The sequence below is a fragment of the Lysobacter sp. SCRH-1R genome (genome assembly GCF_057747855.1).
The window spans coordinates 114,752-170,018 of record NZ_CM173227.1 but is presented as its reverse complement, the minus strand read 5'-3'; the positions used below and the strand labels follow the sequence as shown (position 1 = coordinate 170,018).

Sequence of the window (55,267 nt, the reverse complement as noted above, 5' to 3'; positions counted from 1 at the left end):
GAGGAGCTGGAGCATTTCCAGTGGACGCTGGAGTTCGTGCGCCGCCCGCTGTTCCAGGACCCGATGCCGGTGCTGTTCGATCGCGACCGCAAGCGCTGCGTGGCGCTGCTGCCGGATGGATCGCTGGATGAGTCGGTGAAGCTGCGCGAGTAAGCACCGCGCCTGCTTCTGTAGCCCGGGTAAGCGAAGCGCACCCGGGGCTCTGCGCGGTGAACCCGGGTGCGCTTCGCTTACCCGGGCTACAAGAGCTACAAGGGCGATCCCGTCGTCCGACGAACGCCTGAACGACACGGGCACCTACGCCGGCTGCAGATTCGCATACGCCAGCACCAGCCACTTGCTGCCGGCATCGTCGAAGTTCACCTGCACGCGCGCGTGCGCGCCGCTGCCTTCGTAATCGGTGACGGTGCCCAGTCCGAACGACGGGTGCTTCACCTGCGAGCCCAACCGCACCGCCGGCTGTTCCAGCGGCGCATGCCCGCGACCGGCGCCCGGCACGCCGCGCTGCACGCCGCCGCTGTACGGGCGCGAGACCTGCACCTTCGGGCGCACTTCGTTGAGCAGCGGCGCCGGGATCTCGCGCAGGAAGCGCGACGGCACGCCGTACATGTCGGCGCCGTGGATGCGGCGCGATTCGGCATAGCTGAGCACGAGCTTCTGCCGCGCGCGCGTGATGCCGACGTACGCCAGGCGCCGCTCCTCTTCGAGGCGACCGGACTCTTCGGTGGAGCGACCGCTCGGGAACACGCCCTCTTCCATGCCGGCCAGGAACACCAGCGGGAATTCCAGTCCCTTGGCGCTGTGCAGCGTCATCAGCTGCACGCCCTCCTCGCCGGCCTGCGCCTGGCCTTCGCCGGCTTCCAGCGCGGCGTAGCTGAGGAACGCGACCAGTTCCGGCATCGCCGTCGCGTCCTCGTCGTCGGTGCGCGTGAAGCGCGAAGCGACCGAGACCAGTTCGTCGAGGTTGTCCACGCGCGAATCCAGCTGGCCGCGCGATTCGTTGAAGTAGTGCTCACGAAGACCCGAGCGGATCAACACGTGGTCGATCTTCTCCGGCAGCGTCATCGACGCCAGTTCGTTGTCGAGGTCGTCGATCATCGCGAGGAACCCCGCGACCGCATTGCGCGCACGTGCCGCCAGGCCGTTCTCGCCGACGATCCGACGCGAGGCCTCCCATAGCGACACACCGTCGGCACGTGCGCGACGCCGCACTTCGTCGAGCGTGCGCTCGCCGATGCCACGCGTCGGCGTGTTCACGGCGCGCTCGAACGCCGCGTCGTCCAGGCGCGAGGCGATCAGGCGCAGGTACGCCAGCGTGTCCTTGATTTCGGCGCGCTCGAAGAAGCGCAGGCCACCGTACACGCGGTACGGCACCTGTTCGGACAGCAGCGATTCTTCGAACGCGCGCGACTGCGCGTTGCTGCGGTAGAGGATGGCGACTTCGCCGTAGCTGCCGCCATCGCGTACCCACTGGCGCAGGCGTTCGACGACGAAGCGCGCTTCGTCCATCTCGTTGTACGCGGCGTACAGGTCGATCGGTTCGCCGGTGCCGCTGTCGGTCCACAGGTTCTTGCCCAGGCGATCCGGGTTGTGCGCGATGACCGCGTTCGCCGCTTCCAGGATGTTCGCACTGGAGCGGTAGTTCTGCTCCAGGCGGATCGTGTGCGTGCCGGAGAAGTCCTTCAGGAACCGCTGCATGTTCTCGACCTTCGCGCCGCGCCAGCCATAGATCGACTGGTCGTCGTCGCCGACGACGAACACGTGCCCGGTGTCGCCCGCGAGCACGCGCACGAAGGCGTACTGGATCGCGTTGGTGTCCTGGAACTCGTCGACGAGGATCTCGCGGAAGCGATGCCGGTAATGCGCCAGCAGCGCCGGGTTGTCGCGCAGCAGTTCGTGCGCGCGCAGCAGCAGTTCGGCGAAATCGACCAGGCCCGCGCGTTCGCAGCGCTCCTGGTAGGCCTCGTAGCATTTGTGCATGACGTCGGCCCACGGGTCGCCGGACGTCGGTTGCAGGTTGTGCGGGCGGCGGCCTTCGTCCTTCTGCGCGTTGATCCACCACACGATCTGCCGCGGCGGGAAGCGTGTTTCGTCGAATTCCAGCGCCTGCACGACGCGCTTGACCAGGCGCAGCTGGTCGTCCGAATCGAGCACCTGGAAGCCTTCGGGCAACTTCGCCTCCTGCCAGTGCAGGCGCAGCAGGCGATGCGCGAGGCCGTGGAAGGTGCCGATCCACATGCCGCGCGCGCCGTGGCGCAGCTGGTCGTCGACGCGGTGGCGCATCTCGCCGGCGGCCTTGTTGGTGAAGGTCACCGCGAGGATCCCGTGGGTCGGCACGCCGTGGACTTCGTTCATCCAGGCGATGCGATGCGTGAGCACGCGGGTCTTGCCGGAACCGGCGCCGGCGAGGACGAGGTAATGACCGGGCGGGGCGCTGACGGCCTCGCGCTGCGCTGGATTCAGCGCGTCGAGCAGGTGGGAGACATCCATGCGGGTATTGTAGCGGCGGCGGTCTCATCGCCCGCGTCGCGGGCCATCGCGGAGGGAGCTGAATGCGTCCGACGTCGAAAATGCTGCGGATCGCGGCCGGACTGGTGTTTGCCACCGCATCGGCCGGCAGCATCGCGCAGGATCCCGAGCCTGACGCCGAACGTACCCTGCGTGCCGGCGACAGCGCGCTGCAGGTCAGCATCATCGGCGTGGACGACGCGCGCCGCCGCGCGCAGTTGCAGGACTGGCTGGCCGAAGTCGCGCAGGCGCAGCTGACCGCGTTCGGGCGCTACCCGCTGCACAGCGCGCGCGTGCGCATCGAGCAGGTCGCGCGCGAAGCCGCCCGCGACGACGAAAGCCCGGTGCCGTGGGGCCAGACGCTGCGTCGCGGCGATACGGCGGTGCTGCTGTTCGTGCGCGACGACGCGACGCCGGCGGAACTTCGCGCCGACTGGACGGCGATCCACGAGCTCTCGCACCTGTTCCACCCATACATGGGGCGCGACGGCCGCTGGCTGTCGGAAGGCCTCGCGAGCTACTACCAGAACGTGCTGCGCGCCCGGGCGGGGCTGCTGACGCCGGAGCGCGCGTGGGAGCTGCTCGACGCCGGCTTCGGTCGTGGCCGCCGAGAATCCAGCGGTGCGCCGCTGGTCGAACTCAGCCGCACGCACGAAGGCACGATGCGCGTGTACTGGGCGGGCGCGGCGTTCTGGCTGCAGGCCGACGTCGCGCTGCGACGCGACCACGCAACCAGCCTGGATGCGGTCCTGTCGAAGTATGCGGACTGCTGCCTCAGCGGCACCGGCGAGACGGCGCCGACGCAGTTCATCGCCGAACTCGACCGGCTCTCCGGTACGAAGGTGTTCTCGTCGCACTACGCGCGCTTCGCGCAGTCTCGCGAGTTCCCGTCGCTGGATGCGACCTACGCGGACCTGGCGATCACGCGCCGCAATGGCGAATTGCGATTCGGGCAGGACGGCTCCGGTGCCGGGCTGCGTCGCGCGATCACCGCACGCGACACGCCAGGACGCGCATCGCACTGACGTTCGACTCGCCGCCGGCGTGGCGGCCGGCATCTGCCTTTGTAGCCCGGGTAAGCGAAGCGCACCCGGGTTGGGCGATGACAGCCCCCGGGTGCGCTTCGCTTACCCGGGCTACGAGAGCGAGGATGCCGGCTTCCCCGCAATGCCAACGATGCCCGGCCCTCAATGCCCCTTGTGCTTCACGCTGGCCTGGGCCATCAGCTTGTCCGTGTAGGCGATGCCGATGGCGGACAGGATGAACACGCAGTGGATGATCGTCTGCCACATCACGCCTTGCGCGGTGTAGGTGCTGTTCGCCGAGCCGAGGCTGCCGATGGCGATGAACGTCTTGAGCAGGTGGATCGAGGAGATGCCGATGATCGCCATCGCCAGCTTCACCTTCAGCACGCTCGCGTTGACGTGGCTCAGCCACTCGGGCTGGTCGGGATGGCCTTCCAGGCGCAGGCGCGAGACGAAGGTCTCGTAGCCGCCGACGATCACCATCACCAGCAGGTTGGAGATCATCACCACGTCGATCAGGCCCAGCACCATCAGCATGATCTGCTGCTCGGTCCACTCCGTGGCGTGCAGGATCAGGTGCCACAGTTCCTTCAGGAACAGCACCACGTACACGCCCTGCGCGACGATCAGCCCCAGGTACAGCGGCAGCTGCAGCCAGCGCGAGGAGAAGATCAGGCCGGGAAGCGGGTTCATCGGGGCGGGACGCGGATCGGACATGCGGCGGCGCTCGGGTCGGTTCGGGGCCGGCTAGGGTACCGGCGCGCCATGACAGCCGCCAATCCGGGGCTTCGAGTCGTTGGAAAACAGCATCGCGTTTCGCCGGACCGGGCACACCGCCCCTGCCCTTACACTGGGCGGCCCCCACCCCACCGGAGCCGCGCCCATGATCGACCTCCACTACTGGCCCACCCCCAACGGCCACAAGATCACGATCTTCCTGGAGGAAGCCGGGCTGGATTACACGATCCATCCGGTCGACATCGGCGCCGGCGACCAGTTCAAGGCGGAGTTCCTGAAGATCTCCCCCAACAACAAGATGCCGGCGATCGTCGACCGCGAACCCGGCGACGAGGGCATGCACATCAGCGTGTTCGAATCCGGCGCGATCCTCGCGTACCTGGCCAACAAGACCGGCCGCTTCGTGCCCCAGGACCTGCGCGGGCGCACCGAGGTCAGCCAGTGGCTGCACTGGCAGATCGGCGGCCTGGGCCCGATGACCGGCCAGTACGGCCACTTCCACGTCTACGCGCCGGAAGACATCGCCTACGCGAAGGACCGCTACCGGCGCGAGGTGCTGCGCCTGCTCGGCGTGCTCGACCGGCGGCTGGAAGGCCGCGAGTTCATCGCCGGCGGCATGTTCTCCATCGCCGACATGGCCGCACACCCGTGGGTCAATCCCTACACGAAGGCGCCGCTCGACCTGACCGAATTCGCCAACATCCGCCGATGGCACGAGGCCATCGCCGATCGTCCGGCTGTGAAGCGCGCCTACGCCCTGGCCGACCGCTACGGCGCCAAGCGCGAGATGACGCCGGAAATGCACAAGATCCTCTTCGGAACGCCGTCCAACACGAACGCATGAAGAACCTCACCGCCCGCGGCCTCGCCGCCTGCCTGATCGCCATGTCCGTCGCCAGCCTCCCGACCCTCGCCGCCCCCGCGCAACCTGCTTCCGCGCCGCTCAAGCTCACGCTCGAAGCGTTGGCCGGCGACGCGCCGCTGTCCGGTCCCAGCCTGATGAAGGCGAAGATCTCGCCGGACGGCAAGCGCGTGACCTTCCTGCGCGGCAAGGACAGCAACAAGAACCGCCTGGACCTGTGGGCGTACGACATCGCCAGCGGCCAGACGGCGAAGCTGGTGGACGCCGACGACATCCTGCCGGGCGAGGAAGTGCTCAGCGACGAGGAGAAGGCGCGCCGCGAACGCCAGCGCATCGCCGCGCTCAGCGGCATCGTCGATTACCAGTGGGCGCCGGACGGCCGCTCGCTGCTGTTCCCGCTGGGCGGCGAGCTGTACCTGTACGACCTGTCCAAGAGCGGCAGGTCGGCGGTGCGCAAGCTCACCAACGGCGAAGGGTTCGCCACCGACCCGAAGCTGTCGCCGCGCGGCGGCTTCGTCAGCTTCGTGCGCAACCGCAACCTGTGGGTGATCGATCTTGCGAGCGGCAAGTCGATCCAGCTCACGCGCGATGGCAGCGACGCCATCGGCAACGGCGTGGCGGAATTCGTCGCCGACGAGGAAATGAACCGCCACACCGGCTACTGGTGGGCGCCGGACGATTCGGCCATCGCCTTCGCGCGCATCGACGAAACGCCCGTGCCGGTGCAGAAGCGTTACGAGGTGTATCCGGACCGCACCGAAGTCGTCGAGCAGCGCTATCCCGCCGCAGGCGATCGCAACGTGCTGGTGAAGCTGGGCGTGATCCAGCCTGCCGCTAACGCCGCGCCGAAGTGGGTGGACCTGGGCAAGGAACAGGACATCTACCTCGCGCGCGTCGATTGGCGCGATCCGCAGCGCCTGACGTTCCAGCGTCAATCGCGCGACCAGCACGTGCTGGAACTGATCGAAGCCGACCTCGCCACCGGCCGCCAGCGCGTGCTGCAGAAGGAAACCAGCAGAACGTGGGTGCCGCTGCACGACGACCTGCGTTTCCTCAAGGACGGCCGCATCCTGTGGAACAGCGAACGCAGCGGGTTCGAACATCTCTACGTATTGAGCGAAGACGGCTCGAAGTCGACCGCGCTCACCTCCGGCGACTGGCCGGTGGATGGCGTGCTCGCGGTCGATGAAGCCGCCGGCTTCGTGTACTTCGCCGCCGGCAAGGATTCGCCGCTGGACGCGCAGGTGTACCGCGTGCCGCTCGCCGGTGGCGCGATCGAGCGCCTGTCCAGGACCGACGGCACGCACGCGGCGAGCTTCGCCGCTAACGCGAGCGTGTACGTCGACAACTGGTCGAGCCCGACCACGCCGCCGCAGCTGGAGCTGTTCCGCAACGACGGCACGCGCATCGCCGCGCTGCTGGAGAACGACGTCGCCGACCCGCAGCATCCGTACGCGAAGTACGCGGGCGCGCATCGCCCGATCGAGTTCGGCACAATCAAGGCGGCCGACGACGCGACCACGCTGCACTACAGCGTCATCAAGCCGGCCGGCTTCGATGCGAACAAGCGCTATCCCGTCGTGGTGATGGTGTACGGCGGCCCCGCTTCGCAGACGGTGAAGCGCACCTGGGCGCCGGACTTCAACCAGTACCTGGCGCAGCACGGCTTCGTGGTGTTCTCGCTCGACAACCGCGGCACGCCGCGTCGTGGCGCGGCGTTCGGCGGCGCGCTGTACGGCAGGCAGGGCACGGTGGAAGTCGCCGACCAGTTGCGTGGCGTGGAATGGCTGAAGTCGCAGCCGTGGGTCGACGGTTCGCGCATCGGCGTGTACGGCTGGTCGAACGGCGGCTACATGACGCTGATGCTGCTGGCGAAGGCATCGGACCAGTACGCCTGCGGCGTCGCCGGCGCGCCGGTCACCGATTGGGGCCTGTACGACACGCACTACACCGAGCGCTACATGGGCCTGCCGAAGGCGAACGTCGCCGGCTACCAGGAAGCGCGCGTGCTCGAACATATCGATGGCCTGACCTCGAAGCTGCTGCTGATCCACGGCATGGCCGACGACAACGTGCTGTTCACCAACTCCACCGCGCTGATGAGCGCGTTGCAGAAGCGCGGCCAGCCGTTCGAGCTGATGACCTACCCGGGCGCGAAGCACGGACTGAAGGGCGCGGACAACCTGCACCGCCTGCGCCTGACGGAGAATTTCTTCGACCGGTGTTTGAAGCCGTAAGCACGGCACGAAAGAAGGCCCGGCATTCGCCGGGCTTTCTTTTGCCCAGCTTTTGTAGCCCGGGTAAGGCCAAAGGCCGCACCCGGGGATGACGCGCATGAATCCCGGGGCGCTTCGCGCAGCCGGGCCGCGAAAGCGCGGCCTTCGGCCCCGAAGCAACGGATGACCTTCGGCGCATGGTGCGGCGCCGGCACAGCCGCCATGCTGCGTGTCGGACCCATCACCGCCGACGTCATGACCAAGCCGCTCACCCTCGCGATCGCCCTCTCCCTCACGCTGACCACCGGCGCCCCGCTGCTGGCGCATGCCGCGCAGCCCGCCGCCAGGACCTCCGCGGCGAAGCCCGCCGCCAGGCCCGCGCCCGCGTGGGTCGCGAAGAGCAACGAGTACGCCGACATCCTGGTCAGGGCGCAGGCCGGGTTCGCGCCGGAAGGCATGTCGTTCCTCGGCGTGCCGGGCTACGACGAGCGCGTCGCCGACTTCAAGCCGCAGAACGCCGAACGCTTCCGCGCCGCCACCGCGAAGGCGCGCGACGAACTGAAGGCCAGGCTCGCCACCGAGCGCGACCCGAACGTGCGCCAGGATCTTGAAATCATGATCCAGGCCGCCAACGACAACATCGTCACCAGCGAACTCACGCAGCGCCTGATGCTGCCGTGGAGCGACGTTGCGCAGACGATGTTCGGCGGCCTGCAGTCGCTGCTGTCGGACCAGACGCCGCCCGAGCGCCGCGCGAAGGCGCTGGAGCGCCTGAAGAACTACGTCGGCCAGGGCACCGGGAAGACGCCGGTCACCGAACTGGCGATGGCGCGCTACACCGAAGCCGCGGCGAACGCGAAGCTCGTGCCGCCGACGAAGCTCGAAGTCGAGCAGGCGCTGACCAACATCGCCACCTACGCCGACGGCATCCGCAAGCTGTTCGCCAAGTACAAGGTCGACGGCGCCGAGCCCGCGCTCGCCGCCATGGACACGCAGCTGAAGGCCTACGGCGACTGGGCGCGCGCGAACGTGCTGCCCACCGCGCGCACCGACACCCGACTGCCGCCGGAGATGTACGCCAACAGCCTCAAGCAGTACGGAATCGACATCGACCCGCAACTGCTGATCCGCCGCGCGCAGGTGGAGTTCATGGAGACGCGCGCGGCGATGCAGCAGCTCGCGCCGCTGGTGGCGAAGGCGAACAACCTCGACGTCGCCGACCCGCACGATTACGTCGCCGTCATCAACGCGCTGAAGAAGCGCAACATGCCCAACGACCAGCTGGAAGCGCGCTATCGCACGGTGATCGACCAGATCGATCCGATCATCCGCAAGGAGAAGATCGTCGACGTGCCGAACCGGCCGATGGTGATGCGCCTGGGCACCGAAGCCGAATCGGCGCAGACCTCCGCGCCGCATTTCCTGCCGGCGCCGCTGATCGGCAACACCGGACAGCAGGGCCAGTTCATTCTGCCGGTGTCGGTGCCCACCGCCGACGGCAAGGCGCTGCAGTACGACGACTTCAACTTCGATGCGGTGCGCTGGACGCTGTCGGCGCACGAGGGGCGTCCGGGCCATGAGCTGCAGTTCACCGCGATGGTCGAGCGCGGCATTTCGCTGGCGCGCACGATGTTCGCGTTCAACTCGGTGAACGTGGAGGGCTGGGCGCTGTACGCCGAAGCCGAAATGGTGCCGTACGAGCCGCTCGACGGACAGCTGATCGCGCTGCAGTTCCGCCTGATGCGCGCGGCGCGCGCGATGCTGGATCCGATGCTGAACCTGGGAATGATCGACCGCGAAGCCGCCGGGAAGATCCTGCGCGACAAGGTCGGGCTGTCGGAAGCGATGACCAAGCAGGAGCTGGATCGCTACACCTTCAATTCGCCGGGCCAGGCGGGCAGCTATTTCTACGGCTACAGCCGCATCCTCGAACTGCGCATGGAGACCGAACTCGCCCTGGGCGACAGGTTCGACCGGCTCGCGTTCAACAACTTCCTGCTGGACCAGGGCCTGCTGCCGCCGGATCTGCTGGCGAAGGCGGTGCGGGAGCAGTTCGTGCCGGTGCAGATGAAGAAGTGATGGGATAGCCCTCAGGAATCAGCCCCTCTCCCTGCAGGAGAGGGGTTGGGGTGAGGGGCGGGGGCGTGCGATGCGGTGATGGGCCGGTGCTGTCCTCGCCGGTACGGCGCTGTGCACTTCACCCCTCCTCATCCTTCCCTGCAGGCAGGGGAGAGGGCGCTGCTTTCACCCGATTCCGACATCCCCTCCACGCCCCCTGAATGACCCGGCCCGGCGGCGCTTCGCGCCGGAGCCGTCGCGACCCCGCTGGCTATACTTTCGCGACCTTTGTCCGGGAATCTTTCGTGCTGTCCACGCTTCCGCCGTCCACCGCCCGCCGCATGGCGCCCCTCGCGATCCGCGCGTGCACCGCGACCAGCGCCGTCGGGGCCGGACGCGAGGCGCTGGCGCAGGCGTTGCGGGACGGCCGCAGCGGACTGCGGCGCAACGACTTCGGCAATGCGTCGCCCGACAGCGCGCCGCTGGACTGCTGGATCGGCCGCGTCGACGGCCTGGAAACCCTCGCCCTGCCCGACACCCTGAACGCCTGGGATTCGCGCAACAACCGCCTGGCCTGGCTCGCCCTGCAGCAGGACGGCCTGCGCGAGGCGATCGATGACGCGATCGAGCGCTTCGGCGCGCAGCGCATCGCGGTGATCGTCGGCACCTCGACCTCCAGCATCGGCAGTACCGAAGCGGCATACGCCGCGCTGGAAGACGGCGACTTCGCCGACGAGTACGCGCGTCCGTACGTGCACACGCCGCATTCGCTGGGCGAGTTCGTGCAGCAGGCGACGAACCTGCGCGGCCCGTGCATCACCGTGGCGACGGCGTGCTCGTCCAGCGCGAAGGTGTTCGCGCAGGCGGCGCGCATGATCGACGCGGGACTCGTCGATGCCGCGCTGGTCGGCGGCGTGGACACGCTCTGCGGCAGCGTGCTGTTCGGCTTCAATTCGCTGCAGCTGGTGGCGGCCGAACCGTGCCGCCCGTTCGACGCGACGCGCAACGGACTCTCGCTCGGCGAGGCCGGCGGTTTCGCGCTGCTCGAACGCGCGCGCGCCGGCGACACCGGCCTGCAACTGCGCGGCTACGGCGAATCCAGCGACGCGCACCACATGTCCTCGCCGCATCCGGACGGCCTGGGCGCACGTCTGGCGATGCGCGACGCGCTCGCGCGTGCGGGCATCGGCGCCGACGAAGTCGGCTACCTCAACCTGCACGGCACCGCGACGCCGGCCAACGATGCGATCGAAGCCGCGGCGGTGGCGGCGCTCTTTCCGGAAGCACTGCACGCCAGTTCGACCAAGGGCTGGACCGGCCACACGCTCGGCGCGGCGGGCATCGTCGAATCGACCATCGCGCTGATCGCGCTGGAACGCGGCGAACTGCCCGGCATGCTCGGCAGCACCACGCCCGATCCCGCGTGCGGTCCGCAGATCCGCTTCGCGCCGCAACGTGCCGACATCCGCTTTGCGATGAACAATTCGTTCGGGTTCGGCGGCAACAATTGTTCGCTGGTGTTCGGTCGCGCATGAGCATGCTGGAATCGCGGACGTTGCAGGCACGGATCGAAGGCATCGGATTCTGGGCACGCGGACTGCCCTCGTGGGCGGCGGCGCGCGAGTACGCACTCGGTGGCGCGCTTCCGGCCGATGCGCCGGCGCGTCCCTCGCCGCAGCTGCTGCCCGCGAACGAGCGACGCCGCGCGCCGGAAACGGTCGCCATCGCGCTCGACGTCGCCATGGCCGCGTGCGAGGCCGCCGCGCGCGAGCCCGCATCGCTGCCGTCGGTGTTCGCCTCCACGCACGGCGAACTGGCGATCACCGACTACATGTGCGCGACGCTCGCGCAGGATCCGCGCACGCTTTCGCCGACGAAGTTCCACAACTCCGTGCACAACGCCGCCGCCGGCTACTGGACCATCGGCACCGGCGCGATGCAGCCGGCCAACGCGATCAGCGCGTACGCGGCCAGCTTCGCGCAGGGCCTGATCGAAGCGCTGACGCAGCTGCGCAGCGACGCCGACGCGGTGCTGCTGGTCGCCTACGACGGCCAGGCGGCGGGGCCGCTGGCGAAGATGGCGCCCAGCGAAGGCCTGCTCGGCGGCGCGCTGGTGCTGTCCAACGACGAGGCCGGTCCGCGCCTGCGCGCGCGGCTGGTGCCCACATCGACGCAGGCGCCCGCATCCGGTCCGCTCGCGCGCTTCGCATCGGCCAACGCGATGGCGCCGATGCTCCCCCTGTTCGACGTGCTCGCGCATGGCGAAGGCTCGGCGCTGCTGCCCGCCGGCGCCGCGCACGACCTGCTCGTGGAGGTGAACCCGTGACGCCCGTTGCTCCCCATTCCCTTTTGAGCCGCGACGATCTCGTCGTCGTGATTCCCGCGCTGAACGAAGCGCTGCGCATCCGCGACGTGGTCGAAGGCGCCCTGGCCGAATGCCCGCGCGTGCTGGTGATCGACGACGGCTCCGACGACGGCACCGCCGAACGCATCGCCGACCTGCCCGTCACCGTGATCCGGCACGAGCGGCGCATGGGCAAGGGCGCGAGCCTGCGCGACGGCTTCACGCATGCGCTGCGCATGGGAGCGCGCGCGATCGTCAGCATGGACGGCGACGGACAGCACCTGCCCGCCGACATTCCGCGCCTGCTCGCGGCGGCGAACCGCAATCCGGGGCACATCGTGATCGGCGCGCGCCTGCGGCGTCGTTCGCAACAGCCGATCTATCGCCGGCTCGCCAACGAATTCGCCGACTGGGGCATCGCCTGGGGCACGGGATACCAGCTTGCCGACAGCCAGAGCGGGCAGCGCCTGTATCCGGCGGCGGTCGCGGCGCTGACCGACGTGCCGGGCGAGGACTTCGTGTTCGAGGCGCAGATCCTGATTTCCGCCGCGCAACAGCTGGGCACGCGCGTCGTGTCGGTGCCGATCGAATCGCGCTACAAGTGCGTGCACAGCGACGAGCAGTTCCGCCCGAGCCATTTCAAGCCGCTGCGCGATTTCAGCCGCATCACCTCGCACGTGGTGCTGGGCGTGCTGCGGCGCGGCGGCATTGCGGAGATGTACCGCCGCATCCGCGCGAATCCCGCGTTGATCGACGATCCGAGCGGCGAGTTCGCCCCGGCGCCGATGGGCGTGGTGCAGACGCGGTCGCCCTAGCAACTTCCCTGGTAACTCCCCCCCTGCTCGCAGGGGAGGGTTGGGGAGGGGTGAAGTCAGTTGCGGTCGCGCTTGATGGCGCCCACGTCACCCCTCCCACCCTGCATTCGCAGGGGGAGGAGCAGAAAACCAGGCATGGGGGATCACTTCACCGGCTGAGCCGGGGGAATCGCCGGCGGCACCGCCTGCGTCTCCGTCACCGGCGGCGGATTCGGCACGTGGATCGCCACCCCGTGCGCGTACTTCTTGGTCGGCGAGATGTTCACGCCGATGCCGCCGGAGCTGAAGCTCCCGCCGTGGTAGCCGCCATAGCTGCCGCCGCCCACGCCGACGCCCACGCTGCTGCCGCCGCCGCTGTCCTCGGTGCCGACGAACAGCACGCCGTTCGCGCCGAGCTTGGCGGCCTCCATGCGCAGGTTGTTGATCACATCGTTCAGCTTGTTCTGCTCGCCGTAGGTGAAGCTGCCGCTGGCGGTCTGCAGGCGCGCGATTTCCTCGTAGCCGCCCGGCGGCGGCGTGTAATACACGCGCACCTGCGAGGGGTCGATCGGCGCGCGCGGCGTGCCGGTGACCAGCTGCGAGGTGGACGAACAGCCGGCCAGCCCGGCCAATGCGAGTGCGGCGAGGATCGATGCGATGCGGCGCATGGCGGCGCCTCCATGTTGGGATGCGGCGATCCTACGCCAGCGGCGGTCGCGCGGAAGCGAACGAAGTCGCCGTCCGTTCAGCTCATGCCGCCGTCGATGCCGATCACCTGCCCGTTGACGTAGCCGGCCGCGTCCGAGCACAGGAAGCCGATCAGCGCCGCCACTTCCTCCGGGCGTCCCGCGCGGCCTGCGGGCACCATCTGCCTGATGGCCTCCTCCGGGAACGCCGCCTCCGCCATGCGCCCCTCCACCACGCCTGGCGCGACGACATTGCAGGTGATGCCGCGGCTGCCCATCTCGCGCGCGAGCGATTTCGTCGCGCCGTGCAGCGCCGCCTTGGCCGCGGCGTAGTTCGCCTGCCCGCGATTTCCCAGCACCGCCGCCACCGACGACACGCTCACCACGCGACCCCACCGCGTGCGCGCCATCGGCAGCAGCAGCGGTTGGGTGACGTGGAAGAAACCGTGAAGCGACACGTCGATGACGCGCTTCCACTTCGCCTCGCTCATGCCGGCCATCGGGCCGTCGTCGTGCACGCCGGCATTGTTGACGACGACCTGGATCGGGCCGGCTTCGAGCAACGCGGCGATCGCCGCCTGCGACGCGTCGAAATCGGCCACGTCGAACGCGACCGCCTGCGCGATGCCGCCGGCCGCGCGGATCGCCTCGACCACCGCCTGCGCGCGCTCGACGTTGCGGTTGGCGTGCACGATCACCTCGCAGCCGTCCGCGGCCAGCCGCGTGCAGATCGCGCTGCCGATGTCGCCGCTCCCGCCGGTGACCAGCGCGCGACGGGGGCCGGTGTGCTTGCGTGCGCTCATGCGGACTCTCCCGGAAGCGAATGCAGCACGGCGGCGCGTCCGCTCGCGAGCGTCGCGCCGTCGTGCGTGATGAGGAAACGGTACTGGCTGCCCGATGCGTCCGCCATCAGGCACTGCGCCTGCGCTTCGAGCGCGCCGGGCAGGTCGTCGATGCGCGACACATGCAGCACCAGATCGCGCAGCGCGACCAGCATGCCCGGCTTCACGCCCCCGCCCGCCACGCGCGCGAGCAGGCCGCCATGCACGGCCATCGCCTGCGCGCCGTACTCGCCCAGATGCACCGCGTGCAGGCGGTCGCGATGGCGCAGCGGATGCACGGCGTCACGATGGTTGAACGCGCGCAACCGGATCGACCGCGCATCGAATTCCACCACTTCGTCCCACAGGCACATCGCGCCCTGGTGCGGCACGAGCGTGAGGATCTCCGCGCGCGACATCACTATCGTCTTCATGCGGCGGCCTTCACCGGCGAACGCACGATCAGCAGTGCAAGCACGAAATTGAACGCGACGCCCAGCGCGACCGTGCCGCCGATCGCGCGCAGCACCGGGATGCTCGACGCGGCCAGCAGCGCGAACACCAGCAGCGTCGTCAGGCTGCACACGATCACCGCGTGCAACGTGCGCAGCTGTTCGGCGCGATCGTCGCCGGCGTGGTCGAAGAACAGCGCGTAGTCCAGGCCCAGGCCCGCGGCGAGGATCAGCGAAACGAGGTGGAACAGGTTGAGCTCCACGCCGATGCCGCGCAGCACCGCGAGGATCAGCAGCGTCGTCAGCGCCATCGGCGCGAGCACGCGCAACACGCGGCGCGGCGAACGCAGCGCGAACCACACCGCTGCCGCGAGCAGCACCGCGGCGAGCGCCAGCGCCCACAACACGCGTTCGCGGTATTGCGCGACCAGCGATTCGGAGGCCTGCTTCAGATCGAGCAGCTGCGCGCCGTGCGCCTGCGCGATGCGCGCGACGGCGCCATGATCACGAAGTCCGGAGAGCGCGACGAGCGCCGTCGCGTGGCCTTCGCGTTGCAGCAGCAGGCCTTCGATGCTGGCGGCGAGCGGCGTTCCCGCAAGATCCGGCGGCGTGAGTGGCGCCGCGTCGCGCGCGGTCGCGACGTCGCCAAGGAAGCCGTCGAAGGCATCGTCGTTGAACGCGCCATCAGCCATCGCTTCGCGCAGCGCGCCGCGCATTTCATCGTCGGCCGGCAGCTTCGACTGGCGTGCGCGCTGCGTCGCGGCGCTTGGCAGGTAACGCGCGGCGAGATCGAAACCTGCGACCACGCCCTGCGCACGCAGGTCTTCGAGCGCCGTCGCCAGGCGTTCGGAGGCTTGCAGCGCGTGTTCGGCGTCGTTCGCCTGCAGGGCGATCACGTAGCGCACGTCCGGCGCGCCGAGTTCGCCACGCAGCTGCGCATCGCGCGCGAGCGCGTCCGGCGGCACCGGCGTCAGGCGCGCGAGGTCGTTCTGCCAGAACGCGCCGGGGGCGAAGGCGATGACCGCGACGGAGATGACCACGAGCAGGCCACCGGCGACCGCATTCATGCGCGGCCAGCGCGCGAGCGCGTTCCAGCAGCGCGCGAGCCACGCCGAATCGGCGGCATCGCGGGGCGTGGGATCGATCAGCGCCGGCAGCAGGAAGCGGGTCGCCAGCGCCGCCGTCGCCAGGCCCACGACCGTGAACACCGCGAGCTGTTGCAGGCCATCCACGCCCGAGACGAGGAACGTCGCATACGCGATGCACGTCGATGCCACGCCCGTGCCCAGGGTCGGCCACAGCGCGCGCGCACTCGCCCACGGCGAGACGCCGGCGCGCTGGTGGCTGAACAGATGGATCGGATAATCCTGCACCACGCCGATCAGCGTGAAGCCGAACGCGACGGTGATGCCGTGCACGCCGTCGAACGCGAGCGCCACCGCGCCCAGGCCCGCGAGGCCCGCGCTCGCCAGCGGCAGGCCGCCGAGCAGCGGCGCCTTCCAGCTGCGGTACGCGATCCACAGCAGCAGCACGAACACCAGCGAATCCAGCGTGCCGATCAGGCTCGCCTCGCGCGCGGTGCGGGTGCCGATCTCGACCGAGAACGCGCCGGGCCCGGTCAGCGTCAGGCGCGTCTTCGTGCCCGCGCTCACTGCGTCGAAGGCGGCGTGGATCGCGTCGACCGCGGCCTGCTGGCCTTCCGGATCGAAGCCGGCCGCGTGCGTTTCGATCGCGAGCAGCGCTTCCCGACCGGCGCGATCGAACCACACGCCGTGCAGCCGCTGCGGCGCGTTCGCCGGTTGCCACAGTTGCGCGAGCTTCAGCGTTTCCAGGGTCGGATCGGTCGGCAGCAGCGGCTCGATCATCGCCGCCGCGGGCGAGCCGAGATCCTGCACGCGCGCATCGAGTTCCGCGCGCAGGAATGCGGCGTCGAAGCGTTGCGTGTCGAGCGTCGGCGACAGCAGGTAGCGGTACGGGCGCAGGCGCGGCGGGATCGTGTCGAGCCCGGGATCGCCGCCGTTCGCGACGAGCTTGAACGGTGCGTCCACGCCGACGCGCGTCGCCAGCAGGCGTTCGCGCAGTGCCTGCGATTGCGCGGCCAGCGCCTGCGGCGCTTCGCCCGACAGCGCGACCAGCAACAGGCGCGAACCCGGGCCTTCGCCGAGTTCGTCGATCAGCAGTTTCTGCGCCGGCGTCTGCGGCGCGGGCATGAACTTGCGCAGGTCGCCGCTGAGCTGCACGCGCGGCGCCACGAACAGCGCGAGCACCGCGAGCAGCACCAGCCACAGCAAGGCGAGCGCGAGTCGCCGAGTTGCGCCCATCGCGCGTCCGGCCGGTGCGCGTTCGCTCATCGCGCCGGCGCGCCGTCGCACAGCGCCGCCAGCGCGGCGGCGTCGGTGACGTTCGCGGCGTCCTGCGCCGCGCCGGCGAGCAGCGTGCGCTGCGCTTCGCCATTCCCGACAGGGCGGGCCTGGATGCAGCGCAGTTCCGCGCCACGTCCGGTGAGCACGATGGCCTGCAACTTCGACGCCATCGCCGCGTCCTTTGGCGTCATCGTGAGCCGCCAGCGCTGGCGCGTGCCGTCGGCCTGCAGGCGGTAATGCGTTTCGAGCAGCGCGTGATCGCCGCCGAGCAGCGCGCCGAAGCCGTTCTGAAGGCCGGCGAGCTCCGGCACGCGCGACAGCGAGAACGTGCGCGGCGATTGCCCGGCGCGTTCGATCGTCGCCTCGCCCGCGCGCAGCGTGGTGGTTTCGACGTACGGCGTGCGCACTTCGCGCACGAGCGTGTCGGCGTCGGGGCGGCGGTATTCGCCGGTGAGCCGCAGCGGCTTCTTCAGGAGCCTGGAACCGCGCACTTCGACGAAGGGCGTGCGCGCCGGCGCGGGGCGCGCGATCTTCGCCAGGATCCAGTCCGCGTCGACCGCCGGCTCAGCCGGCGCGGCGCAGGTCGCGGTGCTCGCCAGCAGCAGCGCCGGCGCCAGCCGCACCGCCCAGGTGCGCGAGAGGGGAATCGTCCGCTGCGTCATCGCCATGCCAGAAATCGTAGAAGTTGAACCAGTTGTAGGGCGCGCGGCGCACGTGGTGCTGCAATCGCGCGGCATAGTCCCGCACGAGCGCGGCGATGCGTTCGCCGCGCTCGCGACGCGGGATGTCGAGGCCCGCGCTGAATTCCTCGAACACCAGCTCGTAGCGGTTGCCGCCGCGGTAGAGTCCGAACGCCAGCACCACCGGCACCTTCAGCGTCGCCGCGAGCGACCACGGCGCGACCGGGAACGCCGCATCGCGCCCCAGGAACGGCGCGCGCACGGAGGCGTCGCCGGACTCGGTGCGATCGACCAGCAGCGCGACGAGCTCGCCGCGCGCCAGCGCTTCCTGGATCGCCAGCACGATCGACACGCCATCCTGCCCGGCGTCGATGACGTCGCGCGCCAGCTGCGGATTGAGCGCGTCGAGCAGACGCGTGATCGCCGCGTTGTGCGCGACGTCGAGCACGATGCGCACGCGCAGCGACGGCCGCGTGAGCGACAGCACGCGCAGCGCGTCGAAACTGCCGAGGTGCGAGCCGAAGACCAGCACGCCTTCGCCGCGATCCACGCGCGCGGCCAGCGCGGGCAGTCCGACGGTGGCGATGTCGAAGCGCGACAGCTGACCGCTGAGCAGGAACACGCGATCGAGGATGGTCGCGGCGAAGGTGTGGATGTGGCGCGCGACGTCCCACAGGCCCGGCCGGCGATCGAGCACGCGCGCGAGGTATGCGAGCGACGCGCGGCGTTCGGGGCCGCGCACGATCAGGAAATACAGCGTGATCGGATACAGGCACGCGCGCGCCACCGGGCGTCCGCCGTAACGCGCGATGCTGCGGATCAGCCACAGCGCGAAATAGCCGCCGCCTTCGGGGCGCTGCTTCCAGTGCGCGTTCATGCGGCGCATGCTCCGTCCGTGGCGACGATTTCGCCACTCGCCAGCAGCGTCGCATCGCGCAGCACGCGGAAGCGCCAGCGCGGCGTCGCGCCGTCGAGTTCGATGCGCGCGGTCTCGCCCGGCAGGAGCGGCTGCAGGAATTTCACCTGCGGCAGGCGCAACGCGGACATCGGCCCGTGCGCGGCTTCGATCGCCTCCACCACGCGCTCCAGCACGACCACGCCGGGCACCAGCGGCCGGCCGGGGAAATGCCCGGGCAGGCTGGGGTGGTCGGCGGGAATCGTGAAATCCATGCGTGGCGGCGGCTGCGCGGTGGTGGCGTCAGGATAGCTTCAAGACCAGTAACGAGTGGGAAGGAACGAGTAACGAGTGATTGGCCGCCGGTTCCTTCCTGCTTGTTCCTAATCGAACAGCCCGCGCCAGAACCGCGGGCCGAGCGCCGCCATCTGCCGCAGGAAATCGAAGAAGTGCCGGTACGGGCGATGCGGGAACAGCCAGCGCCGCAACGCGTATTCGCCGACGAAGAAGCCGCCGACGATGCCGTAGTTCAGCAGGTTCGCGAACAGCGACCACTCCTCCTGCCCGACGCTCACCGGCGGCACGTGGCCCAGCCGGGCGAGCACGCCATCGGGCACGGCGATCAGCGCGAGCAGGCCGTTCGCCAGCGCGAGCGCAGCCATGACGTAGGCCCAGGCGGCGGTCAGGTTGCGCGAATAGCGGTACAGCGGCGCCGGCAGGGTGGCCGGCTCGCAGCCTTCCATCGCCGCGACGATCCGGGTGATCAGCGGTTCGCGCGGCGGGCGCAGGCTGCGCCAGAACATCCACGCGACGAAACCGACGAACAGCATCGGCGGCGCGAGCAGCAGCATTTGCGCGTAGTGCGTCTGCGACAGCCAGGCCAGCGCGGCGCCGCTGGCGGCGAGCACCGCCCAGGCCCAGCCCTGGCCCTGCATCAGCGGGGCGACCAGGCACAGCGCGACCAGGTCGGCCATCGCGATCGCCGCCGGCACGCCGCCGCCGTCATGCGTGGCCCAGTGCGCCAGCAGCGGATAGGCCACCGCCAGCGCCACGGCCGGAATCGCACGGACGGCGGCGCGGGCCATGCCGGTCGGCGCCGAGGCCGCGCTCACGCCGCGCGGCGCTGTTCGATGTGCGCGGCCAGCGCGCGCAGCGAGGTGAAGATGCGGCGGTTCTCGTCGCTGTCCGAACGCAGCTGGAAGCCGTATTTGCCGGAGATCGCCAGCGCCAGTTCCAGCGCGTCGATCGAATCCAGCCCCAGGCCCTCGCCGAACAGCGGGCTCTCCGGGTCGATGTCGCCGGGCGCCACGTCCTCGAGGTTCAGGCTTTCGACCAGCAGCTCCGCCAGTTCGCGTTCGACGGGACTTTGTTCAGACATCGGGGATTCCAGCGCAGGTATTTCGAGGGACGCCACGATCCGGCATCGGCGCGCCGTGCGCAACCGTCCGGGCCGCGCGGCGTGCCGATCCGGGCAGGCGGCCGGCCAGGCCCCGGGAATCCACCGGGCGGGCGCGGGCATTCCCTTATCATGCGCGGCATGACCGACACCGTCCCCGAGTCCGGCCCGGCCAGCGCCTCGCCGGCCGAGCTGAACACGCCTTCCGACGCCCCGACCGTACTGCAGGCCGACGTGCTGGTCGTCGGCGGCGGCCCCGCCGGCACCACCGCGGCGACGCTGCTGGCCCGCAAGGGCTGGAAGGTCCTGCTGCTGGAGAAGGACGCGCACCCGCGCTTCCACATCGGCGAATCGCTGCTGCCGATGAACCTGCCGATCCTCGAGCGCCTTGGCGTGCTGGAGCAGGTCAAGGCGATCGGCGTCTTCAAGCCCGGCGCGGAGTTCCCGATCGTCAACGACGACGGCACGCCCATGGCGCCCGACAACGAGGGCGCGGACCAGTACAACACCTTCCGCTTCGAACGCGCGCTCAACCCCGCGTTCGGCTACGCCTACCAGGTCAAGCGCGAGGAGTTCGACCAGTTGCTGTTCCGCCACGCGCAGGCCAACGGCGTGGATGCGCGCGAGAAGCACAAGGTCGAACGCGTGGAATTCGGCCGCGACGGCCGGCCTTCGATCGCGCACGCGCGCGACGCGCAGGGCAACGCATTCACGGTGCGCGCGCGCTACATCGTCGATGCGAGCGGTCGCGACACGCTCTTCGGCAACCAGCTCAAGCTGAAGAAGAAGAACCCGCTGCACCAGTCGGCGGCGATCTTCAGCCACTTCACCGGCGTGGAACGCCGCGACGGCGAGGACGCCGGCAACATCACCGTGCAGCGTTTCGCGCACGGCTGGATGTGGCTGATCCCGCTGCGCGATGGCGTGATGAGCGTGGGCGCGGTGTGCTTTCCCGAATACCTCAAGGAGCGCCGCGGCGAGAACGAAGCGTTCCTGATGAAGACGCTGGAGTCCGAGCCGCAGGTGAAAAAGCGCATGGAGAACGCGCAGCGCATCGCGCCCGTGCACGTCACCGGCAATTACTCGTACACGTGCGAGCGCATGCACGGCCCGGGCTGGGTGATGGTCGGCGATGCGTACGCGTTCGTCGATCCGGTGTTCTCCTCCGGCGTGTACCTGGGCATGAACAGCGCCGAGCAGGCCGCGCAGCTGGTCGACGGCGCGTTGCGCGATCCCTCGCGCGAAACCGCGCTGCAACGCGAGATGGACAGGCGCCTCAAGCGCGGCCTCAAGCATTTCCAGTGGTTCATCTACCGCTTCACCACGCCGGTGATGCGCCATCTGTTCAACCATCCGCGCAACGTGTGGCAGGTGGAACAGGCGGTGATCTCGATGCTTGCCGGCGACGTGTTCGACAACCCGGAGGTGCTCAAGCGCCTGCGCCTGTTCCGCCTGGTCTACACGCTGACCGCGATCCGCATGGCGCCGCTGGCGCTGCGCGGCTGGCTGAAGCGGCGCCGGCAGGTGGGCGTGGACGTTGGACTGCACGGCGCGGCCGACACGCTGCAGCCCGGCCCGGAGCGCGCGTCGTGAGCGCGGTGAGCCCGATGCCGTGGCCGACGCCGCGCTGGACCGTGGAGTACGTGCACGACACGCCCGAATCGCGGCTCCTCGCGCCCGACACGCTGGCGGTGATCGGCTTCGGCGCGAAGGCGCCGCACAACGACGACCCGCGTTACCTGCGCGTCGCGCTGGAGCCGCATGGCGATGCGCCGCTGGAAGTCTGGCGCGCGGGCGGTCCGGTGCAGCGCGGGCGGGACGGCGACGTCGCGTGGGCGCACGATGGCGCGCTGCTGTTCGGCGCGCTCGAACTCGACGAGCGCGTGGACGACAGCGCCCCCGGCGCAAGCGACATCGAAGCCACCGCGGAGCGCCTGTACCGGCGGCTGATCGAATTCGTGCAGCAGCGCGGCTATCCGCACCTGCTGCGCGTTTGGAACTACCTGGACGGCATCACCATCGGCGAAGGCGACCTGGAGCGTTACCGGCAGTTCTGCGTCGGCCGCGCGCGCGGGCTCGGTCCGGTGGACCCGCATACGCTCCCGGCCGCGACGGCGATCGGCCAGGTGAACGCGCCCGGTGCGTCAGGCGATGCGCCGCGTCGCCTGCAGGTGTACTGGCTCGCCTCGCGCGTGCCCGGCACGCCGCTGGAGAACCCGCGCCAGATCAGCGCGTACCGCTACCCGCGCCAGTACGGCCCGCAACCGCCGAGCTTCGCCCGCGCGATGCTGCCGCCGATGGGCGGCGCGATGCCGCTGATGATTTCCGGCACGGCCGCGATCGTCGGTCACGAATCGCGGCACGCGGATTCGGTGGCCACGCAACTGGACGAGACGCTGGCGAACTTCGACAGCCTCATCGCCGCCGCGCGCGCGCAGTGGCCGTCGCTGCCGGCGCATTTCGGCGCGCATTCGCCGCTGAAGGTATACGTGCGCGATCGCGAGGAACTCGGCGTGGTCGCGCGCGCGCTGGACGAACGCCTGCCGCGCGAGGTGCCGCGCGTCGTGCTGCATGCCGCGGTGTGCCGGCGTGAGCTGCGGGTGGAGATCGATGGGGTGCATGGGTAATTGATTTGGGGATTCGTGATTCGTGATTCGTGATTCGTGATTCGTGATTCGTGATTCGTGATTCGTGATTCGTGATTCGGAAGAGCGGATCACGGGATCTCCTTTTTGCCGTCCCACCCTCTCACCATCCTCCCGGCGAAGGCCGGATCCAGGCCGCGACATTCGGGCACTCCCGCACCGGTAAACCACATCACCGTCATTCCAGCGGAAGCTGGAACCCATTTTGATTTTTCGGCGCGGGGCGCGATCAAAGGCGAAGCATCGCAAGTGCGAACGTAGCCGCACGCCCCGCCCCTCACCCCAACCCCTCTCCCGGTGGGAGAGGGGCTCAAGGCGAAGCATGGCGAGCGTGAGCGTGATCGCACATCCCGCCCCTCACCAACCCCTCTCCCGATCGGAGAGGGGCTCAAGCCAACCGCTCCACTCCCCACTTCCGCCCCTTCACGTCCGAAATCAGCCCTTTCATCGCACGCGGTTGTTGCCATGGCGCAACGCCCACTAAGCTCGACATCGCACCGCACGCCTTCGCGTGCGGACCGGCCAACCAAGGGAGTCGCCGCAATGGGTCTGATCAGCCTGCTCTGGGGCATCGTCGCCATGATCTGGATGGTCATCGCGCTGATTCCGCTGCTGGGATGGGGCAACTGGCTGCTCATCCCGTTCGCCGCGGTGGGCGCGATCATCGCCGCCATCGGCATCCTCTTCACCAGCCCCGGCAACCGCGGGCGCGCGAAGACCGGACTGGTGCTCAACGGCATCGTGATCGTGGTCGGCATCGTTCGTCTCGGTCTCGGCGGCGGGATCGTCTGAGCCGCCGCAGCGACGCGCGCGTGAGGGTCTCCTTCACGCGCGCCGTTCCATACGTGGCCGCATTTTCCTGCTGAATACGTGGGTCCGCGCGATGTTGCGGCGCGGGCTTGTCGCGTGCGTGGAAGCGGGCGCATAGTCGAAGCGGGCTGAAGGGGGAGCCCGTACGCATCCCCATGCTCGATTCTTCGCGATGGACGTCGCGAGGGCGGAATCGGCTGGGGTTCATTACCTTCAGATCGGGACGTGACCCATGAAAAGGATCGGATCCGCGCTTTGGTTGTCGGCAGTCGCGCTTGGGTTGTGCTTCAACGTACAGGCCGAAGATGGCCAGTCCTCCACCCACCAGGTAACCGTCGCCGGCGTGAAGGTCGGCATCGATGCGGAAACCGGGCGGCTTCGTCCGCTCACCGCGAGCGAGAGCGCGCAGCTCGACCAGGCGCTGACACAAGGAAAGCAGGCGAAGGTCGCGCCGGCGATGGCGAAGACGTTCGCCGCGCCGCGCGATGCGGCGGCGGCACGCGCCACCGCGCGCAAGTCCGCGCACGGCGGCGTATCGGTAAAGGTGCCCGAATCGATGATGAGCTCGGTCGTCGCGCATCGCGATGCGTCGGGCCAGCTGGTCGTCGAGCACGCCGAACCCAACGGCGATTCCGTCGACACCCACGACAACGAGGAGCTGCTGAAATGAGAAAGCATCTTCTCGCCTGCGCGCTCGCCCTCGGCGGCGCATTCGCCTCCAACGCATCGGCCGCGCAGCTGGTACTGCTCAACGGCGATGCCGGCACCGGGCTCGGCCTCGACGATCCCACCGCCGCCACGCCGGTCGGCCTGAATCCGGGCACGACCGTCGGCCAGCAGCGCCAGATCGTCTACCGCTTCGCGATGGACCTGTGGGGCGCGGTGCTCAAGAGCGACGTGCCGATCAAGGTCGGCGCCTCGTTCCAGCGACTGAACTGCACCGCCACCGGCGCGACGCTCGGTTCGGCCGGTGCGAACTGGATCGACCGCGATTTCCCGAACGCGCCGCGTCCGGGCATCTGGTACCACTCGGCGCTGGCCGATTCGCTCGCGGGCGTCGACCTGGATCCGGTACCGGACGATCCGGCCGACATCGTCTCGCGCTTCAACGGCGACCTCGGCAAGCCGGACTGCCTGGCCGGCACGACGTGGTACTACGGCCTGGACGGCAAAACGCCGGCGGGCTCGATCAACTTCCTCAACGTGGTGATGCACGAGATCGGCCACGGCCTGGGTTTCCAGGGCTTCCTCGACAAGTTCACCGGCCAGTTCGGCGACTTCGACGGCACCGGCCCGCGCTCGGACGTGTACACGCAGAACGCGTTCGACAACGTGCTGGGCATCGGCTTCAACGATCCGGCCAGCACGCCGGCGCAGCGTGCCGAAGTGATGAAGACCTCGGGGCGGCTGGTGTGGTCGGGCCAGCGCGTGAAGAACGAGGCGGCGCTGGTGCTCGACAACCGACAGTACTTCACCGTCACGGCGCCGGCGAACATCGCCGGGCGTTACCTCTATGGCACGGCCAGCTTCGGCCCCGTGGCGTCGCCGGCGAACTTCACCGGGCAGGTGGTGCTCGGCGTGGACGAGGCCAATCCCGCCGGCCCAACCACCGGCGATGCGTGCACGCCGCTGACCAACGCGGCGGCGGTGACCGGGAAGATCGTGCTGGTCGATCGCGGCACCTGCGGTTTCGTGGTGAAGGCCGCGAACGTGCAGGCCGCCGGCGGCATCGCGATGGTGGTGGCCGACAACGCCGCGGGCAGCCCGCCGCCGGACCTGGGCGGCAGCGATCCGAACATCGCCATCCCGGCGATCCGCATCACGCTCGACGACGGCAACACGTTCAAGGCGAACCTGCCGGTGAACGTGACCTTCGACGTCGATCCGGTGCTGCTGCAGGGCGCCGACGACACCGGCCGCGTGCGCCTGTACGCACCGTCCGTGGTTGCGGGCGGCTCGACGTTCTCGCACTACGACACCGCGCTGTCGCCGAATGCGCTGATGGAGCCGTTCGACACGCCGACGGTGCAGGCGCAGTACAACGTCGATCTCTCGCCGGCGCTGTATCGCGACATGGGCTGGAAGGTGAACAACGGCGACGCGCGCATCGGCAAGTGCAACACCACCGTCGACGTGCTCGAACCGGGCGGCTTCATCGTCGGCGCGAACGTGCAGGCCTGGAACAACCTGTGCAAGGTGTCCGCGAAGAACCCGGGCAAGTACGTGCAGTGCATGGTCGACCTGCAGCACCGCCTGCGCAGCGCGAAGCTGATCCATCCGTTGCAGGGGGCGGCGATCCTGGTGTGCACGGCGACGAATCTGCGTCCGTGACGGAAGCACTCGTTGCCTGATCCGGACCGGCGCCTTCGGGCGCCGGTTTTTTTGTGCCTGCTTTCGTCGCCCGGGGCAAGCGAAGCACACCCCGAGCCCGTCACGCTCATCCCGGGTGCGCTTCGCTTACCCGGGCTACAAGCGCTTCACCCATCTCCTGCGCGCAGGGGAGCGGCCAGGAAGCACCGGGGACGCTTCACACCTTCTTAGCGTCCTCCCCCTCTCATACCGCTTCGGCATGACCGCATGACGCACGAGCCTTTGTCCGTTCACGGGGTGGAAGGCGACAGTCGCGCCGTGCCGCCGGAATCGCCGGCGCCGCTCCGCAAGCCTCCCCTTCCCCAGGAACCCGCCATGCCCAGCACCCGAACGCGACGATCGACCGTCCCCGCCTTCGCCGGCATCGCGCTGGCATGCGCGGCGGTGGCCTTTCCGGCGCATGCGCAATCGGACGCGCCGCTCACCGTGGAGGAACTCGCCCGCCGCCTGCAGGCCATCGAACAGCGCCTGGGCACCGCGCCGGCCGACGGCGCCGCGCCCGGCGACGCCAATGCGCTCGCCGACCTCGACCAGCGCCTGCGCGTGATCGAACGCAAACTCGACCTCCAGGCCGAGGAAGCGCAGGCCCGCGCCGCGAGCACGCCGGTGGTGAGCCTCAGCGCGAACAAGGGCCTGTCGATCAAATCGCCGCCGCCGGGCGATGTCGAACTGAAGTTCCGCGGCCTGGCGCAGGCCGACGGCCGCTTCTACATCGACGACGACGCCGACCCGCAGAACGACACCTTCCTGTGGCGGCGCGCGCAGCTCACGCTCGATGGCACGTGGGGCCCGCTGCTCGCGTTCCGCATCACGCCCGAGCTGGCTGGCGACAGCGTCACCCTGCTCGACGCGTGGGCCGACCTGCGCTTCAGTCCGGCGGCGACGCTGCGCATCGGCAAGACCAAGAGTCCGGTCGGACTGGAGCGCCTGCAGTCCAGCAGCGCGATCGAAATGGTCGAACTCGGTTTCCCCAGCGAGCTGGCGCCGGGCCGCGAGATCGGCGTGCAGCTGCAAGGCGAGGTCGCGAACTCGACCGTGTCCTACGTCGCCGGCGTGTACAACGGCACCGTCGACGGCCGCGATTCGGCGACGACCAATCCCGACGACAACTTCGAGTTCGGCGCACGCGTGTTCGCCGAACCGTGGAAGAACGGCGCCGGCGCGCTGTCGGGCCTGGGCTTCGGCATCGGCGCGAGCACCGGCGACAAGGAAGGCGGCGGCAACGGCTTCCTGCCGCGCTATCGCACGCCGGGGCAGGTGCAGTTCTTCGGTTATCGCAGCGCGGTGCTCGCCGACGGCGAGAGCACGCGCTGGTCGCCGCAGGCGTACTGGTATCGCAACGCATTCGGCGTGCTGGGCGAATACATCCGTTCCAGGCAGGACGTCGTGCTGCCCGCCACCGGCGAGCGCGAATCGCTCCAGCACAGCGCGTGGCAGCTGCTGGCAAGTTTCGTGCTCACCGGCGAGGACGCCGGTTACAAGGGCGTGGCGCGACCTAACCATCCTTTTACCGTCGGCGGTGCAGGCTGGGGGGCCTGGGAACTGGTGGGGCGCGTTGGCGCGCTCACCCTCGACGACGACGCCTTTCCGGTCTTCGCCGATCCCGCCGATTCGGCGCGCAAGGCGACCGCGTGGGCGCTGGGCGTGAACTGGTACCTCACCTCGAACTTCAAGCTCGTCGCCAACTACACGCAGACGGCCTTCGACGGCGGAGCCGCCGATGGCGCCGATCGCGAGGACGAGAAAGCGTTCTTCACGCGCGCGCAGTTCTCCTTCTGACCCTCTCCACGGAATCGAACCCATGAAGACCTTCTTCCGCAATGCGGTGCTCGGCCTGGCGATGGTGCTTGCCGGCGGCGTGGCGTCCGCGAAGGACGCGCAGCTGCTCAACGTGTCCTACGATCCCACGCGCGAGTTCTACGCCGAGGTCAACAGGACCTTCGCCGCGCAATGGAAGCAGCAGACCGGCGAAACGCTCGATATCCGCGCGTCGCACGGCGGTTCGGGCAAGCAGGCGCGCGCGGTGATCGATGGACTGGAAGCGGACGTGGTGACGCTCGCGCTCGCCGCCGACATCGACGCCATCGCCACCAACGGCAAACTGCTGCCGACGAACTGGCAGACGCGCCTGCCGCACAACAGCGCGCCGTACACCTCGACGATCGTGTTCCTGGTGCGCAAGGGCAATCCGAAGCAGATCCGCGACTGGGGCGACCTGGTGAAGCCCGGCGTCGGCGTGATCACGCCCAACCCGAAGACGTCCGGCGGTGCGCGCTGGAACTATCTCGCGGCGTGGGCGTGGGCGTCGCAGCAGTATCGCGACGGCGACAAGGTCGTCGATTACCTCACCCGGTTGTTCAGGAACGTGCCCGTGCTCGACACCGGCGCGCGCGGCGCGACGACGACGTTCGTCGAACGCGGCATCGGCGACGTGCTGCTCGCGTGGGAGAACGAGGCGCTGCTCACGCTCAACGATGCGGGCACGCGCGGGAAGTTCGAGATCGTCGTCCCGAGCCTGAGCATCAAGGCCGAGCCGCCGGTGGCGTGGGTGGACAAGAACGTCGACCGGCATGGCACGCGCAAACAGGCCGAAGCGTACCTGCGCTTCCTGTACACGCCCGAAGGCCAGCGCCTCGCGGCGAAGCACGGCTATCGCCCGGCCGAGCCGGACAAGGTGCCGGCCGCGGAACGGTCGCGTTTCCCGCAGGTGAAGCAGGTGACCATCGACGCGGCGTTCGGCGGATGGAAGAAGGCGCAGGCGGAGCATTTCGCCGACGGCGGCTTCTTCGACCGGATCTATCGGCCGCGGTAAGCCGATGCCTTCGAACGGCCGACACGCCATGTCCACACTCGCCCTTCTCCCGCTAGCGCGCCGGGGCCGACGCCCGTTGCCGGGCTTCGGGCTGAGCCTCGGCCTCGGCCTGGCGTGGCTGAGCATCGTGGTGATGCTGCCACTCGCGGCGCTGGCGATCCGCGCGGCGGGACTCGGCACGGAAGGCTGGCTGCGCGCGATCCACGATCCGCGCGTGCAGGCCTCGCTGAAACTGAGCTTCACCGCGTCCTTCGCCGCCGCGCTGGTCGCCTCGGCCGCAGGCGTGCTGGTGGCGTGGGTGGTCGTGCGCTACCGCTTTCCAGGCCGGCGCCTGCTCGATGCGCTGGTCGACCTTCCGTTCGCGTTGCCCACGGCCGTCGCGGGCATCGCGCTCACCGCGATCTATTCGGCGAACGGCTGGGTCGGGCGCTTCACCGAACCGCTCGGGTTGAAGATCGCCTACACGCCGATCGGCATCGTCATCGCACTCGTCTTCATCGGCCTGCCCTTCGCCGTGCGCACCGTGCAGCCGGTGCTGGAAGCGCTGGGCCGCGAGCAGGAGGAAGCGGCGGCGTCGCTCGGCGCCTCGCGCATCACCACCTTGCGTCGGGTGGTGTTGCCGGAACTGCTGCCGGCGCTGCTCACCGGGTTCTCGCTCGCGTTCGCGCGTGCGCTGGGCGAGTACGGGTCGGTGATCTTCATCGCCGGCAACCTGCCGTACAAGACCGAGATCGCGCCGCTGCTCATCACGATCCGGCTGGAGGAATACGACTACCCCGGCGCGATCGCGATCGCCGCGCTGCTGCTGGTCGCGTCGTTCGTCTGCCTGCTGGCGATCAACGCCATCCCGCTGCTGTTCGCGCATGAACGACGCGGAGCCCGCCGCGATGCATGACGCCGCCGACCGCGACCTGCAGGAACCGGCGTGGCTGCGCTGGTCGCTCATCGCGCTCGCCGCGCTGGTGATGGCGGCGCTGGTCGTCTTGCCGCTGGTGATGGTGCTCGGCGCCGCGTTCGCCGAGGGCTTCGGCAGGTGGCTCGATTCGCTCACCCAGCCCGATGCGCTGTCGGCGCTGAAGCTCACCCTGTTCACCGTGGCGATCGTGGTGCCGGTGAACGCGGTGTTCGGCCTGTTCACCGCATGGGCCATCGCGCGGTTCGAATTCCGCGGCAAGCAGTTGCTGCTGTCGCTGATCGATCTTCCGTTCGCGGTGTCGCCCGTGGTCGCCGGCCTGTGCCTGGTGCTGCTGTTCGGCTCGCACGGCTGGTTCGCCGACCTGCTGCAACGCTTCGACATCAAGATCCTGTTCGCGCGGCCGGGCATCGTGCTGGCGACGTTGTTCATCACCTTCCCGTTCGTGGTGCGCGAGCTGATCCCGCTGATGCAGCAGCAGGGCGCGGACGAGGAACTGGCGGCGCGCTCGCTCGGTGCAGGCGGCTGGACGATGTTCCGTCGCGTCACGCTTCCCAACATCAAATGGGGCCTGCTGTACGGCGTGCTGCTGTGTTCGGCGCGCGCGATGGGCGAGTTCGGCGCGGTGTCGGTGGTGTCCGGCCACATCCGCGGGCTCACCAACACGCTGCCGCTGCACATCGAGATCCTCTACAACGAGTTCGACAGCACCGGCGCCTTCGCCGCCGCCTCGCTGCTGGCCGGGCTCGCGCTCATCACCCTCATCCTGAAGTTCTGGCTGGAGTCCCGCCATGGCGACGCCCTTGCGAAATCCCATCGCCGACACTGACATCGCCGCGCCGGTGAACGCCTCCGGCAACGGCCTGCGCATCGCGCATGCGGCCGTGACGACGGCGCATTCGACCGCGTCGGCGGAACCTGTCACCCTCGGCGCCGACGGCCCCGCACGCCAGCCCCGGAGCGGCATGGACCTGCACCTGCGCCAGCTCAGCAAACGCTACACCGGCGTGGCGGCGCTCGACGGCGTGGACCTCGACGTCGCCGCCGGCGAGCTGGTCGCATTGCTGGGGCCGTCGGGTTCGGGCAAGACCACGTTGCTGCGCGTGATCGCCGGATTGCTGCATCCCGATTCCGGCCAGGTGCTGTTCGGCCGCGACGACGCGACGCGACTGAGCCTGCGCGAACGCAACGTCGGTTTCGTGTTCCAGCACTATGCGCTGTTCAAGCACATGACGGTCGCGGAGAACATCGCGTTCGGGCTGCGCAGCCGTCCGCGCCGCAAGCGCCCGGACAAGGCGACGATCACGCGTCGCGTGGAAGAACTGCTCGGGCTGATCCAGCTGCCGGGCTTCGGCGACCGCTATCCGGAACAGCTCTCCGGCGGCCAGAAGCAGCGCGTGGCGCTCGCGCGTGCGCTGGCGATCGATCCCACGGTGCTGCTGCTCGACGAACCGTTCGGCGCGCTGGATGCGAAGGTGCGCGTCGAACTGCGCCGCTGGCTGCGCCAGCTGCACGAACGCACCGGGCAGACGACGCTGTTCGTCACCCACGACCAGGAAGAAGCGCTGGAACTGGCCGACCGCATCGTCGTGCTGCGCGAAGGCCGCATCGAGCAGGTCGGCACGCCGGACGAGATCTACAGCGATCCGGCGTCGGCGTACGTGTTCGATTTCATCGGCCGCGCGAACGTGCTGGAAGGCGAGGTGCGCGACGGCCGTTTCCACCTGCCGGGCCATGCGCGCACGTTCAGCGCCAACGGCGTGGCGGACGGCGCGGCGCGGCTGTATGCGCGCGCCCACGACATCGCGCCGGGCGAAGGCGATGAGGGCATCGGCGCGCGCGTGGTCGCGGCGCATCGCCTCGCCGATCGGATCACGCTGGAGCTGCACGTCGAAGGGCAGGCGCGGCCGGTCGAACTGGATTTCGCGGCGACGCCGGGCCTGACGACGCCGGCGCCGGGCAGCGAGCTGAGGCTGGTGCCTTTGCGGTATCGGGTGTATGGCTCGTCCCCCTGCCCGCAGGGGAGGGAGTAGCGCCATCGCCTGCGGAGGGTTGGCCTTTTGATGAGGCGTACAATGCCCGCATGAGCACCTACCCCCACGCACGTCCGCGGCGGATGCGCCGCGATGAGTTCTCGCGCCGCCTGATGCGCGAGTCGGTCCTCACCGCCAACGACCTCATCTATCCGGTCTTCGTGCACGAGCGCGACGGCCGCGAGGCGGTCGCGTCGATGCCGGGCGTCGAGCGCCTCTCCATCGACGAACTGCTGCGCGTCGCCGAGCAGTGCAGCGAACTGCGCGTTCCCGCGATCACGCTGTTCGGCGTGCCGGACATCGAGAAGAAGACGCACGACGGCGCGATCGCCTGGGCCGACGACGGCATCGTGCAGCGCGCCGTGCGCGCGCTGAAGCAGCGCTTCCCGGAGCTGGGCGTGATCACCGACGTCGCGCTCGATCCCTACACCACGCACGGGCAGGACGGCCTGCTCGACCAGAGCGGCTACATCCTCAACGACGACACCGTGGAGGCGCTGGTGCGCCAGTCGCTCTCGCACGCGCAGGCCGGCGCCGACGTGGTCGCGCCCAGCGACATGATGGACGGCCGCATCGGCGCGATCCGCGGCGCGCTCGAGGACGCGGGCCAGGTCAACACGCGCATCCTCGCCTACAGCGCGAAGTACGCCAGCGCGTTCTACGGCCCGTTCCGCGCCGCCGTCGGTTCGGCCGCCGCGCTGGGCAAGGGCAACAAGTACACCTACCAGATGGACCCGGCGAACGGCGAGGAAGCCTTGCACGAAGTGGCGCTCGACCTGGACGAAGGCGCCGACATGGTGATGGTGAAGCCGGGCATGCCGTACCTGGACATCGTGCGTCGCGTGAAGGACGAGTTCCGCGTGCCGACGTACGTGTACCAGGTGAGCGGCGAGTACGCGATGCTCAAGGCCGCCGCGCAGAACGGCTGGCTCGACGAGCGCGCGACCGCGATGGAAGCGCTGCTCGCGTTCAAGCGCGCCGGCGCGGATGGCGTGCTGACGTACTACGCGCTCGACGCGGCGCGCTGGCTGCGCGAAGAGCAGGCGTGAGCGAGGTCGCCAACGCGGCAACGCTGCGGCGTGCGCGCATCGGCGATGCCGCCGAACTCGCGCGGCTCTCCGCGCAGTTGGGCTATCCGCAGGACGCGGACGCGTTCGCGCGTCGCCTGCGCCGGCTGCTGATTTCCGCCGATCATCCGGTGATCGTCGCCACCGACGACGACATCCGCCTGCTCGGCTTCATCGCGATCGAGCGCCGCCTGATGCTGGAAACCGGCGATCGCGTGGAGATCGTCGGCCTCGTCGTGGATGATGCGGCGCGCCGTCGTGGCATCGGCCAGGGGCTGGTGCGCGCGGCCGAGGACTGGGCGCGCGCGATCGGCATCGGCGAGGTGCTCGTTCGATCCAACGTGGTGCGGGCGGAATCGCATCCGTTCTATGAAGGCGCCGGATTTGTCCGGATCAAGTCGCAGCATGTTTACCTGAAGCAGACAAGCCACGGCGGACGTGAGGAGTGAGCGCGCACTGACGCGCACTTCTCGCTATTCACTCCTTTCCTCACCGCGGGTGACCATGGAACCCAAACGAATCGCCATCGTCACCGGCGGCAGCCGCGGCATCGGCGCTGCGACCGCGAAGCTCGCGGCGGGCGCCGGTTACCGCGTGTGCATCGCGTATCGCCATCGCGAGCAGGACGCGAACGACGTGGTCGCCGCGATCGCGCGCGAAGGCGGCGAAGCGATGGCGGTGTGCGTCGACGTCGGCCGCGAGGCGGACGTGATGCGGTTGTTCGAAGAGGTCGACCGCCGTTTCGGCGAAGTCACGGCGCTGGTGAACAACGCGGGCATCCTCGAACGGCAGATGCGCGTGGAAGAGATGGACGCGGAGCGCCTCACGCGCGTGTTCAACGCGAACGTCGTCGGCAGCTTCCTGTGCGCGCGCGAAGCGGTGCGGCGCATGTCGACGCGGCATGGCGGTCACGGCGGCGCGATCGTCAACGTGTCCTCGGTCGCCGCGCGGCTGGGATCGCCGAACGAGTACATCGACTACGCCGCGTCGAAAGCGGCGATCGACACGCTTACGGTCGGGCTGGCGAAGGAAGTCGCGGCCGAGGGCATCCGCGTGAACTGCGTGCGCCCGGGCTCGATCTACACCGAGATCCACGCCAGCGGCGGCGAGCCGGGCCGCGTGGATCGCGTGAAGGCGCGCATCCCGATGCAGCGCGGCGGCGAAGCGGAGGAGATCGCGCGCGCGATCGTGTGGCTGCTGTCGGACGAGGCGTCGTACATGACGGGCAGCCTGGTGGATGTGGCGGGCGGGCTTTAGCCCCCAGCCACGTCCGACGAAAACGCCTTTTGTAGCCCGGGTAAGCGAAGCGCACCCGGGGCCCGGCGGGCGCTTCGCTTACCCGGGCCACAAGAGCGCCTGGACATCACTCCACGCACCCCGCCTTCCCTTCCACCGCCGGCGCCTTCATCCGGTAAACATCCAGTTTCCCCGCGCGCGGCGACTTCGCCGTGCCACTGATGAGCAACTCGCCCGGCTTGCTCCAGTCCACCGCGGGACCCAGCGTCGTCGCATCCGGCGTGTTGAACGACAGCGCCAGCGGCCCCGCGTCGGCGTAACGCGCGCCATCGCAATGCGCGAGGAACAACCGCACCGGCTTCGTCGCCGGGTCCTGCGAGCGCGCAATCACCAGCGTGCGGCCGTCGCCGAGCCATGCGGCATCGAACTCGTCGGCCTTCGTGTTCACGCCAGCCACGGGCTTCGCATCGACGAACGCGTTGCCATCCCACCGCGCGACGAACAGATCGTGCCCGCCCGCGCCGCCGTGGCCATCGCTTGCGAACAGGAGCGACCGGCCGTCGCGCGCGGGCGTCGGCGCCCATTCGTCGCCGCGCGTGTTGACGCCGCGACCGAGGTTCCGAGGCGTGCCGAAACTGCCGTCGGCGTTCACCGCCGCGCGATACAGGTCGTCGCCGCCCACGCCGCCGGGGCGGTTGGAGAAGAAGTACAGCCAGCGACCGTCCGCGCTGAACAGCGGGTCGAAGTCGTTCGCCTTCGAATTGAGCGGCAGCGGACGGGCGTCCTGCCAGCGGCCGTCCTTCAGGCGCGCCTGCCACAGATCCCAGCCGCCCGCGCCGCCTTCACGATCGGTGCTGCCCCAGACGATATGCTGGCCGTCCGGGCTGACGCTGCCGCGGATCTCGCTGGCCCTGGTCGACACCACGCCCATGCCTTCGATGCCGAACTCGGACAGGAAGGCCGCAGCCGGCCCGGACAGCGCGATCGCGCACGCCACGCCGGGCGCCAGGATGTGCCGGAACCGGCGGCGCCTTCGAACCAAGGCCGGGACGTGTGGCATCGTGCGTCTCCTGAGTGTGTGAACTCCAGTCTATGCGAGGGTCCCCCGTGTCCAACTTCGCCTCCGTCGCAAATCCGGCCGCGGTCAAGCGCTTCGCCGTCATCGGCCATCCGGTCGCGCATTCGCTGTCGCCGCGCATCCACGCGGCGTTCGGCCGGCAGGCGGGCATCGCGCTGGAATACACCGCGATGGACGCGCCGCCGGAGTTGTTCGACGCGATCGTCGCGGAGTTCGCGGCCGAAGGCGGCCTCGGCGCCAACGTCACGCTTCCGCACAAGAACCGCGCGGTCCCGGTCTGCACGACGCTGACCGAACGCGCGCGCCGCGCCGGCGCGGTGAACACGCTGGTGCGCACCGCCACCGGCTGGGAAGGCGACAACACCGACGGCGTCGGCCTGGTGCGCGACCTCACCGAACGCCAGGGCCTGGACCTGCGCTCGCGCCGCACGCTGCTGATCGGCGCCGGCGGGGCCGCGCGCGGCGTCGCGCCGGCGTTGCTGGATGCGGGGATCGGCGATCTCTACATCGTCAACCGCACGCCCGAGCGCGCCGATGCGCTGGCCGACGCGCTGGCGATGCCCGGCCGCGTGCATCCGCGCTACCTGCGCGACGTCGACACGCTGGGCACGTTCGACCTGATCGTGAACGCGACCTCCGCCGCGCGCGCCGACGGCCTGCCGTCGCTGCCGATCGCGCTGGCGAATCCGCGCACCGCGGCGGTGGACCTGAGCTATGGCGAGGTGGCGATTCCGTTCCTCGCCTGGGCGCGCGCGGCCGGCGCGCACGACTGCATCGACGGCCTGGGCATGCTGGTGGAACAGGCGGCGGAAAGCTTCCTGCGCTGGCACGGCGTGCGTCCGGAAACGGACGAGGTGTACGAGATCCTGCGCGAACATCGCGCCGAACTCGTCACCGCCGACTGAGCAACCCGTCATGGACTGTCGCGCCGGCTGCGGCGCGTGCTGCATCGCGCCGTCGATCAGCTCGCCGATTCCGGGAATGCCGCATGGCAAACCCGCCGGCATGCCGTGCGTGCAGCTGGACGACGAGTATCGCTGCCGCTTGTTCGGCTCGCCCGAACGGCCGGCGTTCTGCGCGTCGCTGCGGCCCCGGGCGGAGATGTGCGGGGGGTCGCGTGAGGCGGCGATGGAGACGTTGCTGGAGCTGGAGCGGTTGACGCGGCCGGCGGGGTGATTGGGCGAGATCGGGGCTGTGCGAACTTCACCGCACCCGTTTTTGTAGCCCGGGTAAGCGAAGCGCACCCGGGTTCGGAGCACCGGAGCGCTACGGAGCGCTGTACGGCTCCCCGGGTGCGCTCCGCTTACCCGGGCTACAAGAGCGGCACCGTCTTCCGAGCAGATCGTGGAGCCGTCGATGGAGTGCCCCGAAGCGGGAGCGCAAGCGGAAACAAAACCCCATCGCCCCACACCACGGACAACCCCTACAACAACCCGTCCCGCTTCACCGCCAGATACCGCTCCACCAGCGACGCCGCCAGCTCGTTGCACGCCACGTCCAGCACCATCACGCCATGGTTGCGCAGCGCCTCGTGCGCCGCGTTGCGCTGGTCCAGGTACTGCGCCGTCGCGCCCGCGCGGATCGCGCCGGGGAGGTCCTGCACCGGTTCGGCCAACGCCGCGTCGAGCGAGCCTTCGCGCAGACTCGCCACGCAGACCAGGTGCCGCTTGCGCAGCATCGTCACCGCCGCGAGCAGGTCGTCCATGTCCTCGTCGCGCAGGTTCGTCACCAGCATCACCAGCGAACGCCGCCGCTGCCGCACCGACAGGTCCGTCGCCGCGGCGAGGAAGTCCGTCGCCACCGGCTGCGGCTGCAACGCGTAGGTCGCGCGCAGCAGTTCGTCGATCGCGCCCACGCCGCGGCGCGGCGGCACCCACGCGCCGGCGCCGCCGCTGGCGAGCAGGCCCACCGCATCGCCCTGCCGCAGCGCGAGATACGCCACCACCAGCGCCGCATCGAGCACGTGGTCGAAATGCGCCAGCTCGCCGTCGCGCGCGAGCAGGCGGCGGCCGGTGTCGAGCAGCAGCACCAGCTGCTGGTTCTTCTCGTCCTGGTACTCGCGCGAGATCAACCGGCGCGCCCGCGCCGTCGCCTTCCAGTCGATCTGCCGCAGGCTGTCGCCGATGCGGTATTCGCGCATCTGGTGGAAATCGGTGCCTTCACCGCGCCGCCGCCGCAGATGCGCGCCCACCAGCCGCGACGCCTGGTCCGCGCTGAACATCGCGAACTTCGCCAGCGGCGCGAAGTTGGGGAACACCCGCACGTCCTGCGCATCGCCCGCCACGCGCGACTGCCACCATAGCCGCAGCGGCGAATGCAGGCGCAGTTGCACGCCGTCGAAGCGGAAATCGCCGCGCGCATTGGCGCGCAGGTGGTAGTCGAAACTCGCCTGTTCGCCGCGACGCAGCGACAGGCGACGCGGCAATCCCTGCATGCGCCAGCCGCCGGGATGCAGGTCGAACACGTCCAGGCGCTGGCGTCCGGCGCCTTCGAGCACAAGCGTCACCGGCCGCTCGATGCCGATCGGCCAGGTATCGGCGAGACGCCGTTCTACATGCGGCGTCGGCGCGCGCCAGAGCAGCGCGAGATCGAGCAGCAGCAGGCCCAGCAGCGCAAGGCCGGCGAGCGTCCACGAATCCGCCGTCGCCACGCCGAACGCCACCGCAAGCCCGTGCATCGACCACAGCACGAACAGTGCGAGCGCGACCGGCGCGGGGCGAGGCAATGCTAGAACCACGGCTCCTCCCCGAGCACCTTCTTGCGGTAGTACAGGATGCCGGCGCGCATCGCGTACACGGCCGCGCTGCCGTAGCCGGCCGCCTTGCCCAGGAAGTCCAGCCCGGCCAGTGCGGCGATGAACGCGATGAGGAACGCGACGCCGAAGTAGGCGATCGCCGGCCGCCACAAACCCTTGCACAGGTAATAGATCGGGCCGAAGAAGAAGCCCAGGACACTGAAGTTGATCGACATGCGCTCGCCGAACGTGAGATCGCGCAGGTGCGGCAGCTCGGGGCCGCCGGCCTTGTCGATCAGCCGGAAGCGGCGCTTCCACGTGGCCGACACGCGCAGCGCGTCGATCGCGTCGCGTTCCGGGCGCGGCGCCGCGGCGGCGTCCGCGCGGGACATCGGCGCGACTTCATACGGATTGTAGGACTCGTTCACGCGTTCGCTCCTTCGTTCGGTGGGTGGATGCGCTTACTTCCGCGGCGCCTCGACCTTCGCCAGCAACGCGTGCAGCACGTCGTCCGGCGACTGGCCTTCGATCTGCAGTTCCGGCGCCAGCGCGATGCGGTGGCGCAGCGCGGGCTTGGCAATCTCGCGGACGTCGTCGGGCGTGACGAAATCGCGACCCGACAGCACCGCCTGCGCGCGTGCCGCACGCACCAGCGCGAGGCTGCCGCGCGGGCCGGCGCCGAGCGCGATGCCGGCCCAGTCGCGCGTCGCGGCGACGATGCGCACCGCGTAGTCGATCACCGCATCGTCCACGGCGACCCGCGCGGTGCCGGCCTGCATGGCGACGATCTCCTGCGGCCCGAGCACGCGCGCCACCTGCGACAGGTCGAAGTCCGACGCCGCGCGGCCCTGGCTCACCGCGGCGACCATGCGCTTCTCGTCGGCGCGCGTGGGATAGCCGATCAGCACCTTCAGCAGGAAGCGGTCCAGCTGCGCTTCGGGCAACGGGTACGTGCCCTCCTGCTCGACCGGGTTCTGCGTGGCGAGCGTGAGGAACGGCGGCGTCAGCTGGAAGCTGTGGCCTTCGATGGTGACCTGCAGTTCCTGCATCGCCTCCAGCAGCGCCGACTGCGTCTTCGCCGGCGCGCGGTTGATTTCGTCGGCCAGCAGCAGGTGGGTGAACACCGGGCCGCGACGGATGTTGAACGTCTCGGTCTTCGGGTTCCACACGGCGTGGCCGCTGATGTCGCTGGGCATCAGGTCGGGCGTGAACTGCACGCGCGCGAAGCTGCAATCGATCGCCCGCGACAGCGCGCGCACCAGCAGCGTCTTGCCCAGGCCGGGCACGCCTTCGATCAGCACGTGGCCGCCGGCGAGCAGCGCGATGAGGATCTGGTCGAGCACCGCCTCCTGCCCGATGAAGGCCTTGCCGACCTCGTCGCGCACCGCGGCCGCACGCGCGGCCAGGGCGTCGCCGGTGATCGGAACGAGGGGAGCGGGAGCGGCGTCGGCGTTCATGGTGTGGTTTCCCGGTCGAAAGTCAGAGTGAGTTGCGCATGCGCATCAGCAGCGCGATGCGGCTGCGGAACGCGGCGTGGTCGCGCGCGATGGGCGTGGAGAGGGCGTCGCGGATCTCGCCCGGCGACAGGCCGAAGCGTTCGGACAGCATCGCCGCCTGCGCATCGCCGTCCAGCGCGGCGGCCTGCGGATCGCGACGGCGCAGCCGCGTGAGGAAGGCCTTGCGCGCGGCTTCGTGCAGCAGGTGCGCGTAGCCGTAGCGGTAGACGTGTTCGCCGCTGGCGGTGACGTGCTCCAGCAGCGAGCGCCGCTCCACCGCCGGCGAGGCCAGCAGCGGGCCGAAGCGCTGCGAGCGCCGCCACAACCACGCCAGCAGCGCGAGCAGCAACGGCAGCCAGATGCGCCAGTGGTCGCGCGCCAGCGTCATCCAGAACGACGGCATCCGCGCTTCGTAGATGAGGTGCACGGTGCCGGCGCGGTAGTTCGGATCGAGCAGCTGCCGCGTCAGCGCGATGTGCGGACCGTCCTTCAGCGAATCGTTGTCGAGGAAATCGAAGTCGGACAGCACGTCGAGCGTGCCGCGCCCGTGCGGAACGCGTACGAAGACGTAGCCGATGTCCGGCTCGCCCCAATGCAGCGACGCGGTCGATTCGAGGTCCTCGACGTCGAGGCGACGGCCGCGGCAGAACTCGACGTGCGGATCCTCGCCTTGCACGTCCAGGCCGGCGCAGAGCTGGTCGGAACGCGGATACACCCCGAACGCCTCGAGCACCGGTAGCGGTTGCTCCAGGTCCAGCGGTCCCGGCGGTGGCGTGCGCAGCAGCAGGTGGCCGCCGCGCTCGACCCATTCCAGCAGCGCGGCCGAGTCCTTCGCGGTGAGCGTGCGCGGGTCGTTGTAGAGCAGCACGGTGTCGCGCGGTCCGAGCGTCACGCCGTCCAGCTGCAGGCGGGCGCGCGCCTGCGCCTTCACGCCGTCGGCGATCAGCGCCAGCTTGAGCACGTACAGCGGATTGCGCCTGGCCTCGCCGGTGCGCGGCAGGTCGACCCATTCCTCGGTGCGTTCGTAATTGTGCTGCCACCACGCGTAGCCGGCCGCCAGCGCCGCGAGGACGGCGACGGCGAGGAGCGCGATCAGTCCGTGCCTGCGCGTGAGCCTCATGCGGGCACGCTCGCATCAGGACGTGCGGAGGCGCTCCAGCCGAAACGCGCGGCGAGCTCGCCCAGCAGTACCTCGAAATCCTCGCCCGCCGGGAAGCTGTGCGCGTATGCCGCGTACTGCCACGTGCGCACCGCGCGCGCGAAGGCGTCGCGATCCTCGCCGAGCGGCAGCTTGCGCGAGGCGCGCAGCACTTCGGCCTCGGTCGCGCCGGGTACCAGCACGGCCTGCGTGCGCGCGACCATGGTCTCGACGCTGGCGCGGTACAGCATCGCGAGCGCCTCGCGCTGGCGACCTTCGCGCCACAGGCGGCGGATGGCGGAGGGAATGTCTTCCGGCAGCGGCGGCGGTGGTTCGTCGGCGCGATCGCGGCGGACTTCGTCGGGCTCGCGGCCTTCGCGCGCGAGGCCGCCGCGGAACCACGCCAGCCAGCGCGGCGCGGTCACCGCGAGCACGACCGCCAGCGCGGCGAAGACGATCCACAGGCCGTACTCGCCGATCATCGCGAGGAATTCGCCCAATGCGCGCAGCGGCGGCGCATCCGGCGTCTTCTTCGGCTCGTCCTTCTTCGCGTTGCGCTTCTTCCACGACACGACCTTGCGCTTGGGCGTGACGGTCGGGTCCGCGTACGCCCGCTTCACCGCGCGACGCAGGCTGGCGTCGCCGGCGAGCGCGCGTCCGCTGCCGTTCGCGACGCCCTGCCCGCCGGCGGTGCCGACGCCGCCGGGCGAGGCGATCGTCGGCGGCGGTGCGGGCTGCGGCGTCATCTGCGCGTGCACGCCCTCGCGCAGGCCGGTTTCGTCGGCGACCTGGCCGAAGACCTGTTCGAGCGTGACGCGCGGCGCTTCGTCCGCGTCGTCGGCCTGGGCGACGACGCGTTCGCCGTCGCGCACCTCGCCTGCATCCTGCGCGTGTGCACAGCCCGGCGCGAATGCAACGGCCAGCGCGAGCAGCAGCACCATCGGCGTCGCGCCGCGCAGCAGGCGATCGCGCAGGCGGCGCAGGGCGAGTTCGATGTCCCACGCCTCCACTTCGGTGCGGCGGTTGAGGTACAGGCCGAAGCCCGCGCCGACGTAGAACGGTTCGATCAGCGTCGCGGCGATCCACGCGAGCGCGTTGGAAAGCAGGCCGATCCACGGCGGCGATTCGCGCAGCACGGCCCAGGCGCGCGTCATCGTCTGCTGCACGTAGTCGCCGGGCACGAACACCACCGCGAGCGTCGCCACGCCCACGTACACCGCCAGTTCGAAATGCAGGCACACCAGCGTGACCAGCATGCCGACGCCGTTGACCGGCGCACCGAGCGCGCGGCGGCGTTCGCGCGCGTCCTGGCCGCGCGCGCCTTCGAGCAGGTCCACCGGCAGGTTGATCGAACGCAATGGGCTCAACCGCCGCCACAGCAGGTATGCGGGCAGCCACGACCGGCCCCAGCTGCGCTGCGCCGCGAGCGTCTGCCGGGTCGTCGGCACGTCGCCGAACACCGCGCGCGACAGCACGAACAGCGGGATGCGGTCGAACGCCGGCTTCAGCCACCACATCAGCAATCCGCCCAGCCACAACGCATCGAGCGACCACGCCAGCGCGTTGCACAGCGCGAACAACGGCAGCGTGAGCAGCAGCCACGGTTTCCAGATCGCCGCCGCATGGCGGCGCACCAGCGCGGTGCCGAGCTCGACCGCCTCCCACGGCGTGCGCGGACGCAGCGCGACGGTGAGCGATTCGATCCTCATGCGCCCGCGTCCTCCACCGGAAGGTGCCGGCCGCCGAGCAGCAGCCACGCGAGGGTGAGCGTCCACAGCGCGCCGCCGACGCTGTACTTGATCCACGCCGGCATCCACGCGATCGACGACCAGAACGCTTCCACGAACGCGGCGAACACCAGCATCGCGAACACGCCCACGCACAGCAGCGCGCCGCGTCGTCCACCGGCGACCAGCGCGTCCACGCGCCGGAGCTGGCCGGGCGCGATCAGCGACAGTCCGAGCCGCAGGCCGGCGCCGCCGGCGATGACTATCGCGGTCAGTTCCGGTGCCGAATGAGCGGCGACGAAGCGCCAGAACGGATCGCCATGTCCCACCGCCTGCAGGTGCCCGGCGACGCCGCCCATCATCACGCCGTTGGTCAGCAGGACGACGATCGCGCCGATGCCCGCGAGCAGCCCGCTGGCGAAGGTGCGGAAACCGATGCTGACGTTGTTCCACACGTAGTGGCCGAACATCGCGACGTCCGTGCCCGAATCGCGCCCGAGCTTGCGCGCGGGATCGGCCGGGTCGTACATGCGTTCGAACTGCATCAGCTGCACGGGATCGAACAGCGAGGACGACAGCTCCGGCTGGTGCTGGATCGCGGCGAAGATGATCACCGCCGGCAGCCACAGCAGCACGAACGCGGCGAGCATGCAGCCGCGTTCGGCGCGCACCAGGCGCGGGAAGCCGGCGATCAGGAATTCCGCGGCGCGGCGCCAGCGCGGTACCGGGGTGCGGTACAGCAGTCCGTGGCCGCGATGCATCAGCGCCTGCAGCCGGTCGGTCACCACCGGGCTGTAGCCGCGACGACGCGCGAGCGCGAGCTGCTGGCACAGGCGGCGATACCGCGATGGCATGTCGGCGTCGTGCAGGCCGTGCCAGTTGCGCCGCTCCGTGCGCGCCTTGCGCGCGCTCTCGCCGCGCGCGTCGAGCCAGTGCTCGAAGGCGATCCATTCGGCCTGATGGCGCTGGACGAAGTGTTCCTGCTTCATGGCGGTTGAAGCCGGGATTCGGGATTGGGGTTTCGGGATGCGATGTCGCGATCTGCGGGACAGCCGGATTCCGTTGCGTCGCGCAGCAGCCCGCAGCCACGCGATGGCGCATTGCGAATCCCGAATCCCCGATCCCGGATCACGTCTCTCACCTCCGCCCCAGCAACCAGTTCGCCATGCGATACAGCCGCGTGACCGCGAGCGTGCCGCGCGCGCCGGTGAGCGGTTCGGCGAGGTCCGCCAGTTCCGCCTGGCGCGCTTCGCTCAGGCGCGGGCCGCGTTCGGCGAAGGCGACCAGCGCCGCCTGTTCGTACGGACGCAGCGCGATCGACGGCGCCATCGCGGCATCGACGGCCGCCGGCTGCGGTTCGCGCGGGCGGGCCTCGTGCACGACCAGCGTGCCGGCGACCATGTCGCCCAGGCGCCGGCCCCAGGGATCGAGCAGGCTCGACACCAGCCCGGTGGCGTAGGCGAGCGGCAGCATGTCGACCACGCGGAGCAGGTTGCGCGTGAACGCCGCGAGCCAGCCCACCGGCGCGCCGTTGGCGGCGATCACGCGCAGGCCGAGCGAGCGCTTGCCCGGCGTGCGGCCGTCCCACATCGCCTCGAACACGATCGGATAGAACCAGTACACCAGGAACATCCCGACCGCGTAGAAGCCCATGCCGCCGCGGCCGAACGCGCCCAGGAACATGCCCATCACCATCATCACGGCCATGCGTATGAGGAAGTCGACCAGCCACGCCAGCGCGCGCGGCACCGGGCCGGCGGCGGGCAGGTGGAGGGCCACGCCCTCCGGCGTCACGACTTCCCGGTACGTGTCGAGCATCAGACGTTGACGACCATCGTGTCGCAGATGAGGTCGTGCAGGCAGCGGCGTTCCTCGCCGAAGATCCACAGCACGTTGGCCAGCGAGAACACCCAGCCCACGTACGGAATGCCGCCGATCAGGCCGGGCACGAAATAGCGCAGCACGATCATGCGACGCAGGCCCGCGCGGCTGCCGTCGGTGCGCACCACGCGCATGCCCATCGCGCGCTTGCCGATGCTCTGGCCTTCGCGGTGCATCAGCACGCACCAGTAAACGAAGAGCGCGATCACGCACACCACCGAGAACATGATCAGCGAGCCACCCAGCGCACCGATGCCGCGCTCGGGCTTGTACCGCAGCAGGCCGATGAAGGCCGGCAGCAGCAGCGCGAGATAGATGCCCAGGTCGATCAGGTAGGCGGCCAGGCGACGGCCGCGATCGGCGGGTTCCAGCCCTGCCTCGTGATCGGCCGGCGCGACGACCTGCGCGGCGGGCGCCGCATAGGGATTGCGATACTCGAAACCTTCCATGTAGTCCCCATTGCGTTCGCGATGCCGTCCCGGCACCGGTGGATGCGGCGATCGCGGCCCCCTGCCCGACCTGCCGCCCGCTACCCGGTCATGCCGAGGTAGCGGTCCTTCAATCGTACATAGTGCGCGGCGCTGTAGTGCAACTGTTCGATCTCGCGGTCGTCTAGCCGGCGGACGAAGCGCGCCGGACTGCCCAGCCACAGCTCGCCCTCGCCGACCTGCTTGCCCGGTGCGACCACCGCGCCCGCGCCGACGAAACCGTGCCGGTGCACGCGCGCCCCGTCGAGGATGCGCGCGCCCATGCCGACCAGGCAGAAGTCGTCGAGCGTGCAGGCGTGCAGGATCACGCCGTGGCCGATGGTGACGTCGTTGCCGACCACCGTCGGCAGCCCGCCCGGCCGCGTGTACGGCCCCTCGTGGGTGACGTGGACGATCGTCCCGTCCTGCACGCTGGTGCGCGCCCCGATGTGGATGGAATTGACGTCGCCGCGGATCACGCAACCCGGCCAGACGGACACGTCGTCGCCGAGCGTCACGTCGCCGATCACCGTCGCCGCCGGGTCGATGTAGACGCGTTCGCCGAGGGTGGGAAAGGCGTCGAGGTAGGGGCGCAGGGTCATGCGGGGAAGTCTAGCGCGGGGTTGGGGATTCGGGATTCGGGATTCGGGATTCGGGATTCGGGATTCGGGATTCGACAACAGCTTTTCAGACGTCATTCCTGCGCTGCTGGGAGCCAGTGACTCGTACGGCCAAGGACCCGCCGGTTTTGCGAATCCCGAATCCGGCATCCCCATTCACAACCCGACCGTCCCGCCCCCCGCCGTGCGCCGCTTTCGCCCCTCCGGAGCGCCATGGCGCGGGACTACACTCGTCCGCATGGACATCACCGCCGACACGCCGCTGGACGAACTCGCCGCCACCCGCGAACGCCTTCGCGCCGCGTGGCAGGCCCGCAAGCCCGACCACGCGCAGCGTCGCGCCGACCTGCGGCGCCTTCGCGACGAGTTCCGCGCGCGCATCGATTCGATGGACGCGGCGATCCGCGCCGACTTCGGCCATCGCAGCCAGCACGAGAACCTGCTGTCGGAGGCGATGATCGTGCTGGCGGAAATCGACCACGCGCTCGGGCGCCTGCGCCGCTGGATGAAGCCGCGCCGCGCCGCGGTGGGCTGGCGATTCTGGCCGGCGAGCGCGCGCATCGTGCCCGAGCCGGTGGGCGTGGTCGGCATCCTGTCGCCGTGGAATTACCCGGTGAACCTCGCACTGGTGCCGCTGGTGTCGGCGATCGCCGCCGGCAACCACGTCTATCTCAAGCCATCCGAACACACGCCGCGCACCGGCCAGTGGCTGCGCGACCTGCTCGCGCAGGTGTTCCCGCCAGATCGCGTCGCCGTCGCGCTCGGCGGCCCGGAGGTGGGCGCCGCGTTCGCCGCGCTGCCGTTCGACCATCTGCTGTTCACCGGTTCCACCGCGGTCGGCCGCAAGGTGATGGCCGCCGCCGCGCCGAACCTCACGCCGGTGACGCTGGAGCTGGGCGGCAAGGCACCGGCGGTCGTGTGCCCGGATTTCGACCTCGCCAAGGCCGCCGCGCGCATCGCCACCGGCAAGTGGTTCAACGCCGGGCAGACCTGCATCGGCGTGGATTACGTGCTGGTCGACGAAGCGCGCGCGGGCGCGTTCGTGGAGGCGCTGACGTCCGAGCTGCGCGCGCGCTATTCGGGCTTCGATGCGACGACGCCGGATTACACCCGCATCATCAACGACGCGCAGTACGCACGGCTTCGCGGCTACGTGGACGATGCGCGCGCCCGCGGCACGATCGTGCTCGAGCCGCTGACCGCGGGGCTCGACGCACAGGCGCGCGCACGGTTCGAACGCGAACGCGTGTTCCCGCCCACGCTGCTGGCCGAACCGCCGGCCGACAGCGAGGTGATGCGTCATGAGATCTTCGGGCCGATCCTGCCGGTGCTCTCGTACCGCACGCTGGACGAGGCGATCGAACGCATCCGCTCGATGGATCGCCCGCTTGCGTTGTACCCCTTCAGCAACGATGCGCGCAGCATCGACGCGATCGTGTCCGGCACGCTCGCCGGCGGCGTCACGGTGAACGACACGCTGCTGCACTTCGGCGCGCACGACCTGCCGTTCGGCGGCATCGGCCCGAGCGGTATCGGCGCGATCCACGGCCGCACCGGCTTCGACACGTTCAGCAAGCTGCTGCCGGTGTTCCGCCAGCGCGGCTTCGCGGGGAGCGATCTTCTGAAGCCGCCGTATCGGGGTTTCGTCGATCGGATGGTGCGGGTGCTGTCGAAGTAGCGGCTACGCCGTACGAACGCGTCCAGCTGAGTAGCTCTTGTAGCCCGGGTAAGCGAAGCGCACCCGGGGAGGCGCCCGCGATCCCGGGTGCGCTTCGCTTACCCGGGCTGCAGAAGCGGACGCGCGACCACGTCAGCGCGAAGCGAACGCCCGCAACGCCTCGACGGTTCGCGCCACACCTTCGTCATCCACGTCCAGATGCGTGACCAGCCGGATCGCCGGCGTGTAGCCGATCGAAACACGAACGTGCGCATCGTCCAGCGCGCGGCGCAGCGCGTCGTGACGCTCCACCGGCACGTCGATGAACACCATGTTGGTGTGCTGCGCGACGACCTGGATGTCGTTCAATCCCTGCAATCCGTCGGCCAGGCGCGCGGCACGCGCGTGGTCGTCGGCGAGTCGCGCCACATGATGGTCCAGCGCGAACGACGCCGCAGCCGCCAGCATGCCCGCCTGCCGCATGCCGCCGCCGACGACCTTGCGCCAGCGCTTCGCCGATTCGATCAGCGCGTGCGTGCCGAGCAGCACCGATCCGACCGGCGCGCCGAGGCCCTTCGACAGGCACACCGAGACGCTGTCGAAATGCCGCGTGATCTCGCACGGCGCGACCCCCAGTGCGACGGCCGCGTTGAACATGCGCGCGCCGTCCAGGTGCAGCGCAAGGCCGCGGCGATCGCACAGCGCACGCGCATCGGCGAGGTACCGCAGCGGCAGCGCGCGGCCGTGCCAGGTGTTCTCCAGGCACAGCAGGCGGGTGCGCGCGAAATGCGGATCGATCGGCTTGATCGCACGCTCCACGGCGTCCAGCGGCAGCGTGCCGTCGGGCGCATGGACGATCGGCTGCGGCTGGATCGAACCCAGCACCGCCGCGCCACCGCCTTCGTATTTGTAGGTGTGCGCGTCCATGCCGACGATGTATTCGTCGCCGCGCTGGCAATGCGCCATCAGGCCGATCAGGTTGGACTGCGTGCCGCTCGGCACGAACAGGCCGGCCTCGAAGCCCAGTTCGTCGGCGAGCCGCGCCTGCAAAGCGTTGACGGAAGGATCCTCGCCGTACACGTCGTCGCCGACGGGCGCGCGCATCATCGCCTCGCGCATGGCGTCGGTGGGCCGGGTGACGGTGTCGCTGCGAAGATCGATCCAGTGCATGGCGGCGGCTTGCTCGGAAGTGATGCCCGAGTATGCCGCGCCGCGCGGCAGGTGGGCATCGCGCGAAGTGTGCCGGACGCATCGGCTCGCTACACTGCGCGCCATGAAGATCGCCAGCTGGAACGTCAATTCGCTCAACGTGCGCCTGCCGCACCTGGAACAGTGGCTCGCCGCGTCCTCGCCGGACATCGTCGCGCTGCAGGAAACCAAGCTCGAGGACGCGAAGTTCCCGGACGATCCGCTGATCGCGATGGGTTATCGCAGCGTGTTCGCCGGGCAGAAGACCTACAACGGCGTGGCCGTGCTCTCGCGCGAGCGCGCGGTGGACGTGCAGGTCGGCGTGCCGGGCTTCGAGGACGAGCAGAAGCGCGTGCTCGCCGCGACCGTGGGCGACCTGCGCATCGTCAACCTGTACGTGGTGAACGGACAGGACGTGGGCACCGAGAAGTACGCCTACAAGCTGCGCTGGCTGGAAGCCGTGCACGACTGGCTGGCGCAGGAGCTGGTCACGCATCCGCGCATGATCGTGCTGGGCGATTTCAACATCGCGCCGGACGAGCGCGACGTGCACGATCCGGCCGTGTGGAACGACGCGCACATCCTGACCTCTCGCGCCGAGCGCGATGCGCTGCAGCGGCTGGTGTCGCTGGGGCTGCACGATGCGTACCGCGCGCTCAATTCCGAGGAGAAGCAGTTCAGCTGGTGGGATTACCGGCAGGGCGGCTTCCGCCGCAACCTGGGGCTGCGCATCGACCTGACGCTGGTGTCCGAAGCGCTGCGCCCGCACGCGGTGGCGTCGGGCATCGACCGCGAGCCGCGGACGTGGGACCGGCCGAGCGATCACGCGCCGGCGTGGGTGGAGCTGGGTTAAGCCGCACGTTGGCCTGCCGATGCGCGGAGCGGGTCAGCCCGATCAACGTCATCCCGGGATCGCGGTATTCCCGGACGGCGATGTACTTTTGTAGCCCGGGTAAGCGAAGCGCACCCGGGGAGGCGTGACGTATCGTCGAAAAAAAACGTGCGCACGTAGAGGGTGCAGCGCGCTGCGGCGCGTTCATCACGGCGGCAACCGGGTTGCACGATGGCGCGGTGCGCTTCACTTACCCGGGCTACAAGAACGCAGGCAAAGGCAAATGGGTTCCCGCTTTCGCTGGAATGACGGTGAAGGTGGCTTCAGGCGATCGGCTGCGGAAGACGTGACACCAACCCGGCTTTCGTCCTGACGCCGGGAGCCCGTCAACCCACCGCAACCTCATGCGCATGCAGCAGTGCCTCCAGCGCATGACGCGGCAGCTTTCCGGTCTCGTTGCGCGGCAGCGTTTCCACACGACGCAGCGGGCGCGGCAGGAACACCGGGTCCACCTGCTGGCGCAGCGCGTGCAGGATCGCGCTTTCCTCCATCCCGGGTGCGACCACCAGCGCCGCGATGCGGCGGATGCCCATCGCATCCTCCGCGTCGAGCTGGAACATCACGCCATCCTCCACGCCCGGCACCGCAAGCAGCTTGCGGGTGAGATCGCCCAGCGAAGCGCGCTTGCCGGCGATTTCCAGCAGGTCGGCGTTGCGGCCACGCAGTTCGAAGCGGCCGTCGGCATGCACTTCCATCAGGTCGGCCAGCACGATTGGCTCGGCGAGGTGCGGCGCATGCACGGCCGTGCCGTCGGGCTGCGGCGCGAGTCGGACGCCCGGCAGCGGCGTCCACGCGTCGTCGCGCGCGGTGCGGCGTCGGGCGAAGACGCACGTTTCGGTCGAACCGAACACCTCGCGCACTTCGCAGCCGTAGCGCGCCTCGGCCTGCGCGGCGAGTTCCGGCGGCATCGGCGCGGTCGCCGAGACGATCCCGGCCAGCGGCGGCAGCGCGAGGCCGGACGCGACCAGCGCGCGCAGGTGCACGGGCGTGGTGACCAGCAGCGGCGGCGTGGGCGAATCGTGCAGCGCGCGCGCCACGTCGGCCGGGAACAGCGGTCGTGCGGCGTGCACGGCGACCGGTCCGAGCAGCGGCATCAGCACCGACATCTCCATGCCGTACATGTGCTGCGGCGGCACGGTCGCGATGACGTGCGTGACGTCCTCGCGCAGCAGGCCGTCGAGCGCGGCGAGGTTCTGCGCGGTGCTGGTGCGGAAGCTGGTCCACGTCTTGGCGTACGCGCGCGGCTGGCCGGTGCTGCCGGAGGTGAAGCCGATCGCGACGCGGGCGTCGGCGTCGACCATCGGCGGCTCGCCGTCGAGTTCCCCGAGCTGCTCCGGAATGCGCACGCAATGCGGCGGCGCCGGCGCGAGATCCACGTCGGTGAGGCAGTAGCTGTCCGGGTGCTGCGCGAGCACCTGGTCGACCACGGCCGGCGCGCGCGACGGCGGCATCAGCGTCGTCTGCCCGCGCACGGCGGCGGCGCAGAAGGCGACGAGATAGCGGTAGCGGTCCTCGCACAGGTTCAGCGCGAATCGCGCGGGCGGCAGCGCCGCGGCGAGCGCGCGCACGTGGCGGGCGAACATCGCGCGATCGATCGCGTGCCCGCCCTCGTCGAAGGCGATGGCGAGCGCGCCCGCACCGTGCATCAACGGCACGGGCAGGGCATGGACGGGACTGGATTCTTCGACGACCGCGGACATTGGCGTTCTGGCTGGTGTACTGCGGCGACGCCGCTTCCCCTGCCGTTACTTTACGCTGGCCGCCGTTCCCGCTCCCAGTCGCCTGGTTCATGTCCCTGTCCCTTCCCCCAACCGCGCAGGGCGCCCCGGTGCGCTGGGCCTGGCGCCCGCACGCTCCGCGCGTCCCGGCCGAGCCGCTGGCGCGGCAGTGGCTGGCGGCGGAACTCGGCGTGGACACGGACGCGCTGCCGCTGTCCCGCGACCCGCGCGGCCGGCCGCGGCTGGAAGGCGCCTTCGCCGAGTGGGACTGCAACTGGAGCCACAGCGGCGACGGGCTGCTGATCGCGCTCGGCCGCGGCGTGCGGCTCGGCATCGACCTGGAGCGCGTCCGCGCGCGCGAACGCGCCCTCGACCTGGCGCAGCGGTTCTTCACCGCACCGGAGTTGGCCTGGCTGCACGCGGCGCCCTCGGCGGCGGTGCGCGACCACGGCTTCCTGCGCCTGTGGTGCGCCAAGGAAGCGGTCCTGAAGGCGCACGGCCACGGCATTTCCTTCGGCCTGCACCGGCTGCGGTTCGCCGACGGGCCGGAGGGATTGCGGCTGGTGGAATGCGACCCGGAGCTGGGGCCGGCGCAGGACTGGTCGCTGCGGGAACTGCGGCCGGAGACGGAGTACCTGGGTGCGTTGGCGTGGAGAAGCCGGGAAAGCCGGGATCCGGGAGTGGAGATTCGGGATGCGTAGGAACCGGCGCCCGAAGCGGTCCGGTACCCTGTGCGCGCCCTACGAATCCCCAATCCCGAATCCCTGCTCCATGACCACCCCCGCCCCCTTCGACGCCACGCTGCGCCGCACGCTCGACGACGGCCTGCGCGCGCTCGGCCTCGACCCGGCCACCGTGTCCGCGCCGCTGCTGGACTACCTCGCGCTGCTGGTGCGCTGGAACAAAACCTACAACCTCACCGCCGTGCGCGATCCGCACGAGATGGTGGTCAAGCACCTGCTGGATTCGCTGGCGATGCATCCGTTCGTGGACGACCTGGCCGCGCGCGGCGGCACGCTCGCCGACCTCGGCACGGGGCCGGGGCTGCCGGGGATTCCGCTGTCGATCGTCAAGCCGGGCCTGAAGGTCACGCTGGTGGAGAGCAACGGCAAGAAGGCGCGCTTCATGCGCGAGGCGATCCGCCAGCTGGGCCTGAAGGACGCACGCGTGGCCGAATCGCGCATCGAGGCGGTGGACGAGCCCGGCGCGTACGACGCGATCACCGCGCGCGCGCTCGCGACCTTGCCGCTGATCCTCGAACTGGGCGGCCACCTGCTCAAGCCCGATGGCCGCCTGCTGGCGATGAAGGGCGTGCACCCGGCGGACGAGCTCGCCGCGCTGCCCGCCGGCTGGGCGCTGCAAGCCTCGCACCCGTTGCGCGTGCCGGGGCTCGACGCCGAGCGCCACCTGGTCGTGATCGCGCGCACGGCTGGGTAAACCCGGAGCAACGACCGGCCATCGCAAGTCATTGATCCGGCGCTTGCGGCCGTGCGGCTCGCGCCCGGAACGCCCATACAGCCAACGGCGAGGGGGCACGCGCGTTCCCATCCGGGCATAATCCCCGGTCCGGCCCCACGCCGGCCCATCTCCGTTTCCAAGACCAGGACGAGCCGCATGGCCCGCATCATCGCCGTCGCCAACCAGAAAGGCGGAGTCGGCAAGACCACCACCGCCGTCAACCTGGCCGCCGCGCTCGCGCGGACGCCCAAGCGCGTGCTGCTGGTCGACCTGGACCCGCAGGGCAACGCGACCATGGGCAGCGGCATCGACAAGCGCGAGATCGACACCACGATCTGCGACGTCCTGCTGGGCGAGGCCGAGGCCACCTCGATCGTCAAGCGTACCGCCGAGGATTTCGACCTGCTGCCGGCCAACATCGAGCTGACCGCGGCCGAGATCACCCTGATGGGCGAAGCCGGACGCGAGCAGCGCCTGAAGGCCGCGCTCGCGCCGCTGCGCGACAACTACGACTTCATCCTGATCGATTGCCCGCCGGCGCTGTCGCTGCTAACGCTCAACGCGTTGACCGCGGCCGACTCGATCGTGGTTCCGATGCAGTGCGAGTACTACGCGCTGGAAGGCATCAGCGCGCTGATCGACACGATCGAGGCGCTGAAGGCCAGCCTCAATCCCAAGCTCGAGGTCGAAGGCGTGCTGCGCACCATGTTCGACGTGCGCAACAACCTCGCCACCGCGGTCTCGGCGGAGCTGATCAACCATTTCGGCGACCGCGTGTTCCGCACGATCGTGCCGCGCAACGTGCGCCTGGCCGAGGCGCCCAGCCACGGCCAGAGCATCGTCGGCTACGACCGCGCCAGCCGCGGCGGCATCGCCTACATGGGCCTGGCGGGCGAAGTGCTGCGCCGCCAGCGTGAGCGCGAGCAGAAGGCGCGCGCGCCGGAAGCGAAGGAGACCACGGCATGAGCGTAGCCAAGAAGCGCGGACTGGGCCGCGGCCTCGAAGCCCTGCTGGGACCCAAGGCCGCCGCCGAGGCGCCGGCGCTGGAAGCGGTCGAAGGCGACGTGCTGCGCCACCTGCCGGTGGACGCGCTGACGCCCGGCAAGTACCAGCCGCGCAAGCACTGGGACCAGGAAAAGCTCGAGGAGCTGGCCGAGTCGATCAAGGCGCAGGGCGTGATCCAGCCCATCGTCGTGCGCGACCTTGGCGGCAAGCGCTACGAGATCATCGCTGGCGAACGCCGCTGGCGCGCCTCGCAGCTGGCGGGGCTGAGCGAGATCCCGGTCGTCATCCGCGAAGTCGACGACCGCACGGTCGTGGCGATGGCGCTGATCGAAAACATCCAGCGCGAAGACCTCAATCCGCTGGAAGAAGCCAACGCGCTGCAGCGTCTGATCGACGAGTTCGACCTGACCCACGCGCAGGCCGCCGAGGCCGTCGGCCGTTCGCGCGCCGCCGTGTCGAACCTGCTGCGCCTGCTGGAACTGCCGCCGGAAATCCGCGTGCTGCTGGAAACGCATGCGCTGGAAATGGGCCACGCCCGCGCCCTGCTCGCGTTGACCCCGCAGGCGGCGATCGCACTCGCACGACAGGCCGCCGAACACGGCTGGTCGGTGCGCGAGGTCGAGCACCGCGTGCAGCAGCTGGCCGCCGGGCAGATCCCGACCAGCAGCAGCGCCAAGCCCAAGGCCGCCAAGGCCAAGCCGCAGGCGGACATCGCCGCGCTCGAACGCGAGCTGTCGGAGTCGCTCAACACCAAGGTCAACGTGCTGCACGGCCGCGGTGGCAAGGGCCGGCTGGTGATCCACTACTCCGACCTCGACTCGCTCGACGGCGTGCTCGAGAAGCTGCGCGGCACCGTCACCGAATAATCCGGAAGCGGCGGCATGAACCCGTACCGCTACCGTGTCGCGCTGCGCGCCGTCCATCCGCGCGACGACCTGCGCCCGCTGTTCGACCAGCTCGGATTGCTGCCGGAACGCACCTGGCGGGCCGGCGACCGGCGGACTTCGCCGGCGGGCATTCCGCTGGACGGCGTGTACCGCGAAAGCTACGCCTACACGAATCTGACACATGGATCGCGAAACTGGTCGGATGAGGACCTGCAGGACTACCTGCGCGGCATCCAGCAGCGGCTGGCGATGCACCGCGACGCGCTTCACGCGTTCCACATCCGCGGCGGTCGCTGCGGCTTGTCGATCGGGCTGACGGGCGAGAGCGGTTTCGGATTCGAACTGGATCCGTCGCTGGGCGCTGGCCTTGCGGACCTCAAGCTGACGCTGGGCTTCGACTTCCACGGCCAGGACGACCGTTCCGAAGCTCCCTGATTCCCCCCCAGAACGCGACCCACGATGGCTGAACCCTCCCCCGGCACCATCCTCGTCACCGGCGCCGCCGGCTTCATCGGCGCCTACACCTGCCGCGCATTGAAGGCGCGAGGCGCGACCGTCGTCGGCCTGGACAACTTCAACGATTACTACGACCCGCAGCTCAAGCGCGACCGCGTGGCCGCGCTGTGCCCGGACGTGGACATCCGCGCGCTCGACCTGACCGACCGCGATGGCCTGGCCGCACTGTTCGACGAGATCGCGCCGACGCACGTGGTGCATCTCGCCGCGCAGGCGGGCGTGCGTTATTCGCTCACCCATCCGCACGCCTATGTCGACAGCAACCTCGTCGGCTTCGTGAACATCCTCGAGGCGTGCCGCCATCGCGGCGTGCAGCACCTGGCGTACGCGAGTTCGTCGTCGGTGTACGGCGATTCGGCGACGCCGCCGTTCTCCGAGGACCAGCGCATCGACCAGCCGCGTTCGCTCTACGCCGCGACCAAGGCGGCCAACGAACTGATGGCGCACACCTACGCGCACCTGTACGGACTGCGTTCGACGGGCCTGCGCTTCTTCACCGTGTACGGCCCGTGGGGCCGGCCGGACATGGCGCCGCTGCTGTTCTCGCGCGCGGTGCTGGCGGGCCGGCCGATCGACGTGTTCAACCACGGCCGGATGCGGCGCGACTTCACGTTCATCGACGACATCGTCGATGGCGTGCTGGGCGCGCTGGACCATCCGCCCGTCGCGGATCACGCCGCCGGCGAGGCGCCGCATCGCGTGTTCAATCTCGGCAACCACACGCCGGTGGAACTGGAGCGCTTCATCGCGGTCATCGAACAGGCCGCCGGCAAGCCGGCACAGAAGGTCTACAAGCCGATGCAGCCGGGCGACATGATCGAAACCATGGCCGACACGCAGCGCGGGCACGAAGCGTTCGGTTTCGCCCCCAGGACGCCGATCGAGCTCGGCCTGCCGCAGGTCGTGGCGTGGTGCCGCGACTACTTCGGCGGGAATGCGTGAATCCATGAGCACCTCCCCGCACCTTTCCGTCGTCGTACCGGTGTTCAACGAGCGCGACAACGTCGCGCCGCTGGTGCACGAGATCACCTCCGCGCTGCGCGGCCGCGCGCCGCACGAGGGCGGCGATTTCGAGATCGTC

At 69.9% G+C, this 55,267-nt stretch carries 55 protein-coding genes (2 of these 55 cut by a window edge); 32 read left to right on the top strand and 23 right to left on the bottom strand.

What is annotated here, in order from left to right; genetic code table 11:
* Nucleotides 1-153: the 3' portion of a hypothetical protein gene (locus tag AC3ANK_RS00760; RefSeq protein WP_206862541.1), read on the top strand. 90 nt of this gene lie to the left of the window's left edge; the window shows 153 of its 243 coding nt (coding positions 91-243); its start codon lies off the left edge, out of view; its stop codon occupies nucleotides 151-153.
* Between the two features lie 144 nt (nucleotides 154-297).
* On the opposite strand, the gene uvrD is transcribed toward AC3ANK_RS00760, so the two are convergent.
* Nucleotides 298-2,490, bottom strand: a complete 2,193-nt coding sequence (gene uvrD / locus AC3ANK_RS00755) for a DNA helicase II (RefSeq protein WP_484171844.1) — start codon at nucleotides 2,488-2,490, stop codon at nucleotides 298-300.
* Nucleotides 2,491-2,552: 62 nt separating this feature from the next.
* Between uvrD and AC3ANK_RS00750 the strand changes: the two genes are divergently transcribed.
* Entirely contained in the window at nucleotides 2,553-3,533 is a 981-nt protein-coding gene (locus AC3ANK_RS00750; RefSeq protein ID WP_484171843.1) for a M61 family metallopeptidase, read from the top strand.
* 162 nt (nucleotides 3,534-3,695) lie between these two features.
* Here AC3ANK_RS00750 and AC3ANK_RS00745 read toward each other — a convergent pair whose 3' ends face one another.
* A complete protein-coding gene (locus AC3ANK_RS00745; RefSeq protein WP_484171842.1) occupies nucleotides 3,696-4,250 on the bottom strand; it encodes a TIGR00645 family protein in 555 nt (184 codons plus the stop codon).
* Between the two features lie 166 nt (nucleotides 4,251-4,416).
* Here AC3ANK_RS00745 and AC3ANK_RS00740 point away from each other — a divergent pair, with 166 nt between their 5' ends.
* The 6 genes from AC3ANK_RS00740 (at nucleotide 4,417) to AC3ANK_RS00715 (ending at nucleotide 12,566) form a co-directional block, all read left to right on the top strand.
* Nucleotides 4,417-5,115: a glutathione S-transferase N-terminal domain-containing protein gene (locus AC3ANK_RS00740; RefSeq protein WP_206862545.1), complete on the top strand. Its 699-nt coding sequence runs from the start codon at nucleotides 4,417-4,419 to the stop codon at nucleotides 5,113-5,115.
* A gap of 41 nt (nucleotides 5,116-5,156) precedes the next feature.
* Entirely contained in the window at nucleotides 5,157-7,370 is a 2,214-nt protein-coding gene (locus AC3ANK_RS00735; protein WP_484172915.1) for a S9 family peptidase, read from the top strand.
* Between the two features lie 201 nt (nucleotides 7,371-7,571).
* Complete coding sequence (locus AC3ANK_RS00730) at nucleotides 7,572-9,428, top strand: DUF885 domain-containing protein (protein WP_484171841.1); 1,857 nt, start codon at nucleotides 7,572-7,574, stop codon at nucleotides 9,426-9,428.
* Between the two features lie 320 nt (nucleotides 9,429-9,748).
* Nucleotides 9,749-10,942, top strand: coding sequence for a beta-ketoacyl-[acyl-carrier-protein] synthase family protein (locus AC3ANK_RS00725; RefSeq protein WP_484172914.1), 1,194 nt, complete (start codon nucleotides 9,749-9,751; stop codon nucleotides 10,940-10,942).
* Nucleotides 10,939-11,733 carry a beta-ketoacyl synthase chain length factor gene (locus AC3ANK_RS00720; RefSeq protein ID WP_484171840.1) on the top strand — a complete coding sequence of 265 codons (795 nt, stop codon included), beginning with the start codon at nucleotides 10,939-10,941 and terminating at the stop codon, nucleotides 11,731-11,733. The genes AC3ANK_RS00725 and AC3ANK_RS00720 overlap by 4 nt, the downstream gene beginning before the upstream one ends.
* A gap of 23 nt (nucleotides 11,734-11,756) precedes the next feature.
* Nucleotides 11,757-12,566, top strand: a complete 810-nt coding sequence (locus tag AC3ANK_RS00715; protein WP_484171839.1) for a glycosyltransferase family 2 protein — start codon at nucleotides 11,757-11,759, stop codon at nucleotides 12,564-12,566.
* A gap of 143 nt (nucleotides 12,567-12,709) precedes the next feature.
* Here the strand turns inward: AC3ANK_RS00715 and AC3ANK_RS00710 are convergent, their stop codons facing one another.
* From AC3ANK_RS00710 to AC3ANK_RS00670, 9 genes are all read right to left on the bottom strand, one after another.
* Nucleotides 12,710-13,213 (bottom strand): DUF4156 domain-containing protein, encoded by a 504-nt coding sequence (locus AC3ANK_RS00710; RefSeq protein WP_484171838.1) that lies wholly within the window; start codon nucleotides 13,211-13,213, stop codon nucleotides 12,710-12,712.
* Nucleotides 13,214-13,290: 77 nt separating this feature from the next.
* Entirely contained in the window at nucleotides 13,291-14,034 is a 744-nt protein-coding gene (gene fabG / locus AC3ANK_RS00705) for a 3-oxoacyl-ACP reductase FabG (protein ID WP_484171837.1), read from the bottom strand.
* Nucleotides 14,031-14,474: a hotdog family protein gene (locus tag AC3ANK_RS00700; protein ID WP_484172913.1), complete on the bottom strand. Its 444-nt coding sequence runs from the start codon at nucleotides 14,472-14,474 to the stop codon at nucleotides 14,031-14,033. Before AC3ANK_RS00700 ends, fabG begins: the two co-directional genes overlap by 4 nt.
* 8 nt (nucleotides 14,475-14,482) lie before the next feature.
* Entirely contained in the window at nucleotides 14,483-16,855 is a 2,373-nt protein-coding gene (locus AC3ANK_RS00695) for an MMPL family transporter (RefSeq protein ID WP_484171836.1), read from the bottom strand.
* Complete coding sequence (locus AC3ANK_RS00690; RefSeq protein ID WP_484172912.1) at nucleotides 16,852-17,514, bottom strand: LolA-related protein; 663 nt, start codon at nucleotides 17,512-17,514, stop codon at nucleotides 16,852-16,854. Before AC3ANK_RS00690 ends, AC3ANK_RS00695 begins: the two co-directional genes overlap by 4 nt.
* Nucleotides 17,432-18,424 carry an LpxL/LpxP family acyltransferase gene (locus tag AC3ANK_RS00685; RefSeq protein ID WP_484171835.1) on the bottom strand — a complete coding sequence of 331 codons (993 nt, stop codon included), beginning with the start codon at nucleotides 18,422-18,424 and terminating at the stop codon, nucleotides 17,432-17,434. The genes AC3ANK_RS00690 and AC3ANK_RS00685 overlap by 83 nt, the downstream gene beginning before the upstream one ends.
* On the bottom strand, nucleotides 18,421-18,717 hold the full coding sequence (locus tag AC3ANK_RS00680) for an ApeI family dehydratase (RefSeq protein ID WP_484171834.1): 297 nt from the start codon (nucleotides 18,715-18,717) through the stop codon (nucleotides 18,421-18,423). The genes AC3ANK_RS00685 and AC3ANK_RS00680 overlap by 4 nt, the downstream gene beginning before the upstream one ends.
* Nucleotides 18,718-18,825: 108 nt before the next feature.
* The gene (locus AC3ANK_RS00675; RefSeq protein ID WP_484171833.1) at nucleotides 18,826-19,527 is read right to left on the bottom strand and encodes a COG4648 family protein; all 702 of its coding nucleotides are present in this window, start codon (nucleotides 19,525-19,527) and stop codon (nucleotides 18,826-18,828) included.
* A gap of 23 nt (nucleotides 19,528-19,550) precedes the next feature.
* Nucleotides 19,551-19,820 (bottom strand): phosphopantetheine-binding protein, encoded by a 270-nt coding sequence (locus AC3ANK_RS00670; RefSeq protein WP_484171832.1) that lies wholly within the window; start codon nucleotides 19,818-19,820, stop codon nucleotides 19,551-19,553.
* 159 nt (nucleotides 19,821-19,979) lie between these two features.
* On the opposite strand from AC3ANK_RS00670, the gene AC3ANK_RS00665 reads away from it, so the two are divergent.
* The 13 genes from AC3ANK_RS00665 to AC3ANK_RS00605 all read left to right on the top strand — a co-directional run bounded on the left by AC3ANK_RS00665 (nucleotide 19,980) and on the right by AC3ANK_RS00605 (nucleotide 33,745).
* Nucleotides 19,980-21,431 carry an NAD(P)/FAD-dependent oxidoreductase gene (locus AC3ANK_RS00665; RefSeq protein WP_484171831.1) on the top strand — a complete coding sequence of 484 codons (1,452 nt, stop codon included), beginning with the start codon at nucleotides 19,980-19,982 and terminating at the stop codon, nucleotides 21,429-21,431.
* 14 nt (nucleotides 21,432-21,445) lie between these two features.
* Complete coding sequence (locus AC3ANK_RS00660) at nucleotides 21,446-22,465, top strand: chorismate transformation FkbO/Hyg5 family protein (protein ID WP_484172911.1); 1,020 nt, start codon at nucleotides 21,446-21,448, stop codon at nucleotides 22,463-22,465.
* A gap of 561 nt (nucleotides 22,466-23,026) precedes the next feature.
* Entirely contained in the window at nucleotides 23,027-23,275 is a 249-nt protein-coding gene (locus AC3ANK_RS00655; protein WP_206862555.1) for a hypothetical protein, read from the top strand.
* A 250-nt stretch (nucleotides 23,276-23,525) separates the two neighbouring features.
* Complete coding sequence (locus tag AC3ANK_RS00650) at nucleotides 23,526-23,963, top strand: post-PEP-CTERM-1 domain-containing protein (protein WP_206862556.1); 438 nt, start codon at nucleotides 23,526-23,528, stop codon at nucleotides 23,961-23,963.
* Entirely contained in the window at nucleotides 23,960-25,624 is a 1,665-nt protein-coding gene (locus AC3ANK_RS00645; RefSeq protein ID WP_484171830.1) for a PA domain-containing protein, read from the top strand. Before AC3ANK_RS00650 ends, AC3ANK_RS00645 begins: the two co-directional genes overlap by 4 nt.
* A 354-nt stretch (nucleotides 25,625-25,978) precedes the next feature.
* Complete coding sequence (locus AC3ANK_RS00640) at nucleotides 25,979-27,442, top strand: OprO/OprP family phosphate-selective porin (RefSeq protein ID WP_484171829.1); 1,464 nt, start codon at nucleotides 25,979-25,981, stop codon at nucleotides 27,440-27,442.
* 22 nt (nucleotides 27,443-27,464) lie between these two features.
* On the top strand, nucleotides 27,465-28,475 hold the full coding sequence (locus AC3ANK_RS00635; RefSeq protein ID WP_484171828.1) for a sulfate ABC transporter substrate-binding protein: 1,011 nt from the start codon (nucleotides 27,465-27,467) through the stop codon (nucleotides 28,473-28,475).
* 28 nt (nucleotides 28,476-28,503) lie between these two features.
* Nucleotides 28,504-29,370: a sulfate ABC transporter permease subunit CysT gene (gene cysT, locus AC3ANK_RS00630; protein WP_484171827.1), complete on the top strand. Its 867-nt coding sequence runs from the start codon at nucleotides 28,504-28,506 to the stop codon at nucleotides 29,368-29,370.
* Entirely contained in the window at nucleotides 29,363-30,217 is an 855-nt protein-coding gene (cysW, locus tag AC3ANK_RS00625; RefSeq protein WP_484171826.1) for a sulfate ABC transporter permease subunit CysW, read from the top strand. The genes cysT and cysW overlap by 8 nt, the downstream gene beginning before the upstream one ends.
* Before the next feature lie 136 nt (nucleotides 30,218-30,353).
* Nucleotides 30,354-31,421, top strand: coding sequence for a sulfate/molybdate ABC transporter ATP-binding protein (locus AC3ANK_RS00620; protein WP_484172910.1), 1,068 nt, complete (start codon nucleotides 30,354-30,356; stop codon nucleotides 31,419-31,421).
* A 50-nt stretch (nucleotides 31,422-31,471) separates the two neighbouring features.
* Entirely contained in the window at nucleotides 31,472-32,470 is a 999-nt protein-coding gene (hemB, locus tag AC3ANK_RS00615; RefSeq protein WP_484171825.1) for a porphobilinogen synthase, read from the top strand.
* The gene (locus tag AC3ANK_RS00610; RefSeq protein ID WP_484171824.1) at nucleotides 32,467-32,937 is read left to right on the top strand and encodes a GNAT family N-acetyltransferase; all 471 of its coding nucleotides are present in this window, start codon (nucleotides 32,467-32,469) and stop codon (nucleotides 32,935-32,937) included. Before hemB ends, AC3ANK_RS00610 begins: the two co-directional genes overlap by 4 nt.
* A 55-nt stretch (nucleotides 32,938-32,992) precedes the next feature.
* Complete coding sequence (locus tag AC3ANK_RS00605; protein ID WP_484171823.1) at nucleotides 32,993-33,745, top strand: SDR family oxidoreductase; 753 nt, start codon at nucleotides 32,993-32,995, stop codon at nucleotides 33,743-33,745.
* A gap of 106 nt (nucleotides 33,746-33,851) precedes the next feature.
* Here the strand turns inward: AC3ANK_RS00605 and AC3ANK_RS00600 are convergent, their stop codons facing one another.
* The gene (locus AC3ANK_RS00600) at nucleotides 33,852-34,784 is read right to left on the bottom strand and encodes a TolB family protein (RefSeq protein WP_484171822.1); all 933 of its coding nucleotides are present in this window, start codon (nucleotides 34,782-34,784) and stop codon (nucleotides 33,852-33,854) included.
* 47 nt (nucleotides 34,785-34,831) lie between these two features.
* Between AC3ANK_RS00600 and aroE the strand changes: the two genes are divergently transcribed.
* On the top strand, nucleotides 34,832-35,707 hold the full coding sequence (gene aroE, locus AC3ANK_RS00595) for a shikimate dehydrogenase (RefSeq protein ID WP_320415217.1): 876 nt from the start codon (nucleotides 34,832-34,834) through the stop codon (nucleotides 35,705-35,707).
* A gap of 10 nt (nucleotides 35,708-35,717) precedes the next feature.
* The gene (locus tag AC3ANK_RS00590; RefSeq protein ID WP_484171821.1) at nucleotides 35,718-35,978 is read left to right on the top strand and encodes a YkgJ family cysteine cluster protein; all 261 of its coding nucleotides are present in this window, start codon (nucleotides 35,718-35,720) and stop codon (nucleotides 35,976-35,978) included.
* 247 nt (nucleotides 35,979-36,225) lie between these two features.
* Here AC3ANK_RS00590 and AC3ANK_RS00585 read toward each other — a convergent pair whose 3' ends face one another.
* From AC3ANK_RS00585 to AC3ANK_RS00545, 9 genes are all read right to left on the bottom strand, one after another.
* A complete protein-coding gene (locus AC3ANK_RS00585) occupies nucleotides 36,226-37,479 on the bottom strand; it encodes a DUF58 domain-containing protein (RefSeq protein ID WP_484172909.1) in 1,254 nt (417 codons plus the stop codon).
* Nucleotides 37,480-37,529: 50 nt separating this feature from the next.
* Nucleotides 37,530-37,964, bottom strand: a complete 435-nt coding sequence (locus AC3ANK_RS00580; RefSeq protein ID WP_320415218.1) for a DUF2628 domain-containing protein — start codon at nucleotides 37,962-37,964, stop codon at nucleotides 37,530-37,532.
* Nucleotides 37,965-37,997: 33 nt separating this feature from the next.
* Nucleotides 37,998-38,993 carry an AAA family ATPase gene (locus tag AC3ANK_RS00575; protein WP_484171820.1) on the bottom strand — a complete coding sequence of 332 codons (996 nt, stop codon included), beginning with the start codon at nucleotides 38,991-38,993 and terminating at the stop codon, nucleotides 37,998-38,000.
* A gap of 22 nt (nucleotides 38,994-39,015) precedes the next feature.
* The gene (locus tag AC3ANK_RS00570) at nucleotides 39,016-40,152 is read right to left on the bottom strand and encodes a DUF4350 domain-containing protein (RefSeq protein WP_484171819.1); all 1,137 of its coding nucleotides are present in this window, start codon (nucleotides 40,150-40,152) and stop codon (nucleotides 39,016-39,018) included.
* On the bottom strand, nucleotides 40,149-41,879 hold the full coding sequence (locus AC3ANK_RS00565; protein WP_484171818.1) for a DUF4129 domain-containing protein: 1,731 nt from the start codon (nucleotides 41,877-41,879) through the stop codon (nucleotides 40,149-40,151). The genes AC3ANK_RS00570 and AC3ANK_RS00565 overlap by 4 nt, the downstream gene beginning before the upstream one ends.
* A complete protein-coding gene (locus tag AC3ANK_RS00560) occupies nucleotides 41,876-42,886 on the bottom strand; it encodes a stage II sporulation protein M (protein ID WP_484171817.1) in 1,011 nt (336 codons plus the stop codon). Before AC3ANK_RS00560 ends, AC3ANK_RS00565 begins: the two co-directional genes overlap by 4 nt.
* 148 nt (nucleotides 42,887-43,034) lie before the next feature.
* Nucleotides 43,035-43,715, bottom strand: a complete 681-nt coding sequence (locus tag AC3ANK_RS00555; protein WP_484171816.1) for an RDD family protein — start codon at nucleotides 43,713-43,715, stop codon at nucleotides 43,035-43,037.
* Entirely contained in the window at nucleotides 43,715-44,227 is a 513-nt protein-coding gene (locus tag AC3ANK_RS00550; RefSeq protein WP_484171815.1) for an RDD family protein, read from the bottom strand. Before AC3ANK_RS00550 ends, AC3ANK_RS00555 begins: the two co-directional genes overlap by 1 nt.
* Before the next feature lie 80 nt (nucleotides 44,228-44,307).
* Nucleotides 44,308-44,847 (bottom strand): gamma carbonic anhydrase family protein, encoded by a 540-nt coding sequence (locus AC3ANK_RS00545; RefSeq protein WP_484171814.1) that lies wholly within the window; start codon nucleotides 44,845-44,847, stop codon nucleotides 44,308-44,310.
* A 256-nt stretch (nucleotides 44,848-45,103) separates the two neighbouring features.
* Here AC3ANK_RS00545 and AC3ANK_RS00540 point away from each other — a divergent pair, with 256 nt between their 5' ends.
* On the top strand, nucleotides 45,104-46,543 hold the full coding sequence (locus tag AC3ANK_RS00540; RefSeq protein WP_484171813.1) for a coniferyl aldehyde dehydrogenase: 1,440 nt from the start codon (nucleotides 45,104-45,106) through the stop codon (nucleotides 46,541-46,543).
* A 132-nt stretch (nucleotides 46,544-46,675) separates the two neighbouring features.
* On the opposite strand, the gene ltaE is transcribed toward AC3ANK_RS00540, so the two are convergent.
* The gene (ltaE, locus tag AC3ANK_RS00535; RefSeq protein WP_484172908.1) at nucleotides 46,676-47,692 is read right to left on the bottom strand and encodes a low-specificity L-threonine aldolase; all 1,017 of its coding nucleotides are present in this window, start codon (nucleotides 47,690-47,692) and stop codon (nucleotides 46,676-46,678) included.
* A gap of 103 nt (nucleotides 47,693-47,795) precedes the next feature.
* Between ltaE and xth the strand changes: the two genes are divergently transcribed.
* Nucleotides 47,796-48,563, top strand: coding sequence for an exodeoxyribonuclease III (xth, locus tag AC3ANK_RS00530; RefSeq protein WP_484171812.1), 768 nt, complete (start codon nucleotides 47,796-47,798; stop codon nucleotides 48,561-48,563).
* A gap of 365 nt (nucleotides 48,564-48,928) precedes the next feature.
* Here the strand turns inward: xth and AC3ANK_RS00525 are convergent, their stop codons facing one another.
* Nucleotides 48,929-50,248, bottom strand: a complete 1,320-nt coding sequence (locus AC3ANK_RS00525; protein ID WP_484172907.1) for an AMP-binding protein — start codon at nucleotides 50,246-50,248, stop codon at nucleotides 48,929-48,931.
* A 143-nt stretch (nucleotides 50,249-50,391) separates the two neighbouring features.
* Between AC3ANK_RS00525 and AC3ANK_RS00520 the strand changes: the two genes are divergently transcribed.
* The 7 genes from AC3ANK_RS00520 to AC3ANK_RS00490 all read left to right on the top strand — a co-directional run.
* Nucleotides 50,392-51,021, top strand: a complete 630-nt coding sequence (locus AC3ANK_RS00520; RefSeq protein ID WP_484171811.1) for a 4'-phosphopantetheinyl transferase family protein — start codon at nucleotides 50,392-50,394, stop codon at nucleotides 51,019-51,021.
* A gap of 70 nt (nucleotides 51,022-51,091) precedes the next feature.
* Entirely contained in the window at nucleotides 51,092-51,757 is a 666-nt protein-coding gene (gene rsmG / locus AC3ANK_RS00515; protein WP_484171810.1) for a 16S rRNA (guanine(527)-N(7))-methyltransferase RsmG, read from the top strand.
* 177 nt (nucleotides 51,758-51,934) lie between these two features.
* Nucleotides 51,935-52,744 (top strand): ParA family protein, encoded by an 810-nt coding sequence (locus tag AC3ANK_RS00510; protein WP_206862585.1) that lies wholly within the window; start codon nucleotides 51,935-51,937, stop codon nucleotides 52,742-52,744.
* Entirely contained in the window at nucleotides 52,741-53,649 is a 909-nt protein-coding gene (locus tag AC3ANK_RS00505; RefSeq protein WP_206862586.1) for a ParB/RepB/Spo0J family partition protein, read from the top strand. The genes AC3ANK_RS00510 and AC3ANK_RS00505 overlap by 4 nt, the downstream gene beginning before the upstream one ends.
* Before the next feature lie 15 nt (nucleotides 53,650-53,664).
* Nucleotides 53,665-54,105, top strand: a complete 441-nt coding sequence (locus AC3ANK_RS00500; protein ID WP_206862587.1) for a DUF4279 domain-containing protein — start codon at nucleotides 53,665-53,667, stop codon at nucleotides 54,103-54,105.
* 24 nt (nucleotides 54,106-54,129) lie between these two features.
* Nucleotides 54,130-55,128, top strand: a complete 999-nt coding sequence (locus AC3ANK_RS00495; protein WP_484171809.1) for an NAD-dependent epimerase/dehydratase family protein — start codon at nucleotides 54,130-54,132, stop codon at nucleotides 55,126-55,128.
* Nucleotides 55,129-55,132: 4 nt separating this feature from the next.
* Nucleotides 55,133-55,267, top strand: the 5' end (the start) of a protein-coding gene (locus AC3ANK_RS00490; RefSeq protein WP_206862589.1) for a glycosyltransferase family 2 protein. The gene runs 606 nt beyond the window's last position; the window shows 135 of its 741 coding nt (coding positions 1-135); its start codon is at nucleotides 55,133-55,135; the stop codon falls past the right edge of the window.

What these genes read in the sequence shown, in the direction of transcription:
- uvrD (WP_484171844.1), bottom strand. Translation starts at nt 2,490, where the DNA reads ATGGATGTCTCCCACCTGCTCGACGCGCTGAATCCAGCGCAGCGCGAG.
- AC3ANK_RS00750 (WP_484171843.1), top strand. Translation starts at nt 2,553, where the DNA reads ATGCGTCCGACGTCGAAAATGCTGCGGATCGCGGCCGGACTGGTGTTT.
- AC3ANK_RS00745 (WP_484171842.1), bottom strand. Translation starts at nt 4,250, where the DNA reads ATGTCCGATCCGCGTCCCGCCCCGATGAACCCGCTTCCCGGCCTGATC.
- AC3ANK_RS00740 (WP_206862545.1), top strand. Translation starts at nt 4,417, where the DNA reads ATGATCGACCTCCACTACTGGCCCACCCCCAACGGCCACAAGATCACG.
- AC3ANK_RS00735 (WP_484172915.1), top strand. Translation starts at nt 5,157, where the DNA reads ATGTCCGTCGCCAGCCTCCCGACCCTCGCCGCCCCCGCGCAACCTGCT.
- AC3ANK_RS00730 (WP_484171841.1), top strand. Translation starts at nt 7,572, where the DNA reads ATGCTGCGTGTCGGACCCATCACCGCCGACGTCATGACCAAGCCGCTC.
- AC3ANK_RS00725 (WP_484172914.1), top strand. Translation starts at nt 9,749, where the DNA reads ATGGCGCCCCTCGCGATCCGCGCGTGCACCGCGACCAGCGCCGTCGGG.
- AC3ANK_RS00720 (WP_484171840.1), top strand. Translation starts at nt 10,939, where the DNA reads ATGAGCATGCTGGAATCGCGGACGTTGCAGGCACGGATCGAAGGCATC.
- AC3ANK_RS00710 (WP_484171838.1), bottom strand. Translation starts at nt 13,213, where the DNA reads ATGCGCCGCATCGCATCGATCCTCGCCGCACTCGCATTGGCCGGGCTG.
- fabG (WP_484171837.1), bottom strand. Translation starts at nt 14,034, where the DNA reads ATGAGCGCACGCAAGCACACCGGCCCCCGTCGCGCGCTGGTCACCGGC.
- AC3ANK_RS00695 (WP_484171836.1), bottom strand. Translation starts at nt 16,855, where the DNA reads ATGAGCGAACGCGCACCGGCCGGACGCGCGATGGGCGCAACTCGGCGA.
- AC3ANK_RS00685 (WP_484171835.1), bottom strand. Translation starts at nt 18,424, where the DNA reads ATGAACGCGCACTGGAAGCAGCGCCCCGAAGGCGGCGGCTATTTCGCG.
- AC3ANK_RS00680 (WP_484171834.1), bottom strand. Translation starts at nt 18,717, where the DNA reads ATGGATTTCACGATTCCCGCCGACCACCCCAGCCTGCCCGGGCATTTC.
- AC3ANK_RS00675 (WP_484171833.1), bottom strand. Translation starts at nt 19,527, where the DNA reads ATGGCCCGCGCCGCCGTCCGTGCGATTCCGGCCGTGGCGCTGGCGGTG.
- AC3ANK_RS00670 (WP_484171832.1), bottom strand. Translation starts at nt 19,820, where the DNA reads ATGTCTGAACAAAGTCCCGTCGAACGCGAACTGGCGGAGCTGCTGGTC.
- AC3ANK_RS00665 (WP_484171831.1), top strand. Translation starts at nt 19,980, where the DNA reads ATGACCGACACCGTCCCCGAGTCCGGCCCGGCCAGCGCCTCGCCGGCC.
- AC3ANK_RS00660 (WP_484172911.1), top strand. Translation starts at nt 21,446, where the DNA reads ATGCCGTGGCCGACGCCGCGCTGGACCGTGGAGTACGTGCACGACACG.
- AC3ANK_RS00655 (WP_206862555.1), top strand. Translation starts at nt 23,027, where the DNA reads ATGGGTCTGATCAGCCTGCTCTGGGGCATCGTCGCCATGATCTGGATG.
- AC3ANK_RS00650 (WP_206862556.1), top strand. Translation starts at nt 23,526, where the DNA reads ATGAAAAGGATCGGATCCGCGCTTTGGTTGTCGGCAGTCGCGCTTGGG.
- AC3ANK_RS00645 (WP_484171830.1), top strand. Translation starts at nt 23,960, where the DNA reads ATGAGAAAGCATCTTCTCGCCTGCGCGCTCGCCCTCGGCGGCGCATTC.
- AC3ANK_RS00640 (WP_484171829.1), top strand. Translation starts at nt 25,979, where the DNA reads ATGCCCAGCACCCGAACGCGACGATCGACCGTCCCCGCCTTCGCCGGC.
- AC3ANK_RS00635 (WP_484171828.1), top strand. Translation starts at nt 27,465, where the DNA reads ATGAAGACCTTCTTCCGCAATGCGGTGCTCGGCCTGGCGATGGTGCTT.
- cysT (WP_484171827.1), top strand. Translation starts at nt 28,504, where the DNA reads ATGTCCACACTCGCCCTTCTCCCGCTAGCGCGCCGGGGCCGACGCCCG.
- cysW (WP_484171826.1), top strand. Translation starts at nt 29,363, where the DNA reads ATGCATGACGCCGCCGACCGCGACCTGCAGGAACCGGCGTGGCTGCGC.
- AC3ANK_RS00620 (WP_484172910.1), top strand. Translation starts at nt 30,354, where the DNA reads ATGGACCTGCACCTGCGCCAGCTCAGCAAACGCTACACCGGCGTGGCG.
- hemB (WP_484171825.1), top strand. Translation starts at nt 31,472, where the DNA reads ATGAGCACCTACCCCCACGCACGTCCGCGGCGGATGCGCCGCGATGAG.
- AC3ANK_RS00605 (WP_484171823.1), top strand. Translation starts at nt 32,993, where the DNA reads ATGGAACCCAAACGAATCGCCATCGTCACCGGCGGCAGCCGCGGCATC.
- AC3ANK_RS00600 (WP_484171822.1), bottom strand. Translation starts at nt 34,784, where the DNA reads ATGCCACACGTCCCGGCCTTGGTTCGAAGGCGCCGCCGGTTCCGGCAC.
- AC3ANK_RS00590 (WP_484171821.1), top strand. Translation starts at nt 35,718, where the DNA reads ATGGACTGTCGCGCCGGCTGCGGCGCGTGCTGCATCGCGCCGTCGATC.
- AC3ANK_RS00585 (WP_484172909.1), bottom strand. Translation starts at nt 37,479, where the DNA reads ATGCACGGGCTTGCGGTGGCGTTCGGCGTGGCGACGGCGGATTCGTGG.
- AC3ANK_RS00575 (WP_484171820.1), bottom strand. Translation starts at nt 38,993, where the DNA reads ATGAACGCCGACGCCGCTCCCGCTCCCCTCGTTCCGATCACCGGCGAC.
- AC3ANK_RS00570 (WP_484171819.1), bottom strand. Translation starts at nt 40,152, where the DNA reads ATGAGGCTCACGCGCAGGCACGGACTGATCGCGCTCCTCGCCGTCGCC.
- AC3ANK_RS00565 (WP_484171818.1), bottom strand. Translation starts at nt 41,879, where the DNA reads ATGAGGATCGAATCGCTCACCGTCGCGCTGCGTCCGCGCACGCCGTGG.
- AC3ANK_RS00560 (WP_484171817.1), bottom strand. Translation starts at nt 42,886, where the DNA reads ATGAAGCAGGAACACTTCGTCCAGCGCCATCAGGCCGAATGGATCGCC.
- AC3ANK_RS00555 (WP_484171816.1), bottom strand. Translation starts at nt 43,715, where the DNA reads ATGCTCGACACGTACCGGGAAGTCGTGACGCCGGAGGGCGTGGCCCTC.
- AC3ANK_RS00550 (WP_484171815.1), bottom strand. Translation starts at nt 44,227, where the DNA reads ATGGAAGGTTTCGAGTATCGCAATCCCTATGCGGCGCCCGCCGCGCAG.
- AC3ANK_RS00545 (WP_484171814.1), bottom strand. Translation starts at nt 44,847, where the DNA reads ATGACCCTGCGCCCCTACCTCGACGCCTTTCCCACCCTCGGCGAACGC.
- AC3ANK_RS00540 (WP_484171813.1), top strand. Translation starts at nt 45,104, where the DNA reads ATGGACATCACCGCCGACACGCCGCTGGACGAACTCGCCGCCACCCGC.
- ltaE (WP_484172908.1), bottom strand. Translation starts at nt 47,692, where the DNA reads ATGCACTGGATCGATCTTCGCAGCGACACCGTCACCCGGCCCACCGAC.
- xth (WP_484171812.1), top strand. Translation starts at nt 47,796, where the DNA reads ATGAAGATCGCCAGCTGGAACGTCAATTCGCTCAACGTGCGCCTGCCG.
- AC3ANK_RS00525 (WP_484172907.1), bottom strand. Translation starts at nt 50,248, where the DNA reads ATGCACGGTGCGGGCGCGCTCGCCATCGCCTTCGACGAGGGCGGGCAC.
- AC3ANK_RS00520 (WP_484171811.1), top strand. Translation starts at nt 50,392, where the DNA reads ATGTCCCTGTCCCTTCCCCCAACCGCGCAGGGCGCCCCGGTGCGCTGG.
- rsmG (WP_484171810.1), top strand. Translation starts at nt 51,092, where the DNA reads ATGACCACCCCCGCCCCCTTCGACGCCACGCTGCGCCGCACGCTCGAC.
- AC3ANK_RS00510 (WP_206862585.1), top strand. Translation starts at nt 51,935, where the DNA reads ATGGCCCGCATCATCGCCGTCGCCAACCAGAAAGGCGGAGTCGGCAAG.
- AC3ANK_RS00505 (WP_206862586.1), top strand. Translation starts at nt 52,741, where the DNA reads ATGAGCGTAGCCAAGAAGCGCGGACTGGGCCGCGGCCTCGAAGCCCTG.
- AC3ANK_RS00500 (WP_206862587.1), top strand. Translation starts at nt 53,665, where the DNA reads ATGAACCCGTACCGCTACCGTGTCGCGCTGCGCGCCGTCCATCCGCGC.
- AC3ANK_RS00495 (WP_484171809.1), top strand. Translation starts at nt 54,130, where the DNA reads ATGGCTGAACCCTCCCCCGGCACCATCCTCGTCACCGGCGCCGCCGGC.